Below are 57,671 nucleotides of genomic sequence, written 5' to 3' on the forward strand. Positions count from 1 at the left end.
AGATATAACAGAAGAACGCATTTAATCTTGTGGCCCGGATTAGCTAGAAATAGATTAAAAAAATGTAGCCTGGGTGCAGCGTAGCGGAACCCGGGTTTGTCTGAATAAATTTCCCGGGTTCCGCTACGCTGCACCCAGGCTACAAGTTACCAAGCAGCCGGGTTATGAATACATCGAGTTAATGGCAAGCACAAGTGGGTGATTGCGAACCATCTTTACAGGTTAGATAACCAGTAGATTTATTGCATTGACCTACCCCACCATGCTTAGAACAACAACCTTTGTTATTTGTACCATTGGTTGTCGTACTTTTAGTTGTTGTAGGTTGAGTAGTTGTCGATTTCTTATTCCACCAGTGGGTTTTAGGTTTCGTTGTAGTCGTGGTAGTATTTGTTGTGGTGGAAGTAGTAGTTGTCGTTGCTTTTTTGGTAGTTTTTGGCTTAGTCGTTGTCGTCGTTGTACTCTTTTCTTTCTTGCACTTACACGTTGGAGAGGCGGTACCATCCTTACACATTTGAAAGCCAGTAGCCTTATTACACGAGGCAACCCCACCATGTCCTGAACAACATGCTGCATATGCACCAGCTAACGGGCTGCTCAATAAAAAAAGAACAGCAATAAGCTGGTTTACCCATCTAGAAGCCTTATTAGTATTTTTCATTTGAAACTCCATTTTCGTATTTGACATTAAATAATATAGACCATATTTATTAAAACTACATAAAGCTCAGGTGCAACTACATATGAACATGCAAAAATTAATATCCATGAAATAAATTACAGGCATGATTTACTTTAAATTTTAATGACTATCTTTAAGTCCAAAAAGTCCCTTAATCTTGGCAAAAAAACCTTCAGCCTCTGTTTCAAGCTCTTTTAAGTCACCAAATTTTTGAACGATACCCATTTCCTCTTCATTGAGTTCAATACCAATTTTGCTTAATGCTTGTTGGGGATCGTCTTTTAACTCACTAAAAAAATTTGGATCATTTTTTATAGCTTCTATTACAGCCATCACTTTAGGGCTTTGGTTTGCCAGTGTATTCAAATCCATGATCATAACTCCTTTTCTCGATGATTTAGAAAAAATATAGTTAATCTTAGATCATAAATCAACCGATGTGATCAGCGAAAGATCATATATTCCTTGATTTAAATCATGCTGTATCAAATTGGCATTGCTCCAGTCCTTGAGTACAAACAAAACCATTTAATGACTCGATCCAATTGTAATCCTGACGTGAAGGGATTTTAGTAAGAGCCTGCCACCAAATTGAGTACTCACCCCCTGAATTTCTGTAGGTACAAACCACTCCTTGTCCATAGCCTGCAACTAAAATATTTGCTCGTACAAAATAGGTGTTTTTATCTCCTTGAGGAGGATTAGGTGAATAAGGATTCACTGTCCAAGGAGCTGGTGGAACACCCCATTTTAAAGAGGTTGTTTGGGGATCAGGACAATTCGTTGCATGACCAATTGCATCAAATTGCGCAAGAGAAAAACTCAAAATAACAAAATTATATGGCTTCATAAAACTCACTTTAATAATTAGCTATTTTTTAAATAATAATATACTAAAACCCATTGTGAGAATTTTTTTCTTTGTTATAATGGCCGCTCAAATGCCTGGGTGGCGGAATTGGTAGACGCGCTGGATTCAAAATCCAGTGGTGGTGACACCGTGTGGGTTCGAGTCCCACCCTAGGTACCAAAGATATTTATAATAGTTCTTAAAAGCCGCAAAAGTTTATACCCTACACAACCTACATCTTATTTATTCAGCCCATTAATATAAGCGCGTTTCATAAACCAAAAAATAAAATCAGCCTATACTATAAAGAAGCATAACAGAGCTCAATACAACTTAAGGAACAAAGATGTCGACTAAGTGGATTAAGAGTCATCTGACTTTGATAGCAGGATTGTCATTACCCATTTTACTTATTCTTGTTTTTGTTGTTTCTAATATTTCTTTTTTCAAAACTGATCCACCACGTTATGGCCTCTTATTTTCTATATTGGACTCTTCGTCTGGCTCTTTCCCAGTACAAGTAAATCTAATCGTTAAAGATGACAAATTGGTAGCTCAATACTCAAAAACTCAAAATAATTATTGGGGAATAAAAAAACTCTACTTCTTTGATGCAAAAACACAAAAAGTACGTGAGCTCCCTTTAAATTTCCCAAAGTTTAAAGATAACTCAAGCTTTAAAGAAGAACCGGTGGAGTCGGCCAAACAATTTAAGCTGGATACATCACTGGAGTCTCCCGATGGTTATATTCTGTATACAGACAATAATAATTTAAATACAGGATTATTGTCTGATCTTCTGATTGGTAATAATTATAGAAATAATTATATTTGCCTTAAAAAAGACTCTACGTGCTTTAAATTATCCAACCTAAATTTAGGACGCTATTTTACTTTGAGTAATGTTCAATTTATTGGTTGGGTTAAACCATGAATAAAGAACAAGCGTTACAAAAAATCGTTGATCTTGCCAAACAATATCAAATCGAAATCAAAGAAATAGCCTTAGCATTGAAGCCGAGTCAATCAACAAGCACCACTGATCAAACCAGTTGGCTCAATAAACTCTACAGTTATCTAGGTGGTATCTTAATCTTTGCGGGTATTTGCGCGCTAATTATTATGAAATGGGAAGACTTCAACATCTACGAGCGTGTCACTCTGACTCTGGGTTTTGGCTTCTCGTCATTTATTTTGGCATTTGTATGCTTAAAGCACCCTAATTACCAAAAGGCTGCCACACCATTATTGCTAATCGCCTTATTCCTTGAACCAACAGGACTCGTTCTCATATTGCAGGAATATAGTCCGCTCCTACCCATATGGTGGATATTAATCATAGCAATTATCTACTTTACGCATCAACATCTTGCAATTTTATCAGATAAGATACTCATTCTTACAATCACTACTGTGGTATTCGGATGCATTATTTTTTCCTGTACAACAGACAACAATCGTATTATTTTAAATTTAGGCTTTGGATTTTTAACTTTTCTTCTAGGTCTTTACTATCAAGACAAGTCATCCAAAATTTCCATTTCTTTATTTCTTGTTGCTGCAGTTCTTGAAGCAAGTGGCTTACTCACTCTTTTATCCCAATACACTTCAATACTGATGCCAACATGGGGTGTACTCATTGTAAGCTTCCTTCTCTTACTTCAATTTGGCATCACATTTATAAGCACCCGACAAACCGTACTGGCTTTTATTACCTTGCTTTTTCTCTACTCCTTTTTCCTGGCAGCATTTGAATTACTTGGGGTACCAGAGCGCTTAAAATGGTTTGTGCTCAGTAGTTCATTATTAACTGTCAGTTCGTTTATAAATCATTCAAAATATCAAAGCATTGCTGGATTACTCTTTTTTATATCATCAGTGACACTACTTTCAGTAACCTTCGATGTTGTTAAAGATAAACCTTATGAAATACTCTATTTGGGATTAGCTTGTGGATTAATTTATATGGCCATTATAGAAAGCAGCCGTGTCTTACTCTTCATCGCGAGTTTGGCTACATTATCCTTTATTTTGTATTTTTCAAGTCAACACTTTCCTCATACCATAGGCTGGCCAATTACATTGATTATAATTGGACTACTCTTAGTAGGGGTCAGTGGTATTCTTATCAAATTAAATAAAAAATATATGTAATAGATATCTACCTAATGGGATTCAACTCGCCCTCTTTCTCTACTTCAGCCAAGTTTTGTCGATTCTCTTTAGTTTGCTCTTTAATCATAATTAAAAAAGGAATGAATATTAAGGCAAATAAAATTGAGAGTTGATACAAACCTACCCAGCCTATTGTCATTTGAATCGTTGCTGCAACAGGTCCAGAGATAATACGAGGTAATGTAGATAAAGCAACAAGCATTGAAAATTGAGTCCCCGTATATTGCTTGTCAACTAAACGCATGAATAAAGCAACAAGTGCTGTAGACCCCATTCCTGCTGCAAAATTGTCGAAAAATACTGCGATCGCCAACAAAGTAACATTTTTTCCTATCATTGCTAAAGCAACAAAGAGAACATTGGTCAATGCTTGTAACAATCCAAAGAAAAGCAAGGAGCGATACAAAGAATAGCGCATCAATAAGAATCCTGCGCACAAACCTCCAAGCAAAATAGAGCCAACTCCCAGCATTTTATTGATGTAACCAATAGTCTCTAAAGAAAAACCAAGCCCTTGAATTAAAAAAGGCATGACAATCCCACTAGTAGTCGTTGTAAATGCCTCACCTAATTTGTAACAAAAAATAAAGAGTAAAAGAGGGATAATTCCCGGTCGGAATATCAACTCTTTGACAGGAGCGAGAAACGATACAGCAAAATTACTCTTTTCTTGAATTCCAGCACTGGGTTCTTCACTCAAGAAAACAGCAAACATGCCAACAATCATCATGAAGCCCATAAAACGATAGGTAAAAGCCCACCCCAATTTCTGTGCCATAACTAAAGCCAAACCGCCTGACAACAATAACGCGATTCGATAACCCAATACGGCTAAAGAAGCCCCCATAGCATGTTCACTAATTGGTAAATATTCTGCTCTATGTGCGTCAATTGCTACATCTTGGGTGGCAGAAAAGCACGCTAAAATCAAAGCCAAAAAAGCCATTAATTTAGGATATTGATCTGGAGTAAACCAAGCAATTAAGTTAAATCCGATAAGCAATAAAAATTGCATACTCAAAATCCAACTTCGTCTTTTACCCATGCTAAATAGAGAATAGCGATCTAGGATAGGTCCCCAGAAAATACGATAAGCATAAGGTAAACTAATTAAACTTAATGTCCCAGTAGCAAAAACTGACATCCCGCTGTATGCAAACCATGCCTGTAAGGTACTGCTGATTAACGCCATTGGTAAGCCTGAGGAAAAACCTAAAATGAAAACAATAAATAGTCGTTTATTCATTTTGTGGATCTCTCAAAGGCAAAAGAGTTTATTTCTAAAGAAAACCTCACCCCTGCTTCCAAGAGTGAGGTACGATAAGGAGGGAGATTCCCTTCTCATTAATTAGGCTTTTTTCACAGAGATCAAATGAATTTTGAAAATCAAAGTTTCATTTGGACCAATAGGACCACCTACGCTACGTGGGCCATAAGCTAAGTCTGAAGGAACAAAAATTTCCCAAGTAGAGCCAGCAGGCATTAATTGTAATGCTTCAGTCCAACCGGGAATCACTTGTGATACTTGGAATGTAGCAGGCTTGCCTGTTTTCTCAGTGCTATCAAACACAGTACCATCAATTAAAGTACCAGTATATTCAACAGTTACTGTATCAGATTTACCTGGTTTGTTTCCTGTACCTGCTTCAATAATTTTGTATTGTAAGCCACTTGGCAATACAACTACACCAGATTTTGATTTGTTAGATGATAAGAAAGCTTCGCCTTTAGCCTTGTTCTCTTCAGCTTTTTTATTGAACTCAGCGCTACGTTTTGCCATCAAATCTTTCTGAAATTTGTTCAGAACATCTTTCATTTGTTGTTCGGTCAAAATCAATTGGGCACCAGACATTCCATCTTGCATTCCTTTAGCTAATGCGTCCGGATTAATATCAATACCTTGATTTTTGAAGTTTTTTCCTAAATCAGCACCAATACTATAAGATAACTTATCTTTATCCGTAACAAGCGATGTAGCATCAGTAGCAGCCATTGCAGTAGACATTGCCAGCCCCATAATGGCCGCAGTGACCAATTTCATCTTCATAAAGAATCCCCTTGTAGTCTTTCTGTTGTACATATCTTCCCACTTTGCTATAGAAAGATACTGCATTCTAAAATGCATCATAATTCTGCCTAAATTCACATGAAATTACCAGTATTTAAATGCGATTAATTGTAATTATATTATAAAACTTATTGCTTTTTAGGTTCCTCAATGCATCTTGGTTACATAACTGGGGAGCCGCAAAAAATGCATGTCAAACATAAAGTCAATATGTTCACTATAATTAAAATAGACAAATAATTAAGATCCCTCTACACTTTGCACTAATTGTAACAAGAGATTAACCCACATGAACATCAGTGTATTTGATTTATTTTCTATCGGAATTGGTCCTTCAAGCTCACATACTGTCGGGCCTATGCTTGCTGCTAATGCCTTTTTAAAATTGCTTGAAGAGAAACAGCTCTTAAATCAGGTACAACGAGTCAAAACGGAACTCTATGGTTCACTTGCTTTAACAGGTAAAGGCCACGGAACAGATAAAGCTATTTTAAATGGATTAGAAAACAAAGCGCCTGAGACTGTAGCTCCGGAATCCATGGTGCCGCGCATGCATGAAATTCTTAACTCGCATGCACTCAATTTAGCAGGCAAGAAAAATATTAGCTTTAACGAATCAACCGATTTTCTTTTTTTACAAAAAGAGCTCTTGCCAAAACATTCAAATGGAATGCGGTTTTCTGCTTTTGATAACGAGAATAATTTATTAATTGATCAAGTTTATTACTCGATTGGTGGTGGTTTTATTACTACCGAAGAAGATTTTTCCAAAACTACTGAAGATACGAACCCACCTCCGTATCCATTTTCAACTGCAACTCAACTCCTGGAGTTGTGTCAGAAAAACAATTTAAGCATTGCCGAATTAATGCTTATTAATGAAAAAACATGGCGCAGCACTGAAGAAATTCATAATGGCATTTTGGCGATTGCCAAAGTTATGAATGATTGTATTGCAAATGGCTGCAAACATGATGGTATTTTACCCGGAGGACTGAATTTAAAAAGACGTGCTCCTGATTTATATAAAAAACTCATGAATGAAAAAGGAGTCAAAAGCATTTTTGAACAATCAGATATCATGAACTGGTTAAATCTTTATGCTATGGCAGTCAATGAAGAGAATGCAGCGGGTGGGCGTATTGTTACAGCACCAACTAATGGTGCTGCAGGCATTATTCCTGCTGTGCTTAAATATTGTCAACATGCACATGATAGAATGAGTAATGAAGACATATACACCTATTTTCTCACTGCAGCAGCTATAGGCATACTTTATAAAAAAGGAGCTTCCATTTCTGGAGCTGAAGTAGGCTGCCAAGGTGAAGTTGGTGTTGCTTCTTCTATGGCTGCAGCAGGCCTTACAGCAGTTCTTGGCGGTACAGTAGCTCAAGTGGAGAACGCAGCAGAAATTGCAATGGAACATCATTTAGGAATGACCTGTGATCCGGTTTTGGGCCTAGTACAAATACCTTGTATTGAACGTAATGCCATGGGGTCAGTAAAAGCAGTGAATGCAACACGAATGGCTCTTATTGGCGATGGTCAACACCAAATTTCTCTAGATAAAGTTATCAAAACCATGAAACAAACTGGAATGGACATGCAAAGTATTTATAAAGAAACATCTATGGGCGGGTTAGCTGTTAATTTGCCTGAGTGCTAGGAGCAGTGTAATCATCTTTTTTGACTTTTTGCAGTATCAATTCTTCTGAACCAAATAAACGATGCCGTAACCTCATCAAATAATTGAAGCCCCTCCTCTAAAACTAGAGGAGGGCATCTCACTTACAATCCCCCAAATTTTTCCATCTTTTTATCGACTCTCATATTTCTATACTGATTATCTCCAGTTCGATCTTTAACAAAAATTGAAATAATTTCCAATGAATGAGACAAAATATATTTTTTATTTTCAATCTGAATAATACTTGAATTTTATGTTTTATCATGTACTATAGCGCCTCTTTTTAAACCAGAGGTAATAATAATAATGAAAGTTAAAGCATACGAGTGGATGAGTGAAAATGGTGAACTTAATCTTGCTTCAAAATCTCAAAAAGAATTAGCACAAAATCCTAAATCACAAGAAGTTCTCTCTCAATATCGCTTCTTCAAAGAAAATGGTTTCGCAATTGACGCACAAAAAATTAGAAAAAACGTGAATCATGCTATGGAAATTGCATATGAGCGAGATGCTGGATTCGGCCCAAGCGAGCACTTGGACCATGCAAACAACACGCTTGGTTTCTAATAAGTTTAGTAAAGACTTAAAAATTCGGTGAAAAATCCCTTCTCCCACTCGTGGGAGAAGGGAGCATGAGCAACAATCAATTACCCTCATCCGCACCTTCTCCCAAGGAAGCAGGTAAATTAAAAACTATTTACAAAAATCCATGCATCTGCACATTCTGCAGAAAAGAATACATCGCTCATTGCATAACCAACTGCTGCTGCAAGCGTATCATTAAAATAAATCAAAGGAATTCGTTCTCTTAACCAAGGCGGAATGCCCCACTCTTGAAATAATTTTTTTAAACGCTTGGTTTGCCCATGCCAGCAAAATACCTCCCCCCCTTGCCTAAATCGGACAAATATTTTCGCATTTGGAGGAACAACTAGGCCTTGATTGCATTTTTTTGCCAGTAGATTAATCCCTGCATCAACGATTGTTAGAGGCAAAGGAAATACTGACCATTCAACGCAAGAAGGTAATTTATTAGAATTTTTTCTGTCTAAATATAAATGCTTTTGATAACGACGCACAATGACTTCTGCCCAACTCACCTCAGGAATCGCATCCGATCTTGCAAAGATCATTTCATCAATCAAACGTCCAAAAGTAACTGTTGAAGGCAATTGCACTCGATTATTTTTCAACCAAACCCTGAGCACATTTGCGATACGATCACGGCTAAGTTCTTTTAGTGGTGTTATCAATAAAAAATTGTTTGATAGTACATCTGAATTTTCTTCCAATGGGGTAGACTTCTTTCCAAACTCTACTGCGGAGGGAAGAGATCTAGCATCTTGTGCTGCAAGCATGTCCAAATTTCTTTTGGCCTGCTGGCAATGAAGTGCCGTTCTAGCAATATTACCCACAACTCCAGGCCATTTCTTTTGCAACGAAGGTATTATTTGCTTGCGTAGGTAATTACGTGAATAATTGACATCCTGATTACTCTCATCTTCAATCCAACTTAACTGATGCAAAACAGCATAATGTTCCAGTTGCTCACGAGAATGACTTAAAAAAGGTCGAGCCATTCCTCCTAATCCGAATTGACCCAAATCAGACATCGCAGCCAAACCATCTACTCCCGCACCACGAAATAGTTGCAAAAGTACTGTTTCCGCTTGATCATCCAAATGATGCCCTAGAATTAAGCAATTTTGTTCGGTCATCAAAGAAGAAAAAACAGCATAACGAGCAATGCGCGCTCCCTCTTCAATATTGGCAGAACGATCAAATTGCACCGATTGGGTTATAAAAGGAATAGCTAAATTGTCGCAAAACTGCTGGCAGTGTGTTTGCCAAAGAGATGCACGCACACTAATCCCATGATTAACATGCACTGCGACTAATTTAGCGAGCAAGGTCGGGTGGGAAGCAAGAACATGCAAAAGCACTGTTGAATCAAGCCCACCACTAAACCCTACAATTAATTTATTAAAATGACTTAAGCGAGAAAACCACTCGGTACTCAATAGACCACTTTCCAAACTAATCACTTGCTCCCATAGCCATAAATTTTTGGTATCTGTTTTCGACCAGTTGGTCCAAAGGCAACTTCTTTAAAGTGTGTAATTCGTTAAGCAATATATCTTTTAAACGTGCAGCCATTTCATCGACATTACGATGTGCCCCACCCAATGGTTCAGGCACTACCATATCAATTAACTTATTTTCCAAAATCTTATCTGCCGTGATTCTCATCGCTCGAGCAGCTTCGCTCGCTTTAGATGCATCTTTCCAAAGGATCGAAGCACAGCCTTCAGGGGAAATTACTGAATAAATGCCGAACTGCAGCATTAACACGCGGTCACCGACACCAATTGCCAATGCACCTCCTGAACCTGCCTCTCCTGTTACCACACAAATAATTGGAGTTCTGAGGTTTGACATCACAAAAAGATTTCGCGCAATTGCTTCAGATTGATTGCGTTCTTCGGCACCGATTCCCGGATATGCTCCTGCAGTATCAATAAAAGTAAAAATAGGTAATTTGAATTTTTCAGCCATTTTCATCAAACGCAGCGCTTTTCGATACTCTTCTGGACGAGCCATACCAAAATTACGATATACCTTTTCTTTAGTACGTTTACCTTTTTGATGGCCAAGCACCATTACTGGCTGACCATTTAAACGTGCCAAACCACCAATAATTGCAGGTGCTGAAGAACAGCTCCTGTCTCCATGTAACTCCTGAAAATCAGTAAAAATACGCTCAATATAATCTGTAGTCTGTGGCCTCAGTGGATGCCTTGCCATTTGTGCTATTTGCCAAGGCTCCAAGTTCGAGAAAACTTGTGCTGTTAAATCAGAGCATTTTGCTTGAAGTCGTGCTATTTCATCACTTAAATTCACTTCATTATCATGACCTAACATGCGAAGTGCTTCGATTTTTTGATTCAACTCTTCGATAGGTTGCTCAAAATCCAAAAATTGTCGGCTCATTGAATACTACTCTTTGGTGAATTAAATATCATGGTATATGATAACCTTAACCGACAATTGATGCCAGATTCAAACAAAGTATATGATCATTACAGGATTCAACCCTTTAAATACACAAAACTGCGTCTTAAATGAGGCTCGAATTGATCTTTGGCAATTTTCTTTAGTGCATGAATTAAACAATGCATACGAATTATTAAATCACGAAGAACAAGCACGTGCAGAACGATTCTATTTCAGTAGACATAAACGCCGTTTCTCTACTGCCAGAGCCACTTTGAGAATTATCTTGGCAAGTTATCTAAATATTCCCCCTGAACAGCTGGAATTTACTTATAATGCTCATGGAAAGCCAGAGGTTATTAATACGTCAAAATTGCAATTTAATATAAGCCACACGGGCGACTTAGCACTGCTTGCAGTGGGAAAAGGCTTTCCTTTAGGCGTAGATATAGAAAAATACTCCGCTCGTCCTTATGAAGGAATTGCCAAAAGTTTATTTTCCGATCAAGAGTATGAAGAATTTATTAAAGTACCTCTAGCTCTAAAACCTGCTGTTTTTTTTCATGTGTGGGCGCAAAAGGAAGCATTTATTAAAGCTTGTGGTTTAGGCCTTTCTTACCCAACCAAACATTTTAGCGTGCCCATATCCATACCAACGAAACAGTTGGTGAATGATCCATTACATAATATGACTTGGCAATTGCGCTCTTTTATGCCAGAAGTAGCCTGTAGCGGCGCTTTATGCCATCACCCCACGGTAAGAGAAATTAGACATGGATTGATTCATCTGCAACAAAATTCCAGCTTAATTTTTTAGGTTTCTAGCAATGCACTTTACCCCTTCACAACTCAGATTATTACAATTACTCGGCGATGGAAAATGCCATAGTGGCTCCGAATTGGGGGCGACCCTAGGTATTACACGTTCAGCGATATGGAAACAAATTAATCATTTAATTGAATCAGGAATCCCTATAAAACGTATAAGACACCAAGGGTACCAGCTCCCTAACCAATTGATATTATTAAATAAACATAAAATTATCGAACATCTTGCGGCAGAAAACCAAACAACTCCTTTCAAGTTACATCTATTGACTACCATTGATTCAACAAATCGCTATCTTAAAGATTTACCTCTCTCAAATTCCGTTGATATTTGTTGTTCCGAAATACAAACACAGGGTAGAGGCCGGTTTGGAAGGCATTGGCATTCACCCTTTGGGGAAAATATATATTGTTCGAGTCGTTGGAATCTCAACTATGATTTCGCCAAGCTTTCAGGATTAAGCTTAGTGACCAGTTTGGCCATTGTAGCAACATTAAATGAATTAGACATATCATCCAATATCAAAATTAAATGGCCCAATGATATTTTATGGGCTAACAAAAAATTATGTGGGAGTTTGATTGAAATATTGGCTGAATCGAACGGCAATGTTCAAGTCATTATAGGTATTGGCTTAAACGTCAATACGGATACTCAAAACAATCCTCTTCCAGATAAACCTTGGTGCTCCTTATATGAAATAACCCAGAGCCATTTCGATCGTAATTTCCTTATTGCAAAACTGATTGCTCACTTAGAACATTATTTAATCAAATTTATTCATTATGACCTTATTTCCTTTATGGATGAATGGAGTAAATCGGATTATTTATTTGGAAAAAACATTAAAGTTACCCAATCTTCAAATACCTTATCTGGACTTGCATGCGGAATTAATGAGTTGGGACAATTAATATTACAGGATGAATTAGGTATAAGGCACTTTCTCTCTTCGGGAGATACTTCGCTTCACGAAAAATTATAAATCACAATTGAGGGAAACTAAATTTGTCCCGAGCATTTTTAAGTGCTCGGAACCGGATGAGCTGCGTGGAAATCGATTTATACTGATTCTTCAGACTCGTCTGATTGTTTTTCTTGTTGTATGCGTAAATAAATTTCTTCGCGATGGACAGATACGTCTTTAGGTGCATTAATACCGAGACGAACTTGGTTACCTTTTACACCTAGCACGGTGATATTAACATCATCACCTATGATTAAGGTTTCACCGATACGCCGAGTTAAAATTAACATAAAAATCTCCCTAACAAAGCAGCTACCTATTCCTCCACAGAACGCTATCCATGGTATTCCTGATAGCCAAAACAACGACTAAAACAAATTTATATTTGTTATTCGAATTTAATTTTACACTGTGATTATTAACAGAGTATTAAGAAAACAATTAATTTCCTCTTTTCGCTTGAAAAAATCAGTTTTAACTAAATAGAGTTAAGAGGTAAGTGTTGTAGGATACATTATCTATAAATTTTTCCTTTATCACCAGTCGCAAATTTCCTCAATTTAAGGATATACTTACAAACCCTCTTAAACTGGAATTTTTGCATGTCCTTGAAGGCCATGTACAACGATATTGCTGAAAACTATGCTATGGCCAATCGTTTTGGTGCGATTAGCCAGAGTCATCAAGTAGCCATTGAACAAATGAAGCGTTTTTATTTGGGCATGAAGCCCCATTATAAAGTTCTTGATTTGGGCGTTGGTGATGGTGCATTTCTAAAAGAACTGCAGCAAATAATGCCACAAGCAGAATTTACAGGCATTGATGTTTCTTCTGAAATGTTAAAACGAGCTCGTGAAACGTTACCAGTGATTACTATAGAAGGCAGTGCTGCACAAGCCGATAAGTTCTTACCGCCCCATAGCCAAGATTTAATCCTGGCGCACTTTATTAATGCCTATATCCCCATTAAAGTTTTATTCAATGAGGCTAAATTACTGACCCGCGCAAATGGCCACTTTTCAATGATTACCACAACCTATGATTCATTCCCGGTAGCGCAACAGCGCCTCGCTGAATTTATTACTGAAGACTCCATCTTAAGCAGTGTCGTTGGCCATTATTATAAATCAATTGTAAAAAATACCACGGTTGCTGCAAATAACAATGAATTGATGCAGGCTTTCCAACAACATCAATTCGAAGTCATTGCGCATCAGCGTTTGGAAATCCCTATAACTCTGAATACTATTGACGAATTGGCTCTTTTTGGAATTGAAGGCACCTGGTTTCTCAATACTTTATCCATTAGGATGCTACCAAAAATATTTTTAATTCAAAGACTTAAGCGACTTTTTAGCAAAATATTTACTTTCCCCTATCATGATACACATATAATTGATGTCGTTCTTGCCAGAAAATGATAATCTGATAATTATCTTTAGGTGATGAGGTGGGAAAAATGATTTCTCAAGAAGTAAAAAACTATTTGCCTGAATTAGCCCTGCGACAAAAACAAGCCAATAACATCATATATATTACCTTTTGGAGCCAATTTTCTGTATACGCGCTTAATACCATATTGGTTTTATTTTTAACTCGTCCCGTCTGGTCTCAAGGTTTGGGTTATAGCCAAGCCAAAGCATATGCTTTCATTGGAGTAGCTCATGCGATGGGCTATTTAATGCCTATGCTTGGAGGTTATATGGCGGACACGGTAGTCGGAATTAGACGATCGATACTTCTCGGAAGTATCATGTTGGCTACTGCTTATTTGCTCATCATGATTAGTGGATATACTGTAAGTTCTCTGGGGGATACTTTTTTTATTGCTGCCTACGCATTTATTCCTGCGACCAACTCCCTTTTAATGGGAACCTCTTCAAGCATGGTATCACATATTTATTCCGATGATGCGGTTAAAGCAAAATCGGCCATGACTTACTATTACATAGCAATTAATGTGGGTGCATTATTAGCGACTTTAATCGCTCCCTTACTCTTTGAAAGCCGTTATGGCCCACTTTCTATTCTTACCTTATCTTTTGTAGGTAAATCAATTGCTGCCTTAAATTTTGCTAAACGCTACTCCATTTATGAAAATGTTATTTGGGGAAAAGATCAATCTAAGCTTTCTCAATCAGGCATCCTTCGTTTAATTGCCTACATAGTTACTATTTATGCACTGACCTTATTTGCCTATTCTCATGTCTATATTGCAAGTACGATTATCGCCTCTGGTTGTGGGATAGGAATTGCATGGTTTTTAAAGAAAACGCTAACCCTTAAAGGGAACACACGCGAAAAACAAATGATTGCTCTTTTACTCATCGTTGAAGCAGTTGTGTTTTTTGTTATCTATAATCAAATGAATAGCACATTAATTTTATTTGCCGAAAATAACTCTGATCATAATTTATTTGGTTTAACTGTTTCGCCTGCTCATTATCAAATACTCAATCCATTGCTTATCTTAGCTATTGGTAGTCAGCTACCTCGTTTTTATAAACTTTTCCCTCATTTCACTATTCCCTATCAATTTGCTGCAGGTACTGCACTTGCTGGAATTGCACTTTTGGTTATGGCATTTGCTGCTTCGACCACTACTGATGGAATAATTAATGGCAACTACATTGCATTAACCTATATTCTTATTTCAATCGCGGAATTATGGGTCAGCGCCATTGGTTTAAGCATGGTAGGTCTGTATTGCGATAAAAATTCAATCGCTTTTGCCATGGGTGTATGGTACCTAGCAAGTTCTCTGGCGCATGCTATATCAGGCAGAATTGCCGCTTGGGTTGCGATTCCAAACACTGTTCACTCTGCCATAGAAAGCCTACCCTACTATAAAAATTATTATTTAGTTTTAGGCATAACCGCTATGGTACTTGGCACAGCCATGTATCTTTTCGCGTACATTTTACAAAAAATCATGAGAAAAAGAGGAGTTATTTTAGGTTAAATGTATAAAGATTTTTATTATCTCAATATGAATGTCCAAGATATTAGTGCACGCAGGTTGTACCATTTTTAATCTTAAAATCAATAAGGTACTTGCTTGTTTCTTACATAATTCGTACTATGTTTTTTTTTGATCATAGTGCCGATTATATGAAGATTTATTTTCAAAATATTACATTCCAGGGTAGCCCCTTAGTATGGGAACTGAATGAAAGTACCCACCAGGCTACTTGCTTATTATATTGTATTAAAAAAGAGGCTAATTCTCGATTTGAACCTAAAATAGACTTTGAAATGTTTAAAGGGTTTCCTGGGGTAACTATTGATGATGGGAAAATTTTTATTAAAGATGTAAGAACTTTTAATGAAGCTTATCAAAGTTTAGAGCATCTTGATGAGTTAAAAGAAAAGATTCAATCCAGAACCGCTATGCTTAGAAAGCAAAGTACATTTTTTCAACATGGAAAAGATCAAGCACTCCAAGGAGCTACCTCTTCTAATACTCGCAGACGCAGTGCATCCGCGGCCACCCTCCCCTTATATAGTCACATCATTTTGGATGAATTAATCAAAAATGATCAGACTAATTCTTCCTTATGGGGAGATACAGTGTCCTATGAAAGCTATTTCGAGAAAAAAACAAGTAATGATGCCAAAGCACGTGAGGCTATTTTTTTAAAATCAATACCTTCTTTTTATATCATGGTGCAGTATGAAAAAAATCAACACCTTTATCCTTTAAAATCAAAGCTGATTAAAGAAATTCGAAAATTGTTAGATGAACTTGATCCAATTTACATGACCTGGTGTACCCAGGAAATGACTTATACTAGCAGAGAATCAGTTTTTCATTATTTTCAAGATGCAGTGTTAGAAGCCATGTTGAATGGAACATTTAATAATAAGGCAACTGAATTTGAAGCACCCGAACTAGAAAAGTTAAATCCTGCACTAAGAGAATATGCAATAGAAAAGGCCCGTGCTTTACGTGCTGAGTTAATGCTAATGAAATTCAATATATTAATTAATCCGGAATTGCCTTCGGAGCTTGCACTTAACAAAAAAGAAGCAAAAAAAACTCAGCCTGAAATTACTTCTTTTCGTAAGTTTATGCTTAAACAGCCTATAGAAGCCATTGAAGAGATAAAACAAAAACTAAAAAAGATGGCTGATTTGATTATTCAATCCGGGATTGTTGAGGAATCGAGTCTAAAACTAAGTACACAACTAAATCATGAATTAAGTAGTAAAGCACCGGTGATCATGGGTTTTCATTCATTTCAAGCATTATTACACATTCAATTGGACAAGCAATTGACCAGTAATAAAAAAGAGTTAATCCCTGATATTACTACTAAAGTGGCAAAAGAAACGATAATTCAAATAAATCAAACTTTTGGAACCTCACATAGCCAATATATTGCACCATTATCAAAAGTGGTGGATAGTGATTTTTACTTGTGCAAAGAAGGGGCTGAGCAATTAGCTGTTGAATTGGCAGAAATTAAGCTGAAACATCCTAAGGATGAGAAAAAAGTACTTGCTTATGGCCATGCTATAGCGGATAAGGTAGTGAGTTTCTTGCAACATCAATTACATGAGTATATTCCGACACAAGAACAACCCGAAGCGTCAAGAATGTCTATGTAAAGCCATTGCTCGCGTACTATAGCTTGGGGCATGCACCCAGATGTAGTAAACTGTCTTGAAAAAACTTTCAAGACAGTTACTACTTTAAATTCAGTACCGAGCACAAAAATATAAAATTAATCGTCTAAACCCAAATTATCCTGCTTAAAGATTCTATCGGCACGATAACTTGAACGAACTAAAGGACCTGAGGCTACCTCAAAAAAACCCTTCTTCAATCCGATCTGTCTTAGCTCAGCAAAAGTTTCAGGAGTCACGTAACGCGCAATAGGTAAATGGTTTTTTGTGGGTTGCAAGTATTGTCCAAGAGTAAGAATATCTACATTATGTGCTCGCAAATCATCCATTGTTTGCACAATTTCTTCATCGGTTTCACCCAGGCCTAACATCAAACTAGTTTTTGTCAATACATCCGGTCTATAACGCTTTGCGTATGCAAGTACCTTTAATGTCTGCGCATAACCTGCTCTATTATCGCGAACTGGATGAGTCAAACGCTCCACGGTTTCTACATTTTGTGCAAACACATCAACACCACTATCCAGTAATACTGCAATATCTCTTTCTACGCCTTGGAAATCAGGAGTTAGTGCTTCTACTTTGGTTTTTGGAGAACGTTGTTTAATCGCTTGTATCGTACGTGCATAATGATTTGCACCCCCATCAGGCAAGTCATCTCTATTTACAGAGGTTAATACTACATAATCCAGATTCATTAATGCTACGGTATTTGCTGTATTTTCTGGCTCTTGAACGTCTAACCAACCATGAGGATTACCAGTATCTACAGCACAAAAACGACATGCACGAGTGCAGACAGCGCCCATTAACATGATTGTTGCAGTACCATGTGACCAACACTCAGAAATATTAGGGCATTTTGCTTCTTCACAAACAGTGGACAGGCGGTGTTTTTGCACTTGTTCTTTTACCTGGTGATATGCTGGAGTAGTATGGTTTACCACGCGTAACCATTTAGGTTTAGGCAAACGCTCATATGCATCTCCTGTTGCTTTTACGCCATCTTTAATCGCTGTTACACCATGAGATGTTTTATATTTTTGTCCGCTCTCTACAACAACGGGAATATCAATGAGCTTACTCATGTTATCACCTGAAAAACAAAGGTAAGTGCTCAGCCCCTATCAGGGAACGGTCGTATTTCTCGCAACCCGAACTCAAATCCAACCGTTCGAATAAAAATTGACCCAGGGGCCAGAGCTATTACAAACAAAGAGAGATGATAATCCCAAATCATCAAAATAAGATCAAGTCAAATTTAAAAAGTAACCACAAACCATCAAGATAAATAAAGTCAGCATTGATATTCCAAAGCAAGACAATACATAGGGATAAGCAATTAAACTGACAGCAATCGCAATCATAAACAATAAGCCAATGTTCACTAACTTTGTCTTTAACGCAGCAAAACGCCCTATCTTAAGTAAGGCAAAATAGACAACTAAAATCAAAATTAAAGGAAGTATGTACACGCCCTGGTAAAGCAATTGATACATGCTTGCTTGCCAAGTTGTTACATGTTGATCATTTAACCATTGTTCGAAGATAGTGGACCAGTTCATGACGCAAGTTTGTTGATAGATTGTAGTGATTAATCCTAATAAAAAAGCCAATAAAAAATATAAAGTTCCAGAAGCCTGTTTTTTTAAATAGTACATCACGAAGTAAAGAGTCATTATACCTAATAAAGCAGCAGGAATACGCAACCAGGGCAACAATTCAAAAAAAGCATTGGTATAAACCTGTTGAAAATAATGAACTACTGCCACCGAAAAGATAAATAAAAGACTCGCGATAAGCTGTTTTTTCTTCTGGGTTTCAATTAAAAGAAAAGCAAGAAATCCAGCAAAGCAAAAGAATGCGCAAGGGCTAAAAGAATCCATAAATGCGATGGTAATTGTAAACCGTAGCCTTGAAGGCTTTTCTATCAATCCAGTAATAAATCGATTTGCATTGGCCAAATGCCGCAAAGCATTCACTGTTGCCTGCGTTAACGTACCTTTTTTTTCAATTTGTTGTTTGCAATAATTAATTGCCTGTAATAAATCTTTTCCAGTGGTTTCTGCTGACTCAAAGCCTACCCAACGTGAATTACAAAAAAAGATGGACGGAACAGAAAAATCATCCATTTGTTGTTCGCTTAATAATTGATAAAAACGAGTCAATGCATTTTTATCCTGATTAATGTAATACCGTTGGATATGGAGATCAGGATGCTTCGATTCTATATCACGAAAAAATGCATCCGCTTTCTGACAATGGGGACAAGTGGATGACATAAACATTTCTATATTGATAACAACCTGGTTATCTGCGCTTTTAGAATACCATGTGGGCGATAATTCAGTAGCCCACACAGGAGCATGGAATATCAGGATAATTAAGAGCAATCGGAAGACTGTTTTCATATGAGTCATAAGTGCATTAAAAAAGATACTATATCATCCCAAAAAAAATTCTGTTAATAGGTATGAATGTAATTTTCTAAATGCTCAATAACTCTAGCCTTATCTTCTAATAAATGATAAAGCACGTCACCTATGGATAAAATGGCTATAAGCTCATCATTTTCATCACGAATTAACACATGTCTTCTTTTTGTTGCAGTCATTGCCTGCATCGCTTTTTCAACAACATCATTAGGGCTAAGAATAGTGATGTCCTTGTTGACTACATCAGAAACTTTTCCTTTCTCTAGATTAACGCACTTGTGCAGGCAAGAGCGTACTATATCCCGCTCACTCACTATACCTACTAATTTGTTATCATTATCCACTACAACCAATGCCCCTATATCGTATTCCGTCATTATATCAATACTTTTTTTCACAGAATCGTCTGGATGGATATAGATAATTTTTCGTCTCGGCATTGGCAACGCATTATGAATTAGGTCAGCCATTTTATTCTCCATTTGAATACACTTAACCTATTTTATAAATATAGTACAAATGGAGAACATTTAAGCTACGGACGAATAATTATATTATTTTCGACTGCTCGTACACCTGGGACCTGGCGCGCTATCTGCTCTGCGATATCACTTTGGCGAATTTTCTTTACGTATCCAGTCAAAATCACAACATCTTGTCTTGTTTGCACACGCACATGAGCGATCGCTGGATCCTCATTACGCATCAAAGCTTCTTGTACAGTTTGCCCTAAATTTGCACCCGAAGTAATTGACGGCGTAAAAGGTCTAAATAAATTGGAAGTTGCCTGATTTGACTGACAACCAGCTAATGAGAATAGGAAAAAAACAACCAGCGTATTAAGTAAATACTTTTGCATAAAAGTCTCCAATATCAATCCAAACAATCTATCTATACTTAGTGCAATGATTTATTTCATTTCTATAGCCTTGGTAGCTGTAGTGGTAACACAAGTAAAGTGAGTAGTATGTACTTTAACTGATTAATATACAAATAAATATCTAAGAGACTATACTATTTTATAAGAATAACAGTGATAAGACTGAACCCATGAAAAAAAAGGCTCATGTTGTTCCAAAAGAAAATAAGTCATCACAAAAAAGAAAAGCAAAAAAGGGACACGCAACGCCCCTAAATCGCAAAAAAAATGCAGCTTCTACATATGATATTTTTAATTTAATCGATAAATATTACCAAGCCAACCTGGGGAAATTTACTGCAAGTATTAGCCCAGCTTCAGTAGCAACCTCATATTTTTCATGGGGAGCCCAACTTTTGCAAGCTCCAGGCACATTCATGAAATTAAATTTTTATCCTTTTTTACATTGTGCTGATTTTACTAAACGACTTATAAATCATGATAAACCCGGCAACGGCGAAGATGTACGTTTTCATACGGATAAATGGAGGCTCTATCCCTGGCGTTTGTGGGCAGAGCAATTTTTACAAATTGAAGATTGGTGTTTAAATGCAGCAAATGAAATTCCTGGATTAAATGAACCCAATCGACGCATAGTCTCATTCACAATAAAACAACTCCTTGATGCAATATCCCCCTCCAATTTTGTTCTCACTAATCCAGATTTGTTGCAAGAAACATTAAATTCATATGGAGAAAATTTAATTCGTGGAACGCAATTGGGTTTGCAAGATTTCTTTGAAAAATTAACGGGTACTCCCCCGGCTGGGGTTGAGCATTTTATTCCTGGGAAACACGTTGCACGGACAAAAGGTAAAGTTGTCTTTAAAAATCATTTAATTGAGTTGATACAATATGAAGCACAGACCCAAAAAGTGTATAAAGAACCTCTATTAATCATCCCTGCCTGGATCATGAAATATTACATTCTTGATCTTCTTCCTGAAAACTCACTAGTGAATTGGTTGGTTCAACAAGGTCATACTGTATTCACGGTTTCCTGGTTAAATCCAACCTCTAAAGATAGAAACTTAGCGATTGATGATTATTACCGACAAGGAGCTATGGCTGCGATCGATAAAATATCAGCCATAATACCCAATACAAAAATTCATTTAATGGGGTATTGCATTGGTGGAACTTTGGCTCTGATTACCGCAGCAACTATGGCTAAAGACCGTGATAAACGACTCAAAAGTCTTTCTCTGCTCGCCGCTCAAGGCGATTTCACCGAGGCAGGCGAATTATTACTTTTTATTAATAACAGTCAGGTATCTTTCCTGGAAAACATTATGTGGGAAAAAGGTTATTTAGATACTAAACTCATGGCTGGAAGTTTCCAAATGTTGCGCTCATATGATTTGATTTGGTCAAAGATGGTACAAGATTACATGCATGGAACGCAAAGAGGAATGATTGCTTTACTTGCCTGGAATGCGGATACAACACGTATGCCTTATAAAATGCATAGTGAATATCTTGAAAAGCTATTCCTTAAAAATGAATTCTCTGAGGGACAATACACTGTTGAAGGAAAACATATCGCACCAGAAAATATCAGATTGCCCGCTTTCGTTGTCAGTACTGAAAAAGATCATGTGAGTCCTTGGAAGTCTGTTTATAAAACTCATTCATTGATTAAGCGGGAAGATATTACTTTTGTTTTGACTAATGGAGGTCATAATGCAGGTATAGTAAGTGAACCGGGGCACCCAGGACGAAGTTATTTGATTCGTGAACAAAAAAAAGAAGAAACATATATTTCACCCGAACATTGGTTAGAAATTGCAGAGCATAGGAAGGGTTCATGGTGGATTGCCTGGCATGAGTGGTTGGTAAAACAATCTAATGAGATGAAATCACCGCCTCTGATTGATAAAAATTTACCTGATGCTCCAGGAGAATACGTGTTACAAAAATAATAAAAATAATTTTTAAATTGAGTATAAAAACATGGATAAAGACTATTACAAAATAATGGGAGTAGGTGAAGATGCCACCGAAAAAGACATTAAGATGGCATATCGAAAGCTGGCTCGAAAATATCATCCTGATATAAGTAAAGAACCCAACGCAGAAGAGCAATTTAAAGCAATGGGGGAAGCTTACGAGGTTTTAAGAGATCCTGTAAAAAGAGCAGAATATGATAAGTATCGAAAAAACAAAGCGTTTTACCAACAAGAAGCACATAACCAATGGCGTCCTGAAGGCTCCGATCATTACTACAGTGGTCCATTAAATGAGGATTTATTTGAAACATTATTTGGTCATTCCCGCTACCGCCAGCAACCGATGGCAGGCCAGGATTATCATGGAAAAATAAATATTAGCTTAGAAGAGGCATTTTCAGGAACGGTTAAAAACATCCAGATTCCTATCGCACACGACTCACAAGCCAGCATGCAAACTTTAAAAGTGAAAATACCAGCAGGAGTAAAATCAGAACAACAAATTCGCCTGGCTGGCCAAGGCGCACCAGGCATACATGGAGGTCCTCGTGGTGATATTTACTTAACGATACATGTTGATAAACATCCTCTTTTTGATGTAATGGATAGTGATATCTATCTCACGCTACCTGTTACCCCATGGGAAGCTGCTTTAGGAACAACCGTAGTAGTTCCCACTTTGGGAGGAAAAATCGATTTAAAAATCCCTCCTGGATCTCAAGGAGGACAAAAATTAAGACTGAAAAATCGTGGTTTACCAGGAACAACCACTGGACATCAATATGTCCTTCTAAAAATTATTACTCCGCCGCCAACAACTGAAGATGCAAAAGAGCTCTATGAAAAGATGGCACAGGTAATGCCTTTTAATCCACGCGACAAGATGGGGGTATAAGCATGAAACAAGACAATACAATAATTGGCGTGCTTATTGAAGAAACCACAACTATTTCATTCAATGAGGTATGTCAAAAATATCGTATACCTAAAGAATTATTGCTTGAAATGGTCGAATATGGCTTATTTTCAATCAAGACAACACAAACAGAACACCTGAAATTAAATCAAAAAGATCTACGTAAAATTGAATCTGCCTTTCGTTTACATCAAGATTTAGGAATCAATCTACCAGGAGTAGCACTTGCATTAGATCTATTGGAAAAAATAGATCAATTAAATGAAGAGCTTAATATTTTGCGCAAACATTTTTGATTTGTTCCGCTTTATTAAGTCTAGTTGCTTGCACTGAACCTTCTACACATCTCTTAAAACCCTGTCCAATCTGCTCCCCGACGTCTCGCGGCTTGTCCGCGGGATCCAGGAAAACTTCACTACTAGACCCCGAGGACAAGCCGCAGGGCGTAAGCAGAGAAGCAATCAAGAGTCAGCTGCTTGCAGCCAGGCTACAAAACACGCAAACACTATTTTTAAACGTTTCTTAGAATAACAAAAAATCATATAAAAATTACGCAAGCAGATATTGCTACACATTGCGAAATGGTAATACAATGGTTAAAGGACACTCTTTTAACTAAGCAAAATCTATGCGCCCTTTGTTTATCATTTTGATTGTTTCTCTGGTTGTTTTACAACATAAGCTATGGCTGGGCGATGGAAATTTGATTCAATGGCATAATCTTGAAAGAAAGCTGGCGGCTCACGAACAAGAAAACAATAAGCTGGCAACACGTAATCGAGTACTTGAAGCAGATATCAGAGAATTAAAGAGTGGCGATCAAGCCTTGGAAGAGCAAGCTCGCTATGAACTGGGAATGGTAAAAGCGAGTGAAATCTATTACCAATTCGTAGATTAAAATAACTCATTATCAGTATTTGTTCAGGGTGAAAGGTTGGATTTGAGTGCAGGTTGTGAAGCGCCAAATACAGCTTATCATAAGTATCTATTTCGGGAGAAAGGCTGGATTTGAGCGCAGGTTGTGAGAAATTTTTTCTAATCAAGCGCAGCATACATCAGTATGTGAGCATTGATTAGGAAAAATTTCTCGCAAGATGTGCCAAATACAGCTTTTCTCAAGCAGTCAATAATTCGAGATGCTCAGATGGTTGCTTGTCCCAAAGACTTAATACAAATCCCCCTCCCCCAGATCCTGTTGGTTTTACGGCGAGAGCTCCTTCTGCAATCAATCGATTCATATGTTGTTGCAAACTTTCACTAACTAGATTCCATTGATAAAAACAATCAGCAGCCTTATTAATTGCCTTGGCCAAAGAGGTTATTGCATCCGCACCACCCTGCTCTAAAGCATTTCTCGCTTTTTCAACTGCATCAACCATTTGTTTATCAATATGTTGAGCCAATGCAGGATCATTAGTCCATAGGTTTTGAACCTGGTGAATGCAATGTGATGTAATTCCAATTTGTTTGCACGAAGATAAAAAAAACTTAGGATAAATTTTTTGTTGTAATGGAACAATACTTCCTGCTTTAAAATAAACCCCTCTCTCCGCAGCAACCCCCGCAACATCAAGTCCGCTGCTCTTTCCATGGAATAAATGCTCTAGTTCTTTTGCAAAGTCATTGCATTGATTTAGGTCTATCAAGTTTTGTGCACAAAACCAACGACTCATTGCCACACAAAGAGCTGCTGAAGCCCCCATTCCTGCACCCACAGGAATTGTACTGTCTAAATGAAAATAACCACCTATTTGATTTAAAGAGCGTCCTAATAATTGCATGCCATGCTCCAGCACGCTCCAAAATAGAAGGTGCATGTCAGCACCGCTGCTACCTGTGTAATCCGCACCTAAAGAAGTTTCAGCCGCAGAATAACTTAAAGTTAATTTTTTTTCCTTAATTGGAAATACCAAAGCTGGATGTCCCCGTACTACAGCATGTTCACCTGCTAAAATCCATTTGCCAAAAGTTGTGGTTTCAAAATCAAAGAACGTCATAATTGCCTACTAAATAATCACTTTTAAATTCACGCGCTAATTCTTCCTGGTCGGAACGGTATAATAAATGAATGTTTGGTCCAGCATCCATAGTCACTATGGGTCCATCACCTTTTTTATCCCAAAAACTTTCCAAGTGATGCAAGAGATCAATACAGCTTTCCGTCATGTACGAAAAAGGTTGTTCACAAGTATTAAACAAACGATGCATATCTTGAAACTCTCTCCAGCATATCTGATATGCTGTAGTCCAGTTTTTGGTCATTAATGCGTTCAATAAAAGCTTTAAGTTCTCTCTTGCTCTTTGGCTGCGTGTCTCATAAAAAGGACTGCTCTTTACTCGTTGATGTGCTTCACTGGAAGGAACTTCTTTCTTTTTATTACTAATCACGACACCTTGGTAAATTAATTCTTGATAAGGTAAATCTACCGCTTTCACTTCATTTTCATCCCATAACGCCCAAGGAGAATAAAAAGACCGACACGATGATCCTGATCCTAAACGACTCAACTGAGCTTGCTCATCAATAGAAAGCGGGGGTTTATTAGTTAACTCACTCAAAGCAACTGCAGCACAACGAGTTAACGCCGCAAAACTTGAGGCAGAACTTGCCATGCCACTACTGTGAGGAAAGTTATTGCACGATTGCACCAAAAAACCGCCGTCATAGTCAAAATATGCTTTTATACGAGCTAAATGATCAAGAAATCTTTTTTGTCCTTCTGTGGACAGAACGAATTTTTCAATACCACCAGGTATAATTAGCGGCTCCCAAATATCTTTTTTTGAGCTCGCTTTTTCAAGTCTTACAGTACTTATGAGATTATTTAATGTATAAGATAACGACGGGTTATCAGGACTATTTGAATTGTCATCCTTTTTTCCCATATATTTGATCAAAGCAATATTAGCTGGGGCATGGGCTAGCCAATACATAATTTTCTCCTTGGAATCCATAAACTATTTCAAGTAGCCTGAGTGAAATGCATAAGCTGTAACAAGGGAAATCTGAATCGGAAAACTCGAGATTCGCTGCGCCTTACCCAAGCTACAATTTTTACAAATTTTAGAGCTACGTATAAAAAGTATTATTAGGGCCTGTTTGCATTTCGTTAGATAATAAAAAAATAAGCAGGACCTAATCATATAGTACGTAATTTTGAATTAGCCAATTGAGCAGTAGGTGTACCAGGATAAGCTCTTACTACTTGTTGCAGGAATTTCTGAGCCTCTTGCTTATTACCTTGTGCAGCATAGGCATAACCAGTCTTTAGCATGCTTGCTGCAGACTTACTTGAGGTGGGAAATTGTTGTAAAACTACGTTAAAATGATCTATAGCTTTAGGGTAATCTTTCTTAACTAAATAAAGTTCTCCAAGCCAATATTGAGCATTAGCAGTATACCCACCCCTAGGATATTTTTGCACAAACACATTCATAGCACTTACAGCATCATCATATTGCTTGTTTTTCACTAATTCATAAGCTGCTAAATAGCTGATTTGTTCGTCAGCGGGATTGGCTCGCGAAGCAGTAGAAACAGCAGGTACTGGAACCGGTGCAGAAGCTGATTTACTTGTTTGAATATTAGATACCGGTGTGACTGTTTTAGGAGTAGGTTCTTTAGAGCCAACTGAAAGATCCAATGCAGGTTTATTAGCCGATGTTTTATTTGGCGCTAATTTAGCAGAACTGGTTCCACTTAAGCGTGCATCTAAATCTTTATAAAAAGCAACTTGTTGTTGCTGTAACAATTTTAAATCGTGAGCTTGTACTTCTAATTGGCCGCGGAGCTCTTGTACTTCTTGTTGTAAGCTTTGAATTTTATCAATCAGCTTCGCATTATCCGTAATATTATTATTGGAATTATTTGCTTGATCATCTTTAGCAAGCGCAGGTTCATCATCCGCTTGAGAATTATCGATTGTGTAATTCTCATTCCGGGCTACATCAAACTGTCTACTCTCAATTTGTGGCTCACCATACTTTGAGCCAACAGGCGCTTCATACGCCTGTTGTTCCTCACTAATTGCAAAATTTTCACTATCATCGATCACAGGCGCCTCTGACCAACAGGTCAGGGGAAGTATTAACATAAAGCCAGCAGCGATAATGTGTTTTTTGCAATTAATCATCTTGTTGCCTCATAAGTAAATTCAACACGTCGGTTTTGTGCGTGTGATGCTTCATCATGCCCTAAATTAATTGGACGCTCTTTACCGTAACTTACTACTCGAACTTGTTGTCTGTTAACACCCGCCATACGTAAAATATCAGCTACAGTGTTTGCACGGCGCTCGCCAAGAGCTACGTTATATTCACGGCTACCACGCTCATCAGTATGTCCGGCCACTAACACACGAGCACCAGGATGTGTCTTCAAGTATTCTGCCTGAGCATTAACAGATGGTAAATATTTAGGAGCCAAATTACTGTCATCATATGAGAACAAATACAATTGATTATGAGGTGCCTGGGTTGTATAAGACTCACCTGGCTCTTGACCTGCAAAATGAGTAAATTGCCCTAAACCTTGAGCAGAAGCCTCGCCTTCGCTCACACCTACTCCAGCACTGCCTGGTGTTTTAGAACAAGCAGCAACTAAAACAGCACTCGCTACAAGCAGACCTAATTTACAAAATGATCCGGCTTTCATCCTCAATCTCCTTCGTTCTTTTTATTATTAATAAATTTCAAAATCCCATACAGGGCTCATGGGGGCACATTGTACAATTCTTTTTATTTTTTGGCTACAGTATTCATCGCATCAGCCTGCACCAGTCTGCAATTCTAATGCTCTTTTGTTTGAACATGAGCCACCACAAAACGAGCCAAACTTGCGGTAAACAATTGAGTTGCTTTATTGGCTGCGATTACACCACCATAAGGGGTATCACTAGGACATGGAATCTGAAGATTTATAATCCGCGAAGCAAGCACTCTATTATCACTAACATGAGTTAAAACCATTTTGACCGAGAACTCTATGACGCTTGGTTTTTTAAGAAAGTTTTGTTCTAGGGCAAGTAATTGGGTATCCAAGCGATAATCTACACCTAAGGTATACGCATTGGATGTAACTGCTTCAAAAAGATTTGTCCGTTGTAAGCTTTGTAAAATTAAAGGATAGAGCATATCAGCCGGTGGATTTGCCCATGCATTTTTTGCAAAAGGTTCAATTTCAAAAGGTTTTTTAGTATAAAGCATTTGTTCCGTTTGATACCCCGCAGCAGCTTCAGGTGCGGTAACCAACAAAGTAATGGGCATAGGTTTCTTAGCCAACTGTTTGGTGCTGAATGCACTCAATTGATATTGATTTTTTACAGAAACCTTTACTGCTGAGCACGCACTGAGCAACACCGCGCTTAAACTCACAAGAAAAACAGTCAACTTTTTCATCATTTATTCTCCAGGCCCAGGTTGTGGCGGCTTACTTCCCCGAATAACCACAGCAGGGTTCTGACGCATTTCACTGCTCACCTTTTCCAAATTGGCAGAAATAGCATTTAATCGTCGCAATAAAATTACGGCCGGTGGAAGAGCTTCTTGGGAAATTTTATCTAATGTACTTTTTCCTGACCCCATAGTTTTTGATACACTATTCCCGGCCTTACTTAAACTTTCTGCCATAGTATCAAACTTAGAAATTCCTACTTTTAACTCATCGAGTATGTGCGGAAAATCGCGACTTGCCTTGGCCAGATTATCCATAAAAACATTAATATTCTTGCCATTACGCTCAAGATCTTTAGAAAAATGATCGATATTAGTTAATATGTGACGTATATGTTTTGCATTTTCTTCGTTAAATATACGTTGCGCTTCAGTACTTACAATGCCTACATCTTCAGACACCTTCTTTAAAATACTATCTAATTGATTAAAGACAGAAGGTTTTGAAGGAATAACTGGAAAAGGTTCGCCAGGCATTTGTTGGATAGGAGTTAAATCAGAGGTACTTGCACTCAAACCAATATAAGTAACGCCAGTAATTCCTTGAGAATTTAATGTTGCATAAGTACTTGTAGTAATTGGTGTATCTTCTTCTATATCCAATAAAATTTCGACTTGTCTTGGATCACTTTGATTTAATCTTATTTCTTTTACATAACCCACTTGTACCCCATTGAATTTTACAGGAGCATCTTTTGTTAGCCCCGAAGCCGCTTCATGCATGTAAACAGTATAAGTTGTATATTTTTTTTGATTGAAACCAACAGACAACCACAACATGGAGGCCACCAGCCCCACCAGTAATATGAGTACAAAGATACCTACAATGGTGTAATTGGTTTTCGATTCCAAGTATTCTGTCTCCAGTTATGCTTACACTTTACTAAAATAACCCGCAATTGTTTTATTCTTATTTTTCATTAAATCATTAATTGGCTCAACACTTAAAATTTTTCCATCCCCAATAAAGGCTACGCGATCTGTCGTTCGTTTTAAAGACTCTATATCATGACTGACCATGACTATAGTGAGCTTTAATGAATCTCTTAAAAAAACAATCAACTCATCGAAAAGTCTCGCACTCAATGGATCCAAACCTGTAGTTGGTTCATCCAAAAACAGCAATTCCGGATCCATAGCAATCGCTCGTGCTGCTGCCGCTCTTCTTTGCATTCCGCCACTCAACTCAGAGGGTAACTTACCTGCAGACTCTTTGGGCAATCCTACTAAAGCAATTTTTAGCAAAGCCAATTCGTACATGAATTCATAATCTAGATTAGTAAATTCTTGCATGGGGAACATAACATTTTCTAAAACGTTCATTGATGAAAATAGAGCACTGTGCTGAAAAAGCATTCCCCAACGACGGCGAAGCGAGAATGATTGTTGTACATCAAGATGGCTAATATCTTGACCAAATACTTTAATATCCCCTGCCGTAGGTTTCATTAACATCAACAAACTACGAAGTATCGTTGTTTTTCCGCTCCCAGAACCACCAATAATCGCTAAAATTTCCCCTTTTTCTACGGTCAAATTCACATCAGAGTGTACCCATTGACCACCGAGATAATTTTTTAGGCCTTTAATTTCGATAATGGGTTCGCTCATCTATAAATGCATCCGGCTATAAATAACTGAATAAATTGCATCCGCAATAATAATCAGAAATAATGCCTGAACTACACTTTTAGTAGTTTGGCTCCCAATATTTTTTTCCGTACCCGCTTCAACTCTAAATCCTTGAAAACAACCAACCAAGGCAATTAACAATGCAAATGCCGGTGCTTTATAAAGTCCTAAATTCAGCTGTGATAGTCCAACCGAGTCTCTTAATCGTTGTAAAAAATCAACAAAACTAATGCCTAGCTGACTTTTGGACATCATCATTGCACCTAAGATACTAAAAACATCAGACCAAAAAATCAATAAAGGAAATGCAATCAATAATCCTATCACTTTAGGTAGCACTAATAGTTCGGTAGGAGAAAGCCCCATGGTTAACAGCGCGTCTACTTCCTCGTTTAGTTTCATACTGCCAATTTGGGCAGTAAATGCAGAACTGGTTCGTCCGGCAACAATAATTGCTGTAATTAGTGGTGCAAATTCACGAAAAATGGCCATGCCTGATAAATAAGCAATGAAGATGTTGGCCCCATACGTTTGCAATTGCAGTCCCATTTGGTAAGCCAAGACTACACCGATTAAAAAAGAAAGTAAGGCGAGAATAGGTAACGCAGTGACGCCCGTAGTGTGTACATTCGAGATAATGCTTGGTAATTGAAATCGGCGCAAATTACCAAATGCTTCAATAATTTTAGTTGTTAAATCTCCAACTAAATTAAGAAGACCATCTACTTGACGTAATTTGTTTTCTGATTCTTTGCCCAATTGATAAAATAGGTTCTCTTTTGGCTCGGAAGGAATTTGGTAGCCTAAAAGTTCTTTTTTTGATTTAATTAAATCCATAAGTTGTTGTTGTGCTTCAGTAAAATCAGTCAACTCCACCTTATTTTCTTGTTGTTCGAGGGTATCCATGCATTTAATTAGCGCCAGAGCCCCAGCACTATCAAAATGACTAATTTTTTCACCGCTAATGATTATTTTTTGTTTTTTGGGCAATTCATCTGTTCTAAATCTTTTTAATAAATCGCCAATTTGCAAAACAGACCATGCACCTGTACAGTGAAATCTGGCAAGTTCCTTATCAAAAGTGATTTGCGCGCTGCTTTGTGCCATAGTCATTTTTTTTGAAAAATAACCTCAAAAGTAATATGAATGTTCTATAAGAGCAAAAACAATAGGACATGGTAACACAAGAATAAGTTATTCGGGTAGGGTAAAATGCAGTCTGGGTGGACCAAGCAAAACCCATACTGCATCATTTGTCATTCCTACAATGGCGGGATTTTCAACAACGCTTTTTTACAGAAAATTAAGCTGTAAGAGAACTAATTGAATTAGTTAGTTCATCAACTTTCTTGCCCCCATCAGCTGCAGGTTTAAACATCGACAATTCACTCACCCGAATTGAAGAACCAACTCGATCAAATCCTCTATTAATGAGATCGACGAAACCGTCTAAGAACTCTTCCCACCATCCACGATGTGACTTTAACGTTTTTACGTTTTCCTTATCGCTTTTCAGAATTTCTTGGCTTTTTAATTTAAACAATTCCAAATCACCATCAACAAGGTATTGATTACAAAGTTCAGTTATCTGCTCGTGAATACTTTTTGCAGCAACCGCAGCATCTTTATATTGCTGTTCTTTTCTTTGATCTTTCCTACGGTATTCTTTCGCTTTCTCTTCATATTTTATCTGTTTGGCATGAAGTGTTTTTAATTTTAAATAAACCTCAGAAAGTTGTGTAGTCCTATGCCTTTTAGCTCTCGATTCACCCACAACATGATGCTTTTTGTCAGTTTTTGAGGCTTCTCCAGATTGTGTTGCCTCATCACTATGAGTTTTAAATTGTACACTTTTTCTTATTCCTCCATGACCGAGCTCCTCTTCATTTTTTCCTTTTCCAGATGTTTTGAGTGGGACTTTAGACTGGGTCCGTAGCGATGCAGCGTTCAATTCTTCTGTAGGAATTTCAACCGAAGTGTCCAGGCTCTGTTTTTCACCATTTTTTTCACCAAAGTCTTCGGGTAACACTTCAACAGTACCTTTTTCTACCTTTTCATGTTGTTCATAGGTACTCGTCGATGGCTCAATTTGAGCTACAGGAGAAAACTTTTGATTTAAGCTTTGGATTAAACGGCTTATCTCCTCATCCATGTCACTGATAATTTTTTGATGGTGCTGTGTCAAACTAACCCTTTTGTTTTTACCTTTTTTTTCCTCATATTTTTTTAAAAATCCTTCCAAATCTTTCGCAGAATTACATTTTTTTTTCAATTGATCAATGAGTGTCTGTCTCATGCTTTCAGCTGCAGTAAAAGCCTTTTGTTCTTGTGTGTTTTTTCCCATAACATCTCCCAACAATTAATCCAATCAAATGTGCGTAATTTACACTTCGTGGCAAAAAAACACCAGAATAATTAAATTAAAAAACATAATGCTGGTATAAAAAAATATTTTTAGTATCTATATTGAGCGCAAAGAAAAAATAACGCCCACAAGAATAACAAAATGATGTAATTTTTATTTCGATAAACTGATTACCCTTTAATTAGATTAATGATGGTCTGAATACTGGATACATTGTTGCACAGCAGGAAAGCTTAATAAAATTATGCGGCTTACGATTTTCAGGTAGTTTGCAGTTCAGTTTTATGATAAAATTACTATCATTTTTTTCAAGACAGTAAAATCTAGGTATGCAAGACAATTACAGCCAATTTGAACAGCGCAAACATGGCATTATAAAACTTGCGTTAATGCCGGCTACTCAAAGGAGAAAGCATGCCTTTAACTTCTAATACCGATGAGCTTTTTCGCGGATTTTCCAAACTTACACGGGAAGAACGATTTAAACGTTTGTTAGCCTTAGGGGCAATAAACTCTGAAGACATTGCATTTCTTAAGAATGGCGGCGTTAAAGACTTGAATTTGGCAGACAAACTGATTGAAAATGTAATCGGTTATTTTCAGCTTCCTCTGGGCGTAGCCACTAATTTCAATATTAATGGCGAAGATTATGTAATTCCAATGGCTGTTGAAGAAACATCGATCATCGCCGCTTTATCTAAGTCCGCCAAATGGATTAGGCAATGTGGCGAAATAAAAACATGGGTTCATGGTGAATGCATATTAGGCCAAATCCAATTGGCAAAGGTTAAAGATTTTCCTAAGTTTTCTCAGATTTTTCATGAAAACCGCGCATACCTAATCAATAAAGCGAATAAAGATGTAGCAGAAAACATGGTAAAGCGTGGCGGTGGTGTCATCGATCTTCAATTACGTCAGCTCAAAAGAGAAGATCAACAAGACATGGCGGTCATTCATTTAACCATGAACAGTTGTGACGCTATGGGAGCTAACATTATTAATCAAGTTCTTGAATACTTGAAAACGCCTATAGAGCAGTTAACAGGTGAAGAAGTCACCATGTGTATTTTATCCAATTTGAATGATCAAAAGCTAACTACTGCTCAAGTTACTATCCATACCATTGAACCAGAACTCGGCCAAAAACTACATGAAGCATCACTTTTTGCCGAAATGGATCCCTATCGCGCAGCGACTCACAACAAAGGGGTAATGAATGGCATTGATCCCGTCTTAATTGCAACCGGCAATGACTGGCGTGCAGTTGAAGCTGGAGTACACGCCTACGCGGCACGAGATGGACAATATCGAGCAATTACTCGTTGGCGTTATCATGATGGAGTACTTACAGGACAACTTACCGCGCCGATTATTGTAGGAACTATAGGTGGTGTTACTTCATTACATCCAACTGCAAAAATGTGTTTGCGAATGATGAACATTTCTTCAGCAAATCAATTATCTCAAGTTATTGCGGCTGTAGGTCTTGTACAAAATTTAGGTGCAATTAAAGCATTATGCACGGAAGGTATTATTCAAGGCCACATGAAATTACATATTGATAATCTGCTTTTGGCTGCAGGAGCCAATGAAAATGAAATGCCAGTACTTAAAGAGCATTTACAAAAATGGTTGGATTTGCATAAAAGAATTAGCCTAAACAATGCCCATGACTTACTGGCTAAAATCAGACAAACACCAATTGCTGTATGAAATGGTTAATTCCTGCAAAAACCTTTTTATTAGGTGAATATGCTGCCTTAGCAGAAGCCTCCGCTCTTGTTGTTACGACCTCTCCTTGCTTTGAGCTCACGCTTACATCACAAGAAAAATTATCTGGGATTCATCCTGAATCTCCAGCTGGACTTTGGTGGCTAAAACAAAATTCGAGACAAGGGCTTTTATGGAGTGACCCTTATGCCGGCCAAGGTGGTTTAGGCGCTTCCAGTGCGCAATTTTTGGCAAGCTATTTGGCGAGTTGTTTCTTAAATAACTCCATAGCTGATATGAATCAGATGCTTTCTGCTTATTATGAATCTTCGTGGTCTGGAAAAGGCTTAAAACCAAGCGGATATGATGTAATCGCCCAATCACAACAAGGGTGTGTATACATTAATAAACAACAAAAAATAATAAAGCCCTACAGTTGGCCCTTTCAGGATCTGTCGTTTTTTCTCATTCACACTGGCGTGAAGCTTGCTACCCACCATCATTTACAAGACACTACCCTACCGACTCAGATAGATTATTTATCCTTCTTAGTTGATGAAGCCCAACAAGCATTCGAGCAGGTAGATTCTCTTAAATTGATTAAGACCATCAATGATTATCATCAAAAATTAGCTGAATTAAATTTGGTAGCAGAACACAGTTTAAAATTGATTAATGAGTTTAAAAAATATCCTGAAATACTCGCAATTAAAGGTTGTGGCGCTTTAGGTGCTGATGTTTTATTGCTTGTTACCTCGGTTGATAAAGCTAAAACTCTTGCTGATCAATTAAAATTGCGACATTGGACAATACTGGCTACGGAAAAAAACCTTTATCTTCAAATGTCACAAATTAAAAACTCCATTTTATATTAAACAACTTTTGCCTAAAAAGAGTATTTATGCTCAATAAAAACAACAAAATTATGAGAAACATCATAAAAAGACTTGAAATTCTGTGCTAATCCGGTATTATTCCAGCCTCTTTAGGGCCGTTAGCTCAGGTGGTAGAGCAGGAGGCTTTTAACCTCTGTGTCATAGGTTCGAATCCTATACGGCCCACCAGTTCTGGTAACTAACCTCCAATATAAACCAGAAAATAACAGGGCAAAATATATTAAATCCTTACCCCATTGCGCTCGTAGCTCAGCTGGATAGAGTACTTGGCTTCGAACCAAGGTGTCGGGGGTTCGAGTCCCTCCGAGCGCGCCATTTAATCCTTATAAATCAAGAACTTAAATTTATAGGCTCTTCCCCATTTCCGGGGGCACTAATCTGGCTCATCCCCATTTCCGGGGGCACTAATCAAGAACACAAAACTTTAACCCTTAACCTGTAATTTTCAAAATTTCTAAATCCATAAGCACGACGTTGAATCAGTTTCATCTTACGATGAAACCCTTCTGTAATGCCGTTGTTTTTAGTAAACCGCCACATTCTAACCACTTCCTCTCGCCATTATCTGTGCTTTGAAATGCATCATTCAATACATCGTAATTTCTGATTTCCAATTTGGAAATCGGAAATTACGATGCTATAATTCTAATAAAATAGACCGGAGCTTTTCATGCTTAAAGGGCAAGACATAGCTATTCTCATTAAATTGCTTTTAAAAAATAATAATAAAGAAAAAATTGAGTTTAAAAGCATAGCACATGAGCTTTATATCAGCCAATCTGAAGTGACTAAAAGTATTAAAAGGCTAGAGGCTACGAAACTTTTAACGCGTTATTCGGATGATAGCATTGAGTTACATAAGCACGAGCTTATGGAATTTTTTGTCCATAGTGTGAAGTATCATTTTCCAGCGGAAATTAATATAGCAACACGCGGCATGCCAGCGGCCTATAGCTCCCCTCATTTTAAAAAATTAATCATGAGCGAAGAGTCCTATGTATGGCCCTATATTAATGGTGATACAAAAGGTCTAGCCTTAACACCGATATACAAAACATTACCCAATGCCTTGGATAGAAGCCCTGATGAGAATTTTTATGCAATTATTAGTGCACTTGATCTGATCCGATTGGGTGGGAAGCGAGAAAATAAAATTGCAAAAGAACTGTTGGAACATTTTGTATGGAATCAATAAGAGTTAAACAAAATATTGAAGCACTTTATAAGGCAGCGACTCTTTTAAAAGATCTAAACGAACAAGTTGTTTATGTTGGTGGTAGAATCGTAGGGCTATTGATCACTGATTTAATAGAAGATGATGTACGACCAACCTATGATATTGATGTCGCTCTGGATTTAGGACGAACTGATATTGTTGCTCATTATTCTTTACAGAAAAAACTGGAAAGCTTAGGGTTTAAGCCGGATGGAAATGTCAATTGCAGATATGTGTTAGATGATTTTATGATTGATGTCATGTACACCGATGGTGTTCTACAAGGAATCAATTCAAATTGGTATCAGGCGGGTTTTGACAATGCACTTGAGATTCAAATTAAAGACAAAAAAATTAAAATACTCAACGCAGTCTATTTCATTGCCACAAAGCTTGAGGCATTCACTGATAGAGCCTATAAGAATAATGATTATTGGGATTGTAAAGATTTGGAAGATATCATCAATGTTATCAATGGCAGACCTGAATTATTAGTAGAAATAATGAACTCACCGAAAGATGTTGTCCAATTTATTTCAGGATACTTTAAAAAGCTCATCGAAGATCCTAAATGGTTAGAAGCAATAAAAGCAATCGCTCGGCTTGAACGCTCTAGAAATATTGTTTTGAGTGCAATAGAAAAAATTAGCGCCTTGTAAATGAACTATTCAAAAATCTCTATTTGATTTTATTTAAAACAAAAAGGTTAATTTTTTTCTGCGACCCAAACGTGTCTCAACTGTGGCGGTACTCTGCTGTAATAAGCTGTTTTAGGCAGTAATTAGTGAATTTGACGCTTCACAAGATATTGATTTATAACGAATTTCAAACAAGAGCATCCGGCTTCGAACCAAGGTATCGGGGTTCGAGTCCCTCCGAGCGCGCCATATAAGCCTACAGAGCAAGTGCCCCCTTATTTGGTGTAGAGCCAACAAGTTGTAATTTTTTTATTTTTTTACGATTCGCGACACACAGGTCATTCCATCTCTAAGTTACAATTATTCCATGATGCATGGTATTTTGATTAAAAAGGGCGCAAAGCGCCCTCAAAAAATATTAGTCTAATGAATTTGTGCTGGATTGATTTTCATATGCTGTTTTGTTAGTAATTTTTTCTTCTTTAAAAAGAGAATTAGCACGCAGTTTCGATGCTAAGTCACTTGGCGTCTGGAATCTCTTGTCTCCAAAATTTGAATCTACTTGTTTAATTACCTTTTTTGAGGACGTCACGCAGTTGTGTAATTTAGTTTTCTTTAATTCTTCGGGCAGAGGTTTAATGTCGCGCTCTGAAACTGTACCGCCAAATGGATCTTCGTTATGCTCATTTAATTTGCACTCTGAAAAATTTTTTAGAGAAAATGATTCTCTAAAAGACAAAAGCGTCTTGGACCACGAGTTTTCTCCAGAGAAAGAATATAATATTTCATTGGTTTCAATTTTTTTTGAAATTTTTTCTTGTTTTTCTAGTGCACGGTTATATTGCTCTTGGGTTAGGTCTGTTTTGAAGGCTACAGTTGCCTGTTTTTTATCATCTTCCGGACAAACGGCATTTATAGCTCCGATAGGAAATGAAAAAATATTAAAAAAACCACCAATACCTGGTTCCACACTAGTAACAGTTTCACGCCCCTTACCATCATCCAAAATGACAGTAGCATGCCCGCAAATACCGTCTTCAGCTTTAGTCTCTTTTATTAAAACTGTCATTTGTGGTGTACCAGTTTTATTTTTTTCAGATTTTGATTCCATATTGCCTCCAAATTATGATCAAGTGTTGAACTATGTGTGCATTTTTTTCATTTTAAACCAATTTGGTTAACAAATTATTAAGTGGGATAATTTTTTGACAAAAATTTCCTCAAATTAACTGTTACCGAAGGGAAACGAATATGGGAGAATTGAGTGGCATCGTTCAAAACATATTATTTTAGTAAATACTGAATGAAATCTGACCATTATGGGTTAATGGTATTATCACCCTTTGTGTCTTCATCAAGTTTTTCTCACTCTGGGCAACTAAATACATGATCTTGCTTTTTTTTACTGGTTATCTTTGAAGCTTCATCTACTGTATTAATCGCTGCATTTATAACTCGTTTTGGTGTTTCTGAAAAAATAACCAGCTTGGATAGTAATCTCACCTTATGCACATAAAGCTGCTTGACCGTTAAAAATCCTTAAAATCAGCCCCTTCATTTTATGGAGGAAACGAAATGGCTATGTTTGATATTTATACGGATTATTTGATTTGCCAAAATAAACATGCAACAGCAACTGGGCTATCGGAGATGCTGGCAGGTGAAATTGCTCATGATCAGGTAACGCGATTCTTAAGGCTTAATGAGTTTAGTTCAAAATCACTATGGAATTATGTCAAAAAGCCAGTTCGAGAGCATGAATGCGCTAGCGGTGCATTGCTTCTGGATGATTCGATAGAGGAAAAGCCATACACTGATGAAAATGAAGTCAATACCTGGCATTATTTTCATGCCAAGGGGGATGTGGTTAGAGGATTAATATTTTAACTTGCATGGTAAATTATGACGATTTCTGCGTTCCCATTGGCTATGAAATCATCAAGAAGGATGTTGCTTATTGCGATATTCAGACTAAGAAGACACACAGAAAGTCCTCTACCACAAAAAAATCAATTGTTTCGTAATTTGATTGAGCAGGCGGTTAAAAACAAGGTGCCTTCACTATAGATCCATATCTATTTCATACCTTATTTTGGGGAGTGATGATTTTTCATGGATGGGTAAGCCAGGTTTTTCTAGTGCTCTCTGGCTTTTGTTGTATGCTGCAACTAGTTAATTTACGTTTTTGCTGTTGTTAATAGTAACAGCACTGTCTTTAAGGGAAGTCATTTGACTGTGGCTGAACTTTATAGATTTCATTTGTACAAAATCGACAATAGTTTTTGGTAGTTCAATTGGCTTAAAACAAGTCTGTGAGTGGTATCTTGCAGTTTATGCTGATGCGTATGAGTGGGTAGAACTCCCCAATACCCTAGGCATAGCACTTTATGCCGATGGGAGCAAGCAAGCCCTATGCCGCCAGTGGAAAAAACATTCAACGCATGAGTAATTTTTGTGAATCATGCGCCTATGATCCAAATGTTTTATTGGGAGAGAAAGCCTGCCCCTTTAATGCACTATATTGGAATTTTCTGAAACAAAATGAAGACAAGCTGAAACATAATCCCCGATTTCATTATGCTTACATGAATTGGCAAAAAATGGCCCCTGGTAAAAAATAAGCCATACATACTCAGGCACAAGAAATATTATCTTCTTTAGATTCAGGCCGTCTTTAGGCTTACGTATTAAGAATCCAAATGATCCCATTGAGATAACTTGCAAAAATAAGCCAGAAAAAATAGGGGATTAGGAGTAAGGTAATTTCTTTTTGCTTATTTTTGATGGTTATAAAAATAATGGCTGCATTTAAAGCCACCATAACTACTATCCATAAAAAACTAAATCCCAACCAATGCAGTTGAAAAAAAAGTGGTGTCCATATCCAATTCATAATCAGTTGAATTAGATAAAGACGAAGCACTGTTTTATTTTGAGGCTTATGCCGATTTTGCCATAAGGTAAAACCAACAATCGCAAGAAATGCATATAAGATTGACCACACCAGTGAAAACACCCACCCAGGAGGAGTTAGAATTGATTTATGTAGCCCTTCATACCAAGAGTGGATATTCTCTTGGGTCAATAAACCTAAGAAAAATCCAATTGCCTCAAAAAATAAAATCCAAACAATCAGTTTAATTCCGCTTTCTTTACGCAAAATGCTCTCTCCATAGTTGCATTAGTCCCTCCCGAAATGAAGGATACTGTAAAACAATATTAAGTTCCTTTTTTATTTTTAAATTAGACACACGACGATTGCTCAAATAGAACTCTTGCTCTCTTGGTGATAATGAAGCTTCTTCAAACGGAACTAAAGGCAATGGCGATTGGTTCAATAACGAAGCGGCATAAGCATCAACCTCATGCGATGCAGCTGGCTCATCATCAGCAACATTGTAGGTAGATAGAGGATGTGGATTCTTTATTGAAGCAAGAATCACGGACACAATATCATCAACATGAATACGCGAAAAGACCTGGCCTTCTTTAAAAATACTGTACTTTTTCCCCGATATAATTCGCTCAAGTGGATTTCTTTGTGGTCCATAAATTCCTGCCAGTCTGAAAATATGCAATGGGAGTTGGTTGCTTTCTGCATAAGAAAACCATGCTTTTTCTGCGTTCAAACGTAAAATTCCAGAAGCGCTTTTCGGCCTACAAATACTTTCTTCATCAACCCAATTTCCTTGATAATCACCATACACCCCCGTGGAAGAAAGATAACCTAACCACTCAATATGTGGAGCATGCCGCTTTATCAATTCTGAGTAATAAGATAATACAAGATCCCCCACACCTGCTGTAGGTGGGACACTAATCAAAAGATGCGTGGATTGACTGAGGTAATAGTCAATATCTGCGGCGTTAAAATCAATAAGTGTGATTGCAGAATAATGATTCGTTGTTCTTTTTCTTTCTTGACGTGTTGTACCAACAACGTCAAAACCTAACTGAATCAGTCTCTGCGCAAGTCGATTCGCGGTATACCCAAAACCAAAGATAAAGAAAGATGGAGTCATTTCATATCCTTCTTTTTTAACTGATTGTAATAATTTAAAGCCCTTATTCTTGCTTCATGATGATTAATAATGGGTTTGGGATAATTTGTATTTAAATAAAATCTCTTACAATCATTAGATTCCCAAGGTGCATGAATTGACTGACTGTCTAATTGAGAAAGCTCCGGAACCCAATGACGAATATAACCGCCATCAGGATCAAATTTTTGACTTTGTAATACTGGATTGAAAATACGAAAATAAGGTGCTGCATCAGCGCCACTTCCTGCCACCCATTGCCAACTCGCACTATTATTTGCTAAATCTGCGTCGACAAGAGTATCTAAAAACCAATCGGCGCCCAAACGCCAATCAATGAGTAAACCCTTGGTTAAGAATGATGCCGCAATCATTCGGACACGATTGTGCATATAGCCTGTTGCCCATAACTCCCTCATCCCTGCATCGATTATTGGATAACCGGTCAAACCTTTTTGCCAGCAAGCTAATAATTTCTCATCGTTGTGCCACGGAAATGCATCAAACTCATTCCTGAAATTCTCGGATGGAAGTCTTGGGAAATGATACAGTAAATACACTGAAAACTCTCGCCATCCCAGTTCTGAGAGAAAATGTTCCGCTGATGATAAATCACATTTCGGATCGAGTTTTGCTAGTTCAATTTCCCGTACAATTGTCCATGGGCTGATTTCACCAAAATGTAGGTGTGGTGATAAACGTGAAGTTGCATTTTTTATTGGAAAATCTCGATTTTTTTTATAACCATTAAGTTGATGTTCTACGAACTCAAGTAATTTTTGTTGCGCACCATCTTCTCCTGGAGTCCAATATTCTTTAAATCGCGCAGCCCAATTGATCGCAGGTAATAATTTCCACTCCAAAAGCTTAGCGCTTTTCACTTCAATTCCAGCAGGTCGATGTTCTAAGTGCATAGACGGTTGTATATTAAGATTTTGTTTACAGTGGTTCCAATAGGGAGTAAAAACTTTAAAATAATCACCGTTTTTATTTTTAATTGTCCAAGGTTCATGAAGCAAACTTCCGTTAAAACTTAGGACTTCGATACCCTGTTCCAACAAAGTTGCTTTAATCTTTTTATCACGCAAAATAGCAGCGGGCTCATAACAACGATTCCAGTATACTGAGCCGACAGAAATTTTCTTTACCAAGTCTAAAATAATCTCTAGGGGCTCGCCCTTGCGAAGAATAAGATTTAATCCAAATATTGCAAGGGAGTTACTTAAAGAGGTAAGACTATGATGAAGCCACCAAGCTTGTGCTCCTCCCAAGACACTATTTTTTTCATCATAAATATACAGCGGAATCACACACTGATGCCGAGAACAAGCCTCGATAAACGCAGGGTTATCGTTTAATCTTAAATCGCGGCGAAACCAGACTAATGCAATAGTCATATAAATCTCAAACAGAAAACGATAATTTCAAATGTATCAATTTATCTAATAAATTAATAGAAATACGAAGAACCTTAAATCAATATCAAGAATGTATTACTGGAATAACGTAAAAAAAACGGTTTGAGTTTGAAAAAATTTCATAATGAAAATCGCTAGTCTAAAACCCATCACAGCAAAATTACATTGAATTTTACTAGAGTCCAACCAGCGACATTCAGAAATGGATCAATGCGACTTCCATAGCCTAAAATTTCCCTCCATAACGCCCTATCAACAACGAAAGCTCATAATGCTGCAACTGGTAATTCATTTGAGGAAATGGGCTCAATATCCCAATTGGTTTGGTGTTGTATTAATCCTTTTTCAAGTGCTGGCGCGAGAAGCTGGGATAAATGGCTTTCCTTATAGTATTTTATGAAACGAGAAGCGTAAGCAAATCGTTCACTATCAGATATTTTTTCATCACTAAGATACTTAATAGCTTCCGAGCTTTCCGTACTAGAAAAAAACCAATTTAATCTTAATAGGCCCGATAAACCGCAACATCTTGATGATTTGTACTGATAATAATCTTTAATAACAGAAGCGATTTCACCAAGTGACAGTTTAGGATAATTCTCTTTGCTGTTATACATGAAACACCTATCCTGTTGTGCTTGCTCTCTAAATAGTTCTAATTTTGTTTTTTTGGTTCGGTCCGCTCGATGGAAATTTGATTTTTCTGCCAGGTTATTGGAGAGGAATTGAAGCCTGATTGCTCCGTTTTCGTGTTCTTTGTATTTTTTGAGTGAGTTTAAAAATGAGTGAGTCATGATGGATGCTTCTTTTGTGTTGGCATCAAGATAAATAAGGTTAATCTGTAGCCTCCCTTTAAAGTCATCAAGCAAGCCATCTTCTTTCATTTTATCAGCCACTTCAGGGACTAATATTGAATTTTTACTTTCATCAGTGACCCTTAGGTGCAAGGACAAATTTTCAAAAAACCTTAAGGTTTCAGTTTTTACATGCTCAAGCCCTTGAAGGAGAGACTTTTTACCAGGCTTACCCGAGAATAGTACAGAAACTTTGCTGTTGTTCGGTAATTGGCTTAATTTTTTCTCACCATAGTAACAAACTATAACCTCATGATTTTGCTTTGCTTCTAATAATAACCATTCTTCGATGATTTTTTTTAGGTTTGGCGGAACTGCTTTCTTTTTAAAAGGAACATATAAATAATGACTCACTAAAACCACCTCTTCAAATGTATCATTTAAGTAAAGTTTTGTAATAATTATACAAAAATTAAAAGTAGATGTATAGGATTAGACCTGAATGAGATAAAGATAAGCAATGCTGTTTGGAGTGAACCCTAACTGATGCCCCATTTGAAAAAGGCTTTTGCACTGTTCGTCTGCATTACGTTTACAGCATTCACTCTAATTTTGAGATAAATTGGGGTTGGTATATCCTCTATCCTAAGAATATTAGTTCACCACCTAAAACCATGTGCCAATTACTACAGTCTAATACACGCCCTTGTGGGCCTTTGATGCGTGATTTTTCGAGGTGATTTAAATAACCACTGCTTTGCTGCTGCGCTCACAAATTTTCTCAGTCACTTCGCTCACTATGTGATGCATTCTTCTCTGCTCTGGTAAAAATTGACTCATAATCCGAGCAAAATGATGAATATCGACTGCTTCTTGTATTTTCGATTTTACTTTTCCAAATTCGTTGAGGAAAAGAAACGTACCAAATCCTTTAACACTTCCTGTTGCACTTGGGCATTTATCCAATTAAGTTTCACCTGGGTAGTTAATTGCTCTCGTTGATTCACAAGGAACAAAGTACTGTCCCCTTCGGTGAATTTTTTTGTCTCTCCCTGTTGCACCTTTAGTGCCAAAGAATATTCTTTTTTTAAGAAAGCGACTTGTTGACGCATTCTTCTTATCCCAATATAAAGATTGGTGAGTTCATTTCTAAGCTGCTCATACATAAACTTTTTTTCCGCTCGTATTTGCTCCAGCTCACTTTGGGTACGAATTAATTTTCCTTTGGCTTCTCGTCGTAATACAGGAAATTTGAAAGAAACTCCGATAAAAGCTGCCTGAGGAATTAACGCAGGATATCCGCCACTACCGTTTTGCTTAAAAGTAGATGCAGTAGCATCCAAATTGGGGAGCAACTCATTTTTCGCTAAATCACGCTTCAGTCTTATTATTTTTGAGTAGTTTCGCAGTTTCTGTAATGCAGGATGGCGAATTAACTGAGGGAATCCTTGAGCTAATTGACGTTGCTGCATCCAAATCTGGGAAGGCAGACTTTGTTCCGATGGAATTTTGGGGTTCCCTCGTTCATCTCGATAATACAAAGATAAATTTATTGCAGCTTGTTCGAATATCATTCTCCCTTGATTAAGCAACTGCTCTCTTTGGACTATTTGTTGTGTGTTTTCAGTGATTGCAAGTCGCGCGAGATCGCCCTGATTTGCTTGCTGCTCAATGGCAACTTGTCGCTTTCGCGCTAATTTTAATAACTCTTTAAAGGTTTTTAATTGCCACCCTGCTTCTACCCATTGCCAATAGGCTTTAATCGTTTCCTGATATATCTTAATTTTTATTGCTTCCATGTCGTGTTTTTTCAACTCAATGGACTCAGCGGTAGTTAATAAATCGGTTCGCTCCTTATCAATCAATCGATCTCGAAGTAAAGGTAATGATAAACCAGCTCGGTATTCTCCACCTGAATTCGTTAAGTAATTTTGATAATAAATAGGCCAGTTTCCATTGCCATTTCGATACCCAGCAAATAATTGGACTCCATTATAAAAAGTAGGAACACTAATCTGGGTATCTCCGTAATTATTGATATAACCACCCGCTGGCTGGGATCGAGTGCTTGCATCAAGAGAGGGATCGAACTTTCCCAACGCACTCAAATGTGCGCCTTGAGCCTTTGTAATTTCCAAACGTGCTATTTTAATTTTGGGATAATACTCAGTAACGCACTGAAGCACCTTATCCAGGGTTAATTGAGGGTCTTCACTTGCCACACTGACAACCGAGGGAAGACAACACATCAAACCTAGAATGAGTTGATATTTAAAACCACTATGAGTAAAAAGTCGAATCATGACGGATTCTTCCCTGGAGTACTTAACGAATTCTTCTCGGGAGTACTTTCGGGCGGAAAACCATTAAATTGGCGCCACAATTCATACCATAAAGGGACTTCGCCTAATTGAACCCAACCATGAACACGCACGCCTTGTCTTAAAAATCGAGGTTGAGGCCAAGGCTCATCCGGGACAATGACGGCACGAAATAACCCCATGCCATTGTCGGTGGGATCTATAAAGGCTACCGTGCCACCAAAGGTGCCTACAGCAATTTCTGGCCAACCTCTAAATTGGATTGCAGGCCAACCTTCAAACTGTAATCGAGCTTTTTGATGAAGTTGAACAAACGGAATATCATTGCCATCAATCCATAACTCCACCGCGCGCGATTGTGTGTCGGGAATAATTTGCGCTAAAACATCTCCTGCTTTAATGACGACGCTCTCTTGACCTGTTAACCGTTTAAAAATTACTCCCGCGACATGTGCTTTTATGAGTTGTGTTTGCTGACGGGCGATTCGCACATCAACATCGACTAGATCAATATTTGCTTGTGCTAACTCACTTTGGTATTTCGAATATTCAATTTGTGCCAATTCAAACTGACGCTTTGAATTAATTCCTTGCTGATACAATCTTTTTTGACGTTCTAGATTGGCTTTTCCAGCGATTATGGATTGCTGTGCTGCCTGTATGCGCAGTTCGATAGCTTTTTTTTCTAATTCCAATCGCTTTAATAATTGAGGATCAATATCGCTGATTTCAACGATAAGATCGCCAGGCTGTACCTTCATTCCCTCATCAACATACCATTTTTTAATGCGTCCATTGATTGGTGAGTTCAATGTATGAAGTCGCTCAGTTGGGGAATAAGCAATCACCTTTCCATTGCCAAGAGCAAACTGTTGCCAGGGAGTAAAAATTAAAAATAAAATGAGAATCAAAGCAATAAGAACAATGATTTTGGCGATTTTTTGGGGCTTGGGGAGTTTGGCGATCATCGTATAGGCATGTAATTTCATGGAAGCACCGCGTAATTTGATATTTCTTTAAATTGATGAGCTTGGCTAACTAAAATCATCAGGGTATTTTTTAAGTTCAGCAATGGTGCCATGAGCAAGTCAATTTTATCGCGCTCCAGTCCATCAAAAGTACGGTCAATAATCAGTAACTGAGGCTCAAGCAAGATAATTCGTACTATCATCAGTGCAATAAGCTCAAACTCGGTAAATTCATTTTGCCAATCATAAATAACCGCTTTTAAACCTAGCGGTTGATGTACTATTTTTTCAGAAAGTCCGAAATGATTGAGCTGCTCCATAACCTGTTTAGGAGAGATATTCTTATGGTTTAGTACTAAGTTGTCATAAATGCTGCCTACAAACCATTCAGGTCTTCGTAGCAATAAGCTGTATTCTCGAAGTGCTGCTCGATGCTTTTCATTGCATAATTGTTGATTGACTTGAACGTGCATATCATATTTTTTCCCAAATCCTAGCAGTGATTCAGAAAATGTTTTGCAACTCTGTGCATCCTGAGAATAAATAAATAGGGGTTTATTCAAAGAGGCAATTGCTTGACTCTTATTTGGGAATTTTATTTCTATGGTTTGGATAGGCACAAATAAAGCATTGAGATCGATTTTAATTTCTTCTAAGGGTAAATTGAGGACTACATCAATCTTATTCTTGGAGGCAATTAAATCATAATAATTCTCAAGAAGAACACCAAATCGTTTAAATGCATAAATCAATGCACCAAGAACAATTTCAGCGGCGACCAGTTGTCCTAAACTCAATTGATTTTTAATCACAAGATATCCTCCTAATCCCAAAAGGAGGCTACTTGAAAACGCAGCCAGCAGATAAAAACCAATTTGATGCTTAATCAGTTGTTTAAAATGAGTCTTTCTTGCATTTAAAAAAGAAACCAAATGCTTGTCGGATTGTAACGTGGCGTAGTGATTATAATTACTAAACCGGAATAAAAATCGATTGATTAGAAGTTCTTCAAGCCAGGCACCCACTTGATGCTTTTCGGCACATTCTTTTTTTGCACTTTCTAATCCCTTACGAAAGGGGATAAAAATAATTAACAAGAGACTGAGAATGATAGCTACGTCAAAAATGATAAATAGGGGATGATAAATGAGGAGAAGTAATAACCCCAAAAAAAGCTGTAATCCTAAATTAACCCCATAAAGCAAAAGACTGGCAAGTGATTTATTGATGGTAGCCACTTCAAAAAAACGATTGACCAGTTCAGGACCATGATGCGTTGAAAAACTATCAAGCGACAGACGGGTAAAATGATTGGTGAGGTTTAGACTTATTTTCACCATCAATTTTTGCTGAATGACTTCAAGAATTACAGTTTGCCAAACATTTAAGGCACCCAGTGCCGCCATTAAGATGAACACAATCAGACTCAAGGTCAGTACGGGCTGCATTAATTTACCAAAAGCAATTAAATTGATTAATGTCTGTGCAGCAATCGGAATGCTTAATGTGAATAAGCTTGCTATTAAGCTAATGAGTGCAATCGATATCAGTGTTGGTCTATCTAAAACATCAGTAATTGAATTCATTTCTTTACTTATTATCCTTTTTTAATCGTAAAAAACTAGTGTTTTAATTTTTTCAATAAAAAAAACTCAAGGGACTCGATTGCCTTATTGTGCTCTTTCTTTTTTAGCAAGGATACATGAATATCGTTTAATTTAGGTAAAAAATCCTCATCAAGTCGGTCAAGATCATTAGGAATCATGCTGCGTTGTATGGCAGTAATACCTAACCCTGCGCGCACTGCAGCCATTTTCCCAGTGTAGCTTTGACTACTGAACACAAGACGCCAGTTTAAATGGTGACTCTCTAGAGAATCAATCACGTTTCCACGATAAACACAAGGTGTTGGTGAGAGCACCAGCGGAATTGGTGTGTTTTTATTGAGTTGAGTGAGAAGCTCTCTCTTCCCCACCCAATCGACTGACTCATTCCACACATCTACACCCTCAGCAATTTGATTTCTTTGATTCGTTTTAATCAATATCAAATCAAAATCGCCGTGGTTAAAACGTTCGATTAAATTAAGAGTCAGTTCACACTCAACATTCAGCATCACCCGTGGATGCAGTCGTGAGAACTCCACCAACACATCCGATAAAAACATTGACGCAAAATCCTCAGGCAAACCAAATCGAAGTTCCCCATGGAGTTCTGGAGCCTTAAATCGGTCAAGTGATTCGCGATGCAGTTCATAAATTCTTTTGGCATAACCTAAAAAAAGCTCGCCATCAGGGGTTAGCGACAACTCGCGTCCGCGAAGAATTAAGGGTTTTTCAATCAACTGCTCCAGTTTTGCAATCTGCTGACTCACTGCGGATTGAGTGCGTCCAACACGAACGGCTGCTTTTGTAAAACTTCTGGTTTCTGCAACCGCCAAAAAGCATTGCAAGGTTACGGTATCAAGGCTCATTAGAAATCCTAATCAAAGATATAAAAATTATTAATTTTACTAATATAAGTTTATCTTATATATTTCCATTGTAGCAAAACATTTTCTAATGAGGAATGCTGTGAATACAATAATACTTTTTTTATCTGGCGCGCTTTTGGCATGTCCAACCCTCGCCCTGTTCATTAACTGTTTTAGTGGCAGGAAAAGAGCTGCATCTGCCGCTCGCTGGGCAGGTGCATTGATTGGTTTTGGATTTGTAATCGGTGTTATTTTGTTAAGCTGCTTGCGCTTTTCAGAAATGCCGATGATTTATCTACTTACCAGCCTGAATACCTTAGCCCTGTTATTATGTACTTTAGTTTTATTGGTGAGCTTTATTGTTCATCGATTTTCACTAAGGTACATGGATGGCGACCGACTCTATTCGCGTTATTTTTGCACCCTCTCAGCGATTACGCTTAGTGCTGTAGTTATGGTTCTTGCCGATAATCTTTTTCTGTTTTGGTGCTCCTGGTCGCTAAGTAACCTGCTATTAATTGCTTTAATGGTTCATAAGAGCGAATGGACTGCGGCAAAAAATTCAGGTCGGCTTGCCTTCAATACTTTATTAGTAGGAAGTATCAGCTTGTTAGCCGCTTTTATCTTAATCACCTTAAGTACTGACACTGCCTCCATTCAAGCTATAGATCAGAAAGATATAGCAAGTTCAGCCGTATTCATGCCAGCGATGACGTTGATGACACTCACGGCATTAACTCAATCTGCCATTTGGCCCTTTCATCGCTGGTTGATTAGCTCTTTAAATTCACCAACCCCGGTTTCCGCACTGATGCATGCAGGTCTTGTCAATGGCGGTGGCATCCTGATTGTCAAATTTGCCCCGCTCTTTGCAGCATCGAGTCACTTACTCATGACTGTATTCATTCTTGGAACCCTCTCAGCATTTTTAGGAACCTTTTGGAAGCTCATGCAGCATGACATCAAGAAAATGCTGGCGTGCTCTACCTTAGCACAAATGGGATTTATGATGATGCAATGCGGTTTAGGATTATTTGCCGCCGCTGTGGCTCACTTGTGTTGGCATGGTTTATTTAAAGCCTATTTGTTCCTAAATTCGGGCTCTGTCATTACTCAAAAAAGCAATGAACCTAAAGCCCCTGGATACAAACCGCTTCTCTTTTTAATTGCGTGCAGTGGCGGCTTCTTAGGCATGCTTGGTTTTGCGTTCATGACGAATAAGCCAATCCTGTCTCTGCAAGCAACCTCATTCTTACTGGTATTTACATTCATTGCAGGAGCACAACTGATGCTCACAGTAATGAACAATCGCTTGTCTATCATTAATATGATACTTGGACTCTTGATGTCTTCCTTAGCTGGTTTAATCTATGGAGCAAGTATTCATCTGATTGAAGCTCTTCTTCCCAACTTAATTCAGTTTTACTTTCCCAAACTATCAATACTGCATCTGATTTCTTTAGTTCTGCTTGTACTCCCCTGGCTGCTGTTTAACCTTGGGTTTATGAAAAAAATTAAAGAATCGAATTTCTGGTGCTGGCTCTACATGAATTTATTCAATCAAAGCCAACCCGCCCCAAAAACGGTAACCACATTACGGTCTGATTATAAATACTAATTACCCTGAGGAGTAACCATGAGCAGAGCAAAAGCAATGGCGAATGAAGAAAAAATAAATGAGCGGCCTTTGAAAACAACGGCCTCAGTCAAAACGCCAAACAAGAGACTCGAAGTCCGTGCATTAGTGGATAACGCTGCCCAACGGATTGCCCCGGTTTGGCCGCTAGAAACGTTTATCGCATGCAACCCCTTACAAGGGTTTGAAGCGCAAAGTTTTGAAGAGGCTTTAGCGCAAGGTGGATTTCGACGAAAGGATGTTTCCCGCAATCGGGCTTTAGAAAACGTCAACCTGCAGATGATTAAATGGTGTGGCGGTTTTTTTGATGCTGGACAAGGTGCTATTGAAATGCCCTATCGAGACAAAGGGTTCTATTTTGGATTTTTGAAACTAGCGTGTTTTGACAAAAAACTTCATGATCATAAGAAAGAGGCAAAACAATGGCTAATGAGCCTGCCTGAATCTGCTGAAGAGGCAATTATTCTTTGCCTGAAAAAACTGAATGTACCCACAGAAAAAGCAGAAGAATTCATCACTCAAACCTTTCTTTATCTGCCAGGTTGGGCGGGTTTTGTGAAATGGAAAACCCACTGGCACCATCGAACAACAGCAGACAAAATACCGGTTACACTCACTGACTTTCTTGCGGTGCGTCTCGTTATTACCTGTTTGCTCTGGCCTGAGGCAGGCCTGGAAAAAAAAAGCGAAGGAGATGGTTCTTTGGTTCAGGACATTCTTAAAAAAATAAAACGCAATGAAAAGCACTACGAGCAGGCATTGCTAAAAACACTGTTGCCTGAAGTTAATCAGTCGGCAACAAAGACTCAAAGAGCAGATGCGCAACTGGTGTTTTGTATTGATGTCCGCTCTGAACCTATTCGCAGGGCTATAGAGAAGCTGGGAAATTATGAAACTTTAGGATTTGCCGGCTTTTTTGGTATACCTATTCGTGTGCAAGAGTTTGAGAGTGGCAAAACAAAAAACTGTTGCCCAGTATTATTAAAGCCACGTTATCGTGTTGATGAAAAACCAAGCGCAGCAAATAGGGCCTTTATTGAACAACACCAACAGGGAAAGACGATTAAGGCCCTCCTTGGCAAGGTCTATCGAGAATTAAAATATAATTTTGCAACGCCTTTTGCTTTGGTTGAAACCCTTGGGGCCTGGTGTGGTCTGAAGATGGTGTTGCAATCGTTCGCTCCTAATTATACTAAGAAAACCAGTCGAGCCTTAAATCATTTAATTGTCCCCCAAATCCAAACAGAGCTCTCGTTTGAATTAAATGAGGCTAATTTAGAGCAAGGCATCGCTTTAAGCGAGCAGATTGACTATGCCGAAACGGTATTACGCCTCATGGGGCTTTCTTCAGGTTTTGCAAAAGTCATTGTTCTTTGCGGTCATGGAAGTTCCACCGAAAATAATCCCTATGCATCCGCTCTAGATTGTGGTGCCTGTGGTGGGAATCATGGGGGCATTAACGCCAAGCTATTGGCAGCAATTCTTAATAAAACGGAAGTAAGAAGGGCTTTAGAGGATAAAGGAATTCACATTCCAATCGATACCGTGTTTTATGGTGCTCTTCATAACACCACTACGGACTCTATTGAGCTTTATAAGCTGAAATCGAGTAAGGTCATTTATCCAGCTCTGCTCAATCAGCTACTTGCCGATTTGGAGGAGGCAAAATTGAGCAATAATTTAGAACGTGGTCGCAAATTAAATTCAAAACATGCAGAAAAAGACATTCTACGAAGAAGTCAGGATTGGTCTGAAACACGCCCTGAATGGGGTCTTGCCCGCAATGCTGCTTTTATTGTGGCGCCCCGCTCTTTAACCAAAAATATCAATCTTGATGGCCGATGCTTTTTACATTCCTATGACTGGGAACAAGACGCCGAAGGAAGTTTCCTGGAAACAATCCTCACTGCACCCATGGTGGTTGCTCAATGGATTAATACCCAATATTTATTTTCAACCCTCGATAATGTTGCTTACGGCAGTGGCAGCAAAATCACCCACAATGTCACGGGTAAAATGGGCATCATGCAAGGCAATGGCAGTGATTTAATGCATGGACTTCCTTTGCAGTCAGTGATGAGAAGTGATGAAACCCCTTACCATCAGCCACAACGACTGTTGACTGTAGTCTATGCACCCAAAGCACTCGTATCAAGCATCATTGAACGTCAAGCGGTTTTAAAAACTTTGTTCTTCAATGAGTGGGTTCATCTCATCATCATTGAACCAAGCGATGGTCAAGCCTACAAAATGAATCAAAATGGCACGTGGATTTTAGCTCGCTAATGAGGAGAAAAAAATGAAGGTGATTAAAGTTCAAGAACGAAAGGATATTGGCATTAACCTCCATCCCATGAAAAAAATAGAAATCATCGTTTCTGGTGAGCATGAACAGCTCATCAGCTCGATGATGGAAGAGGCAAAAGTCACAGGGTTTACCTTGTTTCGAAACATCTCAGGTAAAGGCCATAATGGGTTTCATGAAGGAAAAATATTATTCAACGACCGGGCGTCGCTGATAATGTTTCTTGCCGTAGCTCCTGAAGAAGTCATAGCAACCCTTGCCTTAGGAATGAAAACCTTATTTCAGCAGAATTCGGGGGTCATGTTTGTTTCCGATGTTGATGTGGCCCGAATGGATTATTTCCATTCAATCACTGGAGCTTAATCATGCACTATCGCAATCAGTCGGTTTTGCTTGCCTCAAAACATGAGAAAGAAAAAGCAATTGCTAAAGTATTTTTTGATAAACTCTCGTGCAAACTGGATGTACACGATTTCGATACCGACCAATTTGGGACTTTTACTGGTGAAATAGCAAGGACATTAAGTCCCTATGATACCTGTATTTTAAAAGCAAGGCGTGCTGCAGAGCACCACGGTTATGAATTAGCAATTGCTAGTGAAGGAAGTTTTGGTCCGCATCCTGCATTTCCCTTTATTCCCAGTGACCATGAAATCATGGTGTTTTTAGACCGCAAAAACAATTGGGTGATTGCTGAGCAATATACAACAACCAAAACAAATTATCGCATGATGACCATTACCCCACAAACAGAGCTTGACGATTTTTTAGAAAAAGCCGGTTTTCCCGAACATGCTCTAACCCTGCAAACCAACAAAGATAAAACGGTTATTGCCAAAGGAATCAGAGACAATGAGACTCTCAAGACCGTATTGTCTCTTGGCTTCCAACAAGAAAATGAACTCTTCCTTGCAACGGATATGAGAGCCATGATGAATCCATTAAGGATGCAGGCGATTTCTGAACTCGCAGAAAAACTAGCTCATCGAATTCAATGTTGTTGCCCCAATTGTGGTGCTCCTGGTTTTGGGTTTAAAGAAACCTCAGGCAGTCTTCCTTGCAATGATTGCACCTCACCCACCTCCTTCTACCATCACGAAGTTTGGGGCTGCATTCAATGTGATTATCAGGAGACTCACCCCAGGAAAGATGGGTTAGAAGCAGCTGAGCCGCAATATTGTGATTATTGTAACCCTTAAAAGAGTAACCCGATTAGGAGTATATTGAAATGCAAGAAAAACCTTTAGTTGGCATCATTATGGGCTCTCAAAGTGATTGGCCGATACTTTCTGAGAGCGCAAAAACATTAAAGGGCTTGGAGATTTCTTTTGACGCAGACATTGTATCGGCACATCGAACACCAGACAAACTCCATGACTACGCACGAAATGCGCAAAAACGAGGAATACAGATTATTATCGCGGGGGCTGGAGGTGCGGCTCATCTTCCTGGAATGATGGCCGCAATGACCAGGCTTCCTGTTTTGGGTGTCCCAATACCTTCTTCTTTACTTGATGGCTTGGACTCACTGCTTTCCATAGTACAAATGCCAGCAGGTATACCGGTTGGTACATTAGCAGTCGGCAAAGCAGGCGCAATTAATGCAGCACTTTTAGCAGCCGCAATCCTTGCCAACAATAACCCGGAGATTTGCGAACGCTTAAATCAATACCGGGCACAACAAACCCAAAAGGTTCTTGATAACAACAAACCCCAATTGGAGTCATTATGAAACTCGGTATCTTAGGTGGTGGGCAACTCGCAAAAATGCTGGTTTTGGCAGCCCACTCGTTAGGAATTAGTACGGTATGCCTATCCCCCGATCCTAATCCCTGTGTTCGCCATTTAACTCGCCTAATTTCAGCATCATTTGATGACGAAAAAGCACTTACTGCGTTTTGTAATGAAGTTGATTGCGTCACATTTGAAACGGAAAACATTCCCCTGACTTGTGCTGAGTTCATTGCCAAAAAAGTTCCATTTTATCCCTCTACCAAAGCGCTTCAGATAACTCAAGACCGCTTTTTGGAAAAATCATTTTTAAACTCATTAAAAATAAAAACGGCTCGTTTTACTGCGATTGAAACGCATAAGGAACTGCAGGATGCCTTTGTCAGTTGGAATAGCTCTGCCATTTTGAAAACAAGACGATTAGGCTACGATGGCAAAGGACAATATGTTATTCATGAGCTGTCTGACTTAGCAACAGCCTGGGAGTTGATGCAGTCTCGTGATTTGGTTTTGGAGCAGTTTGTTCCTTTTGAGGAGGAGCTGTCGCTTATTGCGGTGAGAAATCAGCAAGAAGAGATTCAATTTTATCCCCTCATAAAAAATCAACATCATCAGGGCATCCTTCAATGGTCCGAAGCCCCGTTAGAGAATAATTTATTGCAACAAAATGCCCAAGACATTGCCAGAAAGATTATGGATTCTTTGGGCTATATCGGCGTCATAACCATCGAATTTTTTCACAATAATGGCGAACTGATAGTCAATGAAATTGCTCCTAGAGTCCATAATTCTGGGCATCTAACCATTGAAGGGGCAATAACCAGTCAGTTTGAAAATCATTTACGTGCGGTTTTTGCTTTACCCTTAGGCCTTACGGAGCTTATGAGCAATTGCTTTTTAGTCAACTGTCTTGGCAAGATGCTCCCCATCCAATCATGCCTTAAGATACCAGGAGTCCATTATCATGATTATGGTAAAAATCCATATCCTCAGCGTAAGGTCGGACATATTACTTTAGTCGATAGAAATTGTGACCGATACCAAGAAAGCAAGCTTAAGCTTATCAAAATGCAAACTGAGTACACCCTTGCTGCGAGTGGTTGACCCATTTCACCTATAGACTATGTTTTTTAATAGTGAGGCTAAAATAATTGATCTATCCTTTGGGGATTTGTTGGTTCGATGCTCATCCCCTATGACGACTTATTAAACCAAATGCTCATCATCTCGATTATAATTGGTGTTGCATCAGGTGGACTTAACCGAAAAAAAACCAACGACCTTCGCTCCAATACAGACAAGCAAGAACTTCTAGGCGTGTATTGCTATAAATAATGCTTGCCCAGTATACATTATTTATAGTCTGCATCATTGCAGGTTATGGACTGAATGAGGAAAAATTACTTAAATTTCGAGTCCCTTCGAGCGCGCCATTTAATCATCCATTGTTATATTCCATATAATTATCTAATTGGGATGGCTCTTTTTTCTCTCCTCTATTACCAAATAAGCCTGGGTTAAACTCTCCTGAGAAATTCATCTTTTTTGTTGGTGTTTTTTGAAGATCATTTTGGTAAATTTCTTCAATCACCTTTTCGACTAAAATATTCGAGTAAAGATTTTTTGTTTGTTTATAGCCGTAAGGCGCCCCATCTGTTGGTGGTGTCATTCCATTATGATCAGCTAAATATTTTGTAATCCATGCCTCTTCATATGTTTTACCATCCACTGCAACTACAGGTTTTTTAAATATTTCGTTAGTTTCTTTGCAAATCAAACATGGAGGGAGTTGAGAAACATCAACCCCAGGACATTTAAAATGCATTAATAAATCCTTTACCAGAAGATTGGGAATAAAATCGTCCTTTGTTAATGGCTGGCGTGATACAGGATCTGTTTTTAATGTAGTTGCTGTTTTTATATCGTAAGTAATGCCAGTAGGAACAATAATGGGCTCTTCAATGGGATAAAATGATACTGAATCTTCAAATAGCTCTTCTACTTCGGAAGCCAATTTACCAAATTTAGATAGCAAAGGATTGATAATTTCCGGTCTTCCTTCTGTGATTAACAAAGTAAGAATTTCAGTTTGTTGCGTCTCAATTAGTTTTTTGAAATATTCTTCACCCTCTTCACGTGTAAAATAGGACATCGGCGCGCCAGCTTTTAACAGAGCTCGAGCTACTTCGATTTGATCAGCCTGTAATGCATGGATCAAAGGAATATCATATTGAGAAAGCATGGTTTTATCATTAGGATGAAAGACAGCAATTGCCCCAATGCAGTTCCAGGCTTTACAAGTCACTGCCAGTTTCATGGGTGACAAACCCGATTTATTCAACATCGTCAAACTGGCTCCATGATCGAGTAGTAGTTTGATTAACTCAACATTCCCCTCTTCAACTGCTTTGTGCAATCCGGTATTCGCATTGGCATCGAGAAGAGTATTTGGAGAAACTTTTGCCTTTAAAAATTCCTCCAATGCTTTTAAGTTTTTTTCAGCAAATGCTTTTTTGTAATTTTCCCTATTTTTTTCTTCTAATACTTTCTCAAGAGAGTACTTTTCTTCAATTAACGTTTTAACTAAACGATTGGGGTATAAAGGTCTATTAAGCTGTGGATGGCCACCAGGAGTTATGTTATTGTTTTTTTGCAAATATTCAGTAATCCACGCTTTTTCATAGGTGAAGCCATCACCAGTAACAACAGGCTCTTTATAAACCTCTTGCGTCTCGGGGCATATTAAGCAAGGGGGCACTTCCAAAAGATTCACATTTGGATGTTTATAATAGGCCAGCAAATCATAGACGATCAGGTTTGGAATCAATTCACTTTGCTGCAATGATCCTCTGGTAATTGGATCATGAACCAGCTTTCTGATATCTTGTTCATTATAGGTTGTTCCCTGCTTCGTGATAACTGGGTTTGTTAACTCTTCACCCATAATAATTTCTTCAAAAAAGTCTTTTACCTGATT

Annotated in this window: 55 protein-coding genes, 3 tRNA genes and 3 pseudogenes (2 of these 61 cut by a window edge); 29 read left to right on the forward strand and 32 right to left on the reverse strand. The window is 38.0% G+C overall.

Annotated elements, in window-relative coordinates; all coding sequences use genetic code 11:
- A protein-coding gene (nadA, locus tag Lstg_RS02195; protein ID WP_058476034.1) for a quinolinate synthase NadA crosses the window boundary here: on the forward strand, positions 1-25 show its end. The gene continues 1,319 nt to the left of window position 1, outside the view; 25 of the gene's 1,344 nt are visible here — the last part of the coding sequence; its start codon lies beyond the left edge, outside the window; the stop codon is at positions 23-25.
- 153 nt (positions 26-178) lie between these two features.
- Here nadA and Lstg_RS17935 read toward each other — a convergent pair whose 3' ends face one another.
- The 3 genes from Lstg_RS17935 to Lstg_RS02210 all read right to left on the reverse strand — a co-directional run bounded on the left by Lstg_RS17935 (position 179) and on the right by Lstg_RS02210 (position 1,532).
- Entirely contained in the window at positions 179-661 is a 483-nt protein-coding gene (locus tag Lstg_RS17935; RefSeq protein WP_058476035.1) for a hypothetical protein, read from the reverse strand.
- Positions 662-802: 141 nt separating this feature from the next.
- Positions 803-1,054: a hypothetical protein gene (locus Lstg_RS02205; protein ID WP_058476036.1), complete on the reverse strand. Its 252-nt coding sequence runs from the start codon at positions 1,052-1,054 to the stop codon at positions 803-805.
- Positions 1,055-1,157: 103 nt separating this feature from the next.
- Positions 1,158-1,532, reverse strand: a complete 375-nt coding sequence (locus Lstg_RS02210; RefSeq protein ID WP_058476037.1) for a DUF3757 domain-containing protein — start codon at positions 1,530-1,532, stop codon at positions 1,158-1,160.
- A 93-nt stretch (positions 1,533-1,625) separates the two neighbouring features.
- Between Lstg_RS02210 and Lstg_RS02215 the strand changes: the two genes are divergently transcribed.
- From Lstg_RS02215 to Lstg_RS02225, 3 genes are all read left to right on the forward strand, one after another.
- Positions 1,626-1,712 (forward strand) — tRNA-Leu (locus Lstg_RS02215).
- A 166-nt stretch (positions 1,713-1,878) separates the two neighbouring features.
- Positions 1,879-2,466: a hypothetical protein gene (locus Lstg_RS02220; RefSeq protein ID WP_058476038.1), complete on the forward strand. Its 588-nt coding sequence runs from the start codon at positions 1,879-1,881 to the stop codon at positions 2,464-2,466.
- Complete coding sequence (locus Lstg_RS02225) at positions 2,463-3,686, forward strand: hypothetical protein (RefSeq protein ID WP_058476039.1); 1,224 nt, start codon at positions 2,463-2,465, stop codon at positions 3,684-3,686. The genes Lstg_RS02220 and Lstg_RS02225 overlap by 4 nt, the downstream gene beginning before the upstream one ends.
- A gap of 7 nt (positions 3,687-3,693) precedes the next feature.
- Here Lstg_RS02225 and Lstg_RS02230 read toward each other — a convergent pair whose 3' ends face one another.
- Positions 3,694-4,953 carry an AmpG family muropeptide MFS transporter gene (locus Lstg_RS02230; protein WP_058476040.1) on the reverse strand — a complete coding sequence of 420 codons (1,260 nt, stop codon included), beginning with the start codon at positions 4,951-4,953 and terminating at the stop codon, positions 3,694-3,696.
- Between the two features lie 102 nt (positions 4,954-5,055).
- Positions 5,056-5,754, reverse strand: coding sequence for a BamJ family beta-barrel-assembly machinery protein (locus Lstg_RS02235; protein WP_058476041.1), 699 nt, complete (start codon positions 5,752-5,754; stop codon positions 5,056-5,058).
- A 310-nt stretch (positions 5,755-6,064) separates the two neighbouring features.
- Here Lstg_RS02235 and Lstg_RS02240 point away from each other — a divergent pair, with 310 nt between their 5' ends.
- Both Lstg_RS02240 and Lstg_RS02245 read left to right on the forward strand, forming a co-directional pair.
- Entirely contained in the window at positions 6,065-7,441 is a 1,377-nt protein-coding gene (locus Lstg_RS02240) for an L-serine ammonia-lyase (protein ID WP_058476042.1), read from the forward strand.
- Between the two features lie 327 nt (positions 7,442-7,768).
- Entirely contained in the window at positions 7,769-8,029 is a 261-nt protein-coding gene (locus Lstg_RS02245; protein ID WP_058476043.1) for a hypothetical protein, read from the forward strand.
- A 119-nt stretch (positions 8,030-8,148) separates the two neighbouring features.
- On the opposite strand, the gene tilS is transcribed toward Lstg_RS02245, so the two are convergent.
- Entirely contained in the window at positions 8,149-9,498 is a 1,350-nt protein-coding gene (gene tilS / locus Lstg_RS02250; RefSeq protein WP_058476101.1) for a tRNA lysidine(34) synthetase TilS, read from the reverse strand.
- Position 9,499: 1 nt separating this feature from the next.
- Positions 9,500-10,453 carry an acetyl-CoA carboxylase carboxyltransferase subunit alpha gene (locus tag Lstg_RS02255; RefSeq protein WP_058476044.1) on the reverse strand — a complete coding sequence of 318 codons (954 nt, stop codon included), beginning with the start codon at positions 10,451-10,453 and terminating at the stop codon, positions 9,500-9,502.
- An 82-nt stretch (positions 10,454-10,535) separates the two neighbouring features.
- Here Lstg_RS02255 and Lstg_RS02260 point away from each other — a divergent pair, with 82 nt between their 5' ends.
- Both Lstg_RS02260 and Lstg_RS02265 read left to right on the forward strand, forming a co-directional pair.
- Complete coding sequence (locus Lstg_RS02260; protein WP_058476045.1) at positions 10,536-11,273, forward strand: 4'-phosphopantetheinyl transferase family protein; 738 nt, start codon at positions 10,536-10,538, stop codon at positions 11,271-11,273.
- Between the two features lie 10 nt (positions 11,274-11,283).
- Positions 11,284-12,270: a biotin--[acetyl-CoA-carboxylase] ligase gene (locus Lstg_RS02265; RefSeq protein WP_058476046.1), complete on the forward strand. Its 987-nt coding sequence runs from the start codon at positions 11,284-11,286 to the stop codon at positions 12,268-12,270.
- A gap of 77 nt (positions 12,271-12,347) precedes the next feature.
- Here Lstg_RS02265 and csrA read toward each other — a convergent pair whose 3' ends face one another.
- A complete protein-coding gene (gene csrA, locus Lstg_RS02270; RefSeq protein ID WP_058476047.1) occupies positions 12,348-12,542 on the reverse strand; it encodes a carbon storage regulator CsrA in 195 nt (64 codons plus the stop codon).
- 312 nt (positions 12,543-12,854) lie between these two features.
- Between csrA and Lstg_RS02275 the strand changes: the two genes are divergently transcribed.
- The 3 genes from Lstg_RS02275 (at position 12,855) to Lstg_RS02285 (ending at position 16,863) form a co-directional block, all read left to right on the forward strand.
- A complete protein-coding gene (locus tag Lstg_RS02275) occupies positions 12,855-13,673 on the forward strand; it encodes a class I SAM-dependent methyltransferase (RefSeq protein ID WP_058476048.1) in 819 nt (272 codons plus the stop codon).
- A 38-nt stretch (positions 13,674-13,711) separates the two neighbouring features.
- The gene (locus Lstg_RS02280) at positions 13,712-15,214 is read left to right on the forward strand and encodes a peptide MFS transporter (RefSeq protein ID WP_058476049.1); all 1,503 of its coding nucleotides are present in this window, start codon (positions 13,712-13,714) and stop codon (positions 15,212-15,214) included.
- A gap of 149 nt (positions 15,215-15,363) precedes the next feature.
- The gene (locus Lstg_RS02285) at positions 15,364-16,863 is read left to right on the forward strand and encodes a hypothetical protein (protein ID WP_058476102.1); all 1,500 of its coding nucleotides are present in this window, start codon (positions 15,364-15,366) and stop codon (positions 16,861-16,863) included.
- Positions 16,864-16,979: 116 nt separating this feature from the next.
- On the opposite strand, the gene lipA is transcribed toward Lstg_RS02285, so the two are convergent.
- The 4 genes from lipA to Lstg_RS02305 form a co-directional block, all read right to left on the reverse strand.
- Complete coding sequence (lipA, locus tag Lstg_RS02290; protein WP_058476050.1) at positions 16,980-17,969, reverse strand: lipoyl synthase; 990 nt, start codon at positions 17,967-17,969, stop codon at positions 16,980-16,982.
- Positions 17,970-18,131: 162 nt separating this feature from the next.
- Positions 18,132-19,292, reverse strand: a complete 1,161-nt coding sequence (locus Lstg_RS02295; protein ID WP_058476051.1) for a glutaredoxin family protein — start codon at positions 19,290-19,292, stop codon at positions 18,132-18,134.
- 53 nt (positions 19,293-19,345) lie between these two features.
- Positions 19,346-19,786: a CBS domain-containing protein gene (locus Lstg_RS02300; protein ID WP_058476052.1), complete on the reverse strand. Its 441-nt coding sequence runs from the start codon at positions 19,784-19,786 to the stop codon at positions 19,346-19,348.
- A gap of 65 nt (positions 19,787-19,851) precedes the next feature.
- A complete protein-coding gene (locus Lstg_RS02305; protein WP_058476053.1) occupies positions 19,852-20,175 on the reverse strand; it encodes a BON domain-containing protein in 324 nt (107 codons plus the stop codon).
- Positions 20,176-20,366: 191 nt separating this feature from the next.
- On the opposite strand from Lstg_RS02305, the gene Lstg_RS02310 reads away from it, so the two are divergent.
- From Lstg_RS02310 to ftsB, 4 genes are all read left to right on the forward strand, one after another.
- The gene (locus Lstg_RS02310) at positions 20,367-22,157 is read left to right on the forward strand and encodes a PHA/PHB synthase family protein (protein WP_058476054.1); all 1,791 of its coding nucleotides are present in this window, start codon (positions 20,367-20,369) and stop codon (positions 22,155-22,157) included.
- A 31-nt stretch (positions 22,158-22,188) separates the two neighbouring features.
- The gene (locus Lstg_RS02315) at positions 22,189-23,079 is read left to right on the forward strand and encodes a DnaJ C-terminal domain-containing protein (protein ID WP_058476055.1); all 891 of its coding nucleotides are present in this window, start codon (positions 22,189-22,191) and stop codon (positions 23,077-23,079) included.
- Positions 23,080-23,081: 2 nt separating this feature from the next.
- Positions 23,082-23,396, forward strand: a complete 315-nt coding sequence (locus Lstg_RS02320) for a chaperone modulator CbpM (RefSeq protein WP_058476056.1) — start codon at positions 23,082-23,084, stop codon at positions 23,394-23,396.
- A 332-nt stretch (positions 23,397-23,728) separates the two neighbouring features.
- Positions 23,729-23,998 carry a cell division protein FtsB gene (gene ftsB / locus Lstg_RS02325; protein WP_058476057.1) on the forward strand — a complete coding sequence of 90 codons (270 nt, stop codon included), beginning with the start codon at positions 23,729-23,731 and terminating at the stop codon, positions 23,996-23,998.
- A 217-nt stretch (positions 23,999-24,215) separates the two neighbouring features.
- Here the strand turns inward: ftsB and Lstg_RS02330 are convergent, their stop codons facing one another.
- From Lstg_RS02330 to Lstg_RS02370, 9 genes are all read right to left on the reverse strand, one after another.
- Positions 24,216-25,097 (reverse strand): mevalonate kinase family protein, encoded by an 882-nt coding sequence (locus tag Lstg_RS02330; protein WP_058476058.1) that lies wholly within the window; start codon positions 25,095-25,097, stop codon positions 24,216-24,218.
- Positions 25,084-26,034 carry a diphosphomevalonate decarboxylase gene (locus Lstg_RS02335; RefSeq protein ID WP_058476059.1) on the reverse strand — a complete coding sequence of 317 codons (951 nt, stop codon included), beginning with the start codon at positions 26,032-26,034 and terminating at the stop codon, positions 25,084-25,086. The genes Lstg_RS02330 and Lstg_RS02335 overlap by 14 nt, the downstream gene beginning before the upstream one ends.
- A 206-nt stretch (positions 26,035-26,240) precedes the next feature.
- The gene (gene ybgF / locus Lstg_RS02340) at positions 26,241-27,233 is read right to left on the reverse strand and encodes a tol-pal system protein YbgF (RefSeq protein ID WP_058476060.1); all 993 of its coding nucleotides are present in this window, start codon (positions 27,231-27,233) and stop codon (positions 26,241-26,243) included.
- Positions 27,230-27,754, reverse strand: coding sequence for a peptidoglycan-associated lipoprotein Pal (gene pal, locus Lstg_RS02345; protein ID WP_058476061.1), 525 nt, complete (start codon positions 27,752-27,754; stop codon positions 27,230-27,232). Before pal ends, ybgF begins: the two co-directional genes overlap by 4 nt.
- Positions 27,755-27,888: 134 nt before the next feature.
- Positions 27,889-28,497, reverse strand: coding sequence for an ABC-type transport auxiliary lipoprotein family protein (locus Lstg_RS02350; protein ID WP_058476103.1), 609 nt, complete (start codon positions 28,495-28,497; stop codon positions 27,889-27,891).
- 3 nt (positions 28,498-28,500) lie between these two features.
- The gene (locus tag Lstg_RS02355; RefSeq protein ID WP_172462829.1) at positions 28,501-29,403 is read right to left on the reverse strand and encodes an MlaD family protein; all 903 of its coding nucleotides are present in this window, start codon (positions 29,401-29,403) and stop codon (positions 28,501-28,503) included.
- Positions 29,404-29,424: 21 nt separating this feature from the next.
- Complete coding sequence (locus Lstg_RS02360) at positions 29,425-30,162, reverse strand: ABC transporter ATP-binding protein (RefSeq protein WP_058476062.1); 738 nt, start codon at positions 30,160-30,162, stop codon at positions 29,425-29,427.
- Positions 30,163-31,290, reverse strand: a complete 1,128-nt coding sequence (locus tag Lstg_RS02365) for an MlaE family ABC transporter permease (protein ID WP_058476063.1) — start codon at positions 31,288-31,290, stop codon at positions 30,163-30,165.
- Positions 31,291-31,486: 196 nt separating this feature from the next.
- Positions 31,487-32,527: a hypothetical protein gene (locus Lstg_RS02370; protein ID WP_058476064.1), complete on the reverse strand. Its 1,041-nt coding sequence runs from the start codon at positions 32,525-32,527 to the stop codon at positions 31,487-31,489.
- 435 nt (positions 32,528-32,962) lie between these two features.
- Between Lstg_RS02370 and Lstg_RS02375 the strand changes: the two genes are divergently transcribed.
- The 4 genes from Lstg_RS02375 to Lstg_RS02390 all read left to right on the forward strand — a co-directional run bounded on the left by Lstg_RS02375 (position 32,963) and on the right by Lstg_RS02390 (position 35,469).
- A complete protein-coding gene (locus tag Lstg_RS02375) occupies positions 32,963-34,261 on the forward strand; it encodes a hydroxymethylglutaryl-CoA reductase, degradative (RefSeq protein ID WP_058476065.1) in 1,299 nt (432 codons plus the stop codon).
- A complete protein-coding gene (locus tag Lstg_RS02380) occupies positions 34,258-35,133 on the forward strand; it encodes a hypothetical protein (protein WP_058476066.1) in 876 nt (291 codons plus the stop codon). Before Lstg_RS02375 ends, Lstg_RS02380 begins: the two co-directional genes overlap by 4 nt.
- Positions 35,134-35,246: 113 nt before the next feature.
- Positions 35,247-35,322: transfer RNA gene (locus Lstg_RS02385), tRNA-Lys, on the forward strand.
- 70 nt (positions 35,323-35,392) lie between these two features.
- Positions 35,393-35,469, forward strand: a tRNA-Arg gene (locus Lstg_RS02390).
- 93 nt (positions 35,470-35,562) lie between these two features.
- On the opposite strand, the pseudogene Lstg_RS17460 reads toward Lstg_RS02390, so the two are convergent.
- A pseudogene (locus Lstg_RS17460) lies at positions 35,563-35,715 on the reverse strand (transposase); the annotation flags it as partial.
- Between the two features lie 109 nt (positions 35,716-35,824).
- Here Lstg_RS17460 and Lstg_RS02395 point away from each other — a divergent pair.
- Together Lstg_RS02395 and Lstg_RS02400 are read left to right on the forward strand one after the other, a co-directional pair.
- Entirely contained in the window at positions 35,825-36,349 is a 525-nt protein-coding gene (locus Lstg_RS02395) for a helix-turn-helix domain-containing protein (RefSeq protein WP_058476067.1), read from the forward strand.
- Complete coding sequence (locus Lstg_RS02400) at positions 36,337-37,029, forward strand: hypothetical protein (RefSeq protein ID WP_058476068.1); 693 nt, start codon at positions 36,337-36,339, stop codon at positions 37,027-37,029. Before Lstg_RS02395 ends, Lstg_RS02400 begins: the two co-directional genes overlap by 13 nt.
- A gap of 397 nt (positions 37,030-37,426) precedes the next feature.
- Here the strand turns inward: Lstg_RS02400 and Lstg_RS02405 are convergent, their stop codons facing one another.
- On the reverse strand, positions 37,427-38,119 hold the full coding sequence (locus Lstg_RS02405; protein WP_058476069.1) for a hypothetical protein: 693 nt from the start codon (positions 38,117-38,119) through the stop codon (positions 37,427-37,429).
- A 464-nt stretch (positions 38,120-38,583) separates the two neighbouring features.
- Between Lstg_RS02405 and Lstg_RS02410 the strand changes: the two are divergent.
- Together Lstg_RS02410 and Lstg_RS18130 are read left to right on the forward strand one after the other, a co-directional pair.
- Positions 38,584-39,063, forward strand: a pseudogene (locus Lstg_RS02410) (IS701 family transposase); the annotation flags it as partial.
- Between the two features lie 247 nt (positions 39,064-39,310).
- Positions 39,311-39,629 (forward strand): annotated as a pseudogene (locus Lstg_RS18130) (cryptochrome/photolyase family protein); the annotation flags it as partial.
- Between the two features lie 59 nt (positions 39,630-39,688).
- Here the strand turns inward: Lstg_RS18130 and Lstg_RS02420 are convergent.
- From Lstg_RS02420 to Lstg_RS02455, 8 genes are all read right to left on the reverse strand, one after another.
- Entirely contained in the window at positions 39,689-40,168 is a 480-nt protein-coding gene (locus Lstg_RS02420; RefSeq protein ID WP_058476071.1) for a TspO/MBR family protein, read from the reverse strand.
- The gene (locus Lstg_RS02425; protein WP_058476072.1) at positions 40,161-41,030 is read right to left on the reverse strand and encodes an SDR family oxidoreductase; all 870 of its coding nucleotides are present in this window, start codon (positions 41,028-41,030) and stop codon (positions 40,161-40,163) included. Before Lstg_RS02425 ends, Lstg_RS02420 begins: the two co-directional genes overlap by 8 nt.
- A complete protein-coding gene (locus Lstg_RS02430) occupies positions 41,027-42,445 on the reverse strand; it encodes a cryptochrome/photolyase family protein (RefSeq protein ID WP_058476073.1) in 1,419 nt (472 codons plus the stop codon). The genes Lstg_RS02425 and Lstg_RS02430 overlap by 4 nt, the downstream gene beginning before the upstream one ends.
- A 287-nt stretch (positions 42,446-42,732) precedes the next feature.
- Positions 42,733-43,674 carry a hypothetical protein gene (locus Lstg_RS02435; protein ID WP_238585352.1) on the reverse strand — a complete coding sequence of 314 codons (942 nt, stop codon included), beginning with the start codon at positions 43,672-43,674 and terminating at the stop codon, positions 42,733-42,735.
- A 473-nt stretch (positions 43,675-44,147) separates the two neighbouring features.
- Positions 44,148-45,509: a TolC family protein gene (locus Lstg_RS02440; protein ID WP_238585355.1), complete on the reverse strand. Its 1,362-nt coding sequence runs from the start codon at positions 45,507-45,509 to the stop codon at positions 44,148-44,150.
- A gap of 50 nt (positions 45,510-45,559) precedes the next feature.
- Positions 45,560-46,570, reverse strand: a complete 1,011-nt coding sequence (locus tag Lstg_RS02445) for an HlyD family secretion protein (RefSeq protein ID WP_028381659.1) — start codon at positions 46,568-46,570, stop codon at positions 45,560-45,562.
- On the reverse strand, positions 46,567-48,135 hold the full coding sequence (locus Lstg_RS02450) for an ABC transporter transmembrane domain-containing protein (RefSeq protein ID WP_058476076.1): 1,569 nt from the start codon (positions 48,133-48,135) through the stop codon (positions 46,567-46,569). The genes Lstg_RS02445 and Lstg_RS02450 overlap by 4 nt, the downstream gene beginning before the upstream one ends.
- Before the next feature lie 35 nt (positions 48,136-48,170).
- A complete protein-coding gene (locus Lstg_RS02455) occupies positions 48,171-49,022 on the reverse strand; it encodes a LysR substrate-binding domain-containing protein (RefSeq protein WP_058476077.1) in 852 nt (283 codons plus the stop codon).
- A 100-nt stretch (positions 49,023-49,122) separates the two neighbouring features.
- Here Lstg_RS02455 and Lstg_RS02460 point away from each other — a divergent pair, with 100 nt between their 5' ends.
- From Lstg_RS02460 to Lstg_RS02485, 6 genes are read left to right on the forward strand one after another with little or no spacing between them, the layout of a single operon-like run.
- Positions 49,123-50,640, forward strand: a complete 1,518-nt coding sequence (locus Lstg_RS02460; protein ID WP_058476078.1) for a proton-conducting transporter transmembrane domain-containing protein — start codon at positions 49,123-49,125, stop codon at positions 50,638-50,640.
- Positions 50,641-50,658: 18 nt separating this feature from the next.
- Complete coding sequence (locus tag Lstg_RS02465; protein WP_058476079.1) at positions 50,659-52,944, forward strand: DUF2309 domain-containing protein; 2,286 nt, start codon at positions 50,659-50,661, stop codon at positions 52,942-52,944.
- A 13-nt stretch (positions 52,945-52,957) separates the two neighbouring features.
- Entirely contained in the window at positions 52,958-53,326 is a 369-nt protein-coding gene (locus Lstg_RS02470; protein ID WP_058476080.1) for a P-II family nitrogen regulator, read from the forward strand.
- Positions 53,327-53,328: 2 nt separating this feature from the next.
- On the forward strand, positions 53,329-54,162 hold the full coding sequence (locus Lstg_RS02475) for a DUF6671 family protein (RefSeq protein WP_058476081.1): 834 nt from the start codon (positions 53,329-53,331) through the stop codon (positions 54,160-54,162).
- A 29-nt stretch (positions 54,163-54,191) separates the two neighbouring features.
- Positions 54,192-54,695, forward strand: coding sequence for a 5-(carboxyamino)imidazole ribonucleotide mutase (gene purE, locus Lstg_RS02480; protein ID WP_058476082.1), 504 nt, complete (start codon positions 54,192-54,194; stop codon positions 54,693-54,695).
- The gene (locus Lstg_RS02485) at positions 54,692-55,798 is read left to right on the forward strand and encodes a 5-(carboxyamino)imidazole ribonucleotide synthase (protein ID WP_058476083.1); all 1,107 of its coding nucleotides are present in this window, start codon (positions 54,692-54,694) and stop codon (positions 55,796-55,798) included. Before purE ends, Lstg_RS02485 begins: the two co-directional genes overlap by 4 nt.
- Positions 55,799-56,132: 334 nt before the next feature.
- Here Lstg_RS02485 and Lstg_RS02490 read toward each other — a convergent pair whose 3' ends face one another.
- On the reverse strand, positions 56,133-57,671 hold the 3' portion of the coding sequence (locus tag Lstg_RS02490; RefSeq protein ID WP_058476084.1) for an ankyrin repeat domain-containing protein. It continues 1,698 nt past the right edge of the window; 1,539 of the gene's 3,237 nt are visible here — the last part of the coding sequence; its start codon lies off the right edge, out of view; the stop codon is at positions 56,133-56,135.

It is taken from the genome of Legionella steigerwaltii, from assembly GCF_001468065.1.
In the GTDB taxonomy this organism is placed as follows: Bacteria; Pseudomonadota; Gammaproteobacteria; order Legionellales; family Legionellaceae; genus Legionella; species Legionella steigerwaltii.

Coding starts and splice junctions, on each gene's coding strand:
- Lstg_RS17935 (WP_058476035.1), bottom strand. CDS start 661: ATGAAAAATACTAATAAGGCTTCTAGATGGGTAAACCAGCTTATTGCT.
- Lstg_RS02205 (WP_058476036.1), bottom strand. CDS start 1,054: ATGGATTTGAATACACTGGCAAACCAAAGCCCTAAAGTGATGGCTGTA.
- Lstg_RS02210 (WP_058476037.1), bottom strand. CDS start 1,532: ATGAAGCCATATAATTTTGTTATTTTGAGTTTTTCTCTTGCGCAATTT.
- Lstg_RS02220 (WP_058476038.1), top strand. CDS start 1,879: ATGTCGACTAAGTGGATTAAGAGTCATCTGACTTTGATAGCAGGATTG.
- Lstg_RS02225 (WP_058476039.1), top strand. CDS start 2,463: ATGAATAAAGAACAAGCGTTACAAAAAATCGTTGATCTTGCCAAACAA.
- Lstg_RS02230 (WP_058476040.1), bottom strand. CDS start 4,953: ATGAATAAACGACTATTTATTGTTTTCATTTTAGGTTTTTCCTCAGGC.
- Lstg_RS02235 (WP_058476041.1), bottom strand. CDS start 5,754: ATGAAGATGAAATTGGTCACTGCGGCCATTATGGGGCTGGCAATGTCT.
- Lstg_RS02240 (WP_058476042.1), top strand. CDS start 6,065: ATGAACATCAGTGTATTTGATTTATTTTCTATCGGAATTGGTCCTTCA.
- Lstg_RS02245 (WP_058476043.1), top strand. CDS start 7,769: ATGAAAGTTAAAGCATACGAGTGGATGAGTGAAAATGGTGAACTTAAT.
- Lstg_RS02255 (WP_058476044.1), bottom strand. CDS start 10,453: ATGAGCCGACAATTTTTGGATTTTGAGCAACCTATCGAAGAGTTGAAT.
- Lstg_RS02260 (WP_058476045.1), top strand. CDS start 10,536: ATGATCATTACAGGATTCAACCCTTTAAATACACAAAACTGCGTCTTA.
- Lstg_RS02265 (WP_058476046.1), top strand. CDS start 11,284: ATGCACTTTACCCCTTCACAACTCAGATTATTACAATTACTCGGCGAT.
- csrA (WP_058476047.1), bottom strand. CDS start 12,542: ATGTTAATTTTAACTCGGCGTATCGGTGAAACCTTAATCATAGGTGAT.
- Lstg_RS02275 (WP_058476048.1), top strand. CDS start 12,855: ATGTCCTTGAAGGCCATGTACAACGATATTGCTGAAAACTATGCTATG.
- Lstg_RS02280 (WP_058476049.1), top strand. CDS start 13,712: ATGATTTCTCAAGAAGTAAAAAACTATTTGCCTGAATTAGCCCTGCGA.
- Lstg_RS02285 (WP_058476102.1), top strand. CDS start 15,364: ATGAAGATTTATTTTCAAAATATTACATTCCAGGGTAGCCCCTTAGTA.
- lipA (WP_058476050.1), bottom strand. CDS start 17,969: ATGAGTAAGCTCATTGATATTCCCGTTGTTGTAGAGAGCGGACAAAAA.
- Lstg_RS02295 (WP_058476051.1), bottom strand. CDS start 19,292: ATGAAAACAGTCTTCCGATTGCTCTTAATTATCCTGATATTCCATGCT.
- Lstg_RS02300 (WP_058476052.1), bottom strand. CDS start 19,786: ATGGCTGACCTAATTCATAATGCGTTGCCAATGCCGAGACGAAAAATT.
- Lstg_RS02305 (WP_058476053.1), bottom strand. CDS start 20,175: ATGCAAAAGTATTTACTTAATACGCTGGTTGTTTTTTTCCTATTCTCA.
- Lstg_RS02310 (WP_058476054.1), top strand. CDS start 20,367: ATGAAAAAAAAGGCTCATGTTGTTCCAAAAGAAAATAAGTCATCACAA.
- Lstg_RS02315 (WP_058476055.1), top strand. CDS start 22,189: ATGGATAAAGACTATTACAAAATAATGGGAGTAGGTGAAGATGCCACC.
- Lstg_RS02320 (WP_058476056.1), top strand. CDS start 23,082: ATGAAACAAGACAATACAATAATTGGCGTGCTTATTGAAGAAACCACA.
- ftsB (WP_058476057.1), top strand. CDS start 23,729: ATGCGCCCTTTGTTTATCATTTTGATTGTTTCTCTGGTTGTTTTACAA.
- Lstg_RS02330 (WP_058476058.1), bottom strand. CDS start 25,097: ATGACGTTCTTTGATTTTGAAACCACAACTTTTGGCAAATGGATTTTA.
- Lstg_RS02335 (WP_058476059.1), bottom strand. CDS start 26,034: ATGTATTGGCTAGCCCATGCCCCAGCTAATATTGCTTTGATCAAATAT.
- ybgF (WP_058476060.1), bottom strand. CDS start 27,233: ATGATTAATTGCAAAAAACACATTATCGCTGCTGGCTTTATGTTAATA.
- pal (WP_058476061.1), bottom strand. CDS start 27,754: ATGAAAGCCGGATCATTTTGTAAATTAGGTCTGCTTGTAGCGAGTGCT.
- Lstg_RS02350 (WP_058476103.1), bottom strand. CDS start 28,497: ATGAAAAAGTTGACTGTTTTTCTTGTGAGTTTAAGCGCGGTGTTGCTC.
- Lstg_RS02360 (WP_058476062.1), bottom strand. CDS start 30,162: ATGAGCGAACCCATTATCGAAATTAAAGGCCTAAAAAATTATCTCGGT.
- Lstg_RS02365 (WP_058476063.1), bottom strand. CDS start 31,290: ATGGCACAAAGCAGCGCGCAAATCACTTTTGATAAGGAACTTGCCAGA.
- Lstg_RS02370 (WP_058476064.1), bottom strand. CDS start 32,527: ATGGGAAAAAACACACAAGAACAAAAGGCTTTTACTGCAGCTGAAAGC.
- Lstg_RS02375 (WP_058476065.1), top strand. CDS start 32,963: ATGCCTTTAACTTCTAATACCGATGAGCTTTTTCGCGGATTTTCCAAA.
- Lstg_RS02380 (WP_058476066.1), top strand. CDS start 34,258: ATGAAATGGTTAATTCCTGCAAAAACCTTTTTATTAGGTGAATATGCT.
- Lstg_RS02395 (WP_058476067.1), top strand. CDS start 35,825: ATGCTTAAAGGGCAAGACATAGCTATTCTCATTAAATTGCTTTTAAAA.
- Lstg_RS02400 (WP_058476068.1), top strand. CDS start 36,337: ATGGAATCAATAAGAGTTAAACAAAATATTGAAGCACTTTATAAGGCA.
- Lstg_RS02405 (WP_058476069.1), bottom strand. CDS start 38,119: ATGGAATCAAAATCTGAAAAAAATAAAACTGGTACACCACAAATGACA.
- Lstg_RS02425 (WP_058476072.1), bottom strand. CDS start 41,030: ATGACTCCATCTTTCTTTATCTTTGGTTTTGGGTATACCGCGAATCGA.
- Lstg_RS02430 (WP_058476073.1), bottom strand. CDS start 42,445: ATGACTATTGCATTAGTCTGGTTTCGCCGCGATTTAAGATTAAACGAT.
- Lstg_RS02440 (WP_238585355.1), bottom strand. CDS start 45,509: ATGTGTTGTCTTCCCTCGGTTGTCAGTGTGGCAAGTGAAGACCCTCAA.
- Lstg_RS02445 (WP_028381659.1), bottom strand. CDS start 46,570: ATGAAATTACATGCCTATACGATGATCGCCAAACTCCCCAAGCCCCAA.
- Lstg_RS02450 (WP_058476076.1), bottom strand. CDS start 48,135: ATGAATTCAATTACTGATGTTTTAGATAGACCAACACTGATATCGATT.
- Lstg_RS02455 (WP_058476077.1), bottom strand. CDS start 49,022: ATGAGCCTTGATACCGTAACCTTGCAATGCTTTTTGGCGGTTGCAGAA.
- Lstg_RS02465 (WP_058476079.1), top strand. CDS start 50,659: ATGAGCAGAGCAAAAGCAATGGCGAATGAAGAAAAAATAAATGAGCGG.
- Lstg_RS02470 (WP_058476080.1), top strand. CDS start 52,958: ATGAAGGTGATTAAAGTTCAAGAACGAAAGGATATTGGCATTAACCTC.
- Lstg_RS02475 (WP_058476081.1), top strand. CDS start 53,329: ATGCACTATCGCAATCAGTCGGTTTTGCTTGCCTCAAAACATGAGAAA.
- purE (WP_058476082.1), top strand. CDS start 54,192: ATGCAAGAAAAACCTTTAGTTGGCATCATTATGGGCTCTCAAAGTGAT.
- Lstg_RS02485 (WP_058476083.1), top strand. CDS start 54,692: ATGAAACTCGGTATCTTAGGTGGTGGGCAACTCGCAAAAATGCTGGTT.